38 protein-coding genes and 1 pseudogene are annotated in these 47,213 nt (G+C 40.0%); 24 read left to right on the top strand and 15 right to left on the bottom strand.

The features are described from left to right. Positions 1–188 precede the first annotated feature (188 nt). Both I6F10_RS14860 and I6F10_RS14855 read right to left on the bottom strand, forming a co-directional pair. Positions 189–977: a PhzF family phenazine biosynthesis protein gene (locus I6F10_RS14860; protein WP_165743242.1), complete on the bottom strand. Its 789-nt coding sequence runs from the start codon at positions 975–977 to the stop codon at positions 189–191. A gap of 72 nt (positions 978–1,049) precedes the next feature. Next, positions 1,050–1,664, bottom strand: coding sequence for a PQ-loop repeat-containing protein (locus tag I6F10_RS14855; protein ID WP_165743241.1), 615 nt, complete (start codon positions 1,662–1,664; stop codon positions 1,050–1,052). Positions 1,665–1,954: 290 nt separating this feature from the next. Between I6F10_RS14855 and I6F10_RS14850 the strand changes: the two genes are divergently transcribed. After that, positions 1,955–3,088: a PepSY-associated TM helix domain-containing protein gene (locus I6F10_RS14850; protein ID WP_165743240.1), complete on the top strand. Its 1,134-nt coding sequence runs from the start codon at positions 1,955–1,957 to the stop codon at positions 3,086–3,088. 49 nt (positions 3,089–3,137) lie between these two features. Then, complete coding sequence (locus I6F10_RS14845) at positions 3,138–4,298, top strand: tetratricopeptide repeat protein (RefSeq protein WP_197099075.1); 1,161 nt, start codon at positions 3,138–3,140, stop codon at positions 4,296–4,298. Between the two features lie 16 nt (positions 4,299–4,314). On the opposite strand, the gene I6F10_RS14840 is transcribed toward I6F10_RS14845, so the two are convergent. From I6F10_RS14840 to I6F10_RS14825, 4 genes are all read right to left on the bottom strand, one after another. Next, positions 4,315–7,131, bottom strand: a complete 2,817-nt coding sequence (locus I6F10_RS14840; protein ID WP_165743238.1) for a TolB family protein — start codon at positions 7,129–7,131, stop codon at positions 4,315–4,317. A gap of 122 nt (positions 7,132–7,253) precedes the next feature. Then, positions 7,254–8,801: a PH domain-containing protein gene (locus tag I6F10_RS14835; RefSeq protein WP_165743237.1), complete on the bottom strand. Its 1,548-nt coding sequence runs from the start codon at positions 8,799–8,801 to the stop codon at positions 7,254–7,256. Then, complete coding sequence (locus I6F10_RS14830; protein ID WP_165743236.1) at positions 8,794–9,327, bottom strand: PH domain-containing protein; 534 nt, start codon at positions 9,325–9,327, stop codon at positions 8,794–8,796. Before I6F10_RS14830 ends, I6F10_RS14835 begins: the two co-directional genes overlap by 8 nt. A 35-nt stretch (positions 9,328–9,362) precedes the next feature. Then, positions 9,363–10,211 (bottom strand): D-hexose-6-phosphate mutarotase, encoded by an 849-nt coding sequence (locus I6F10_RS14825; protein ID WP_165743235.1) that lies wholly within the window; start codon positions 10,209–10,211, stop codon positions 9,363–9,365. A 427-nt stretch (positions 10,212–10,638) separates the two neighbouring features. Between I6F10_RS14825 and I6F10_RS14820 the strand changes: the two genes are divergently transcribed. The 10 genes from I6F10_RS14820 (at position 10,639) to I6F10_RS14775 (ending at position 23,958) form a co-directional block, all read left to right on the top strand. Next, positions 10,639–11,121 (top strand): MarR family winged helix-turn-helix transcriptional regulator, encoded by a 483-nt coding sequence (locus I6F10_RS14820; RefSeq protein WP_002960189.1) that lies wholly within the window; start codon positions 10,639–10,641, stop codon positions 11,119–11,121. A gap of 100 nt (positions 11,122–11,221) precedes the next feature. Next, positions 11,222–12,544 (top strand): hypothetical protein, encoded by a 1,323-nt coding sequence (locus I6F10_RS14815; RefSeq protein WP_002960190.1) that lies wholly within the window; start codon positions 11,222–11,224, stop codon positions 12,542–12,544. Between the two features lie 129 nt (positions 12,545–12,673). Continuing rightward, on the top strand, positions 12,674–13,069 hold the full coding sequence (locus tag I6F10_RS14810; RefSeq protein ID WP_002960192.1) for a YbaN family protein: 396 nt from the start codon (positions 12,674–12,676) through the stop codon (positions 13,067–13,069). Positions 13,070–13,193: 124 nt separating this feature from the next. Beyond that, complete coding sequence (locus tag I6F10_RS14805; protein WP_193226744.1) at positions 13,194–13,826, top strand: PepSY-associated TM helix domain-containing protein; 633 nt, start codon at positions 13,194–13,196, stop codon at positions 13,824–13,826. Continuing rightward, positions 13,826–14,335 carry a DUF2271 domain-containing protein gene (locus I6F10_RS14800; RefSeq protein WP_024596098.1) on the top strand — a complete coding sequence of 170 codons (510 nt, stop codon included), beginning with the start codon at positions 13,826–13,828 and terminating at the stop codon, positions 14,333–14,335. The genes I6F10_RS14805 and I6F10_RS14800 overlap by 1 nt, the downstream gene beginning before the upstream one ends. A gap of 34 nt (positions 14,336–14,369) precedes the next feature. Next, positions 14,370–15,215 carry a DUF4198 domain-containing protein gene (locus I6F10_RS14795; protein WP_197099074.1) on the top strand — a complete coding sequence of 282 codons (846 nt, stop codon included), beginning with the start codon at positions 14,370–14,372 and terminating at the stop codon, positions 15,213–15,215. A 282-nt stretch (positions 15,216–15,497) separates the two neighbouring features. Then, on the top strand, positions 15,498–18,026 hold the full coding sequence (locus tag I6F10_RS14790; RefSeq protein WP_231619973.1) for a TonB-dependent receptor: 2,529 nt from the start codon (positions 15,498–15,500) through the stop codon (positions 18,024–18,026). Between the two features lie 206 nt (positions 18,027–18,232). Next, the gene (locus tag I6F10_RS14785) at positions 18,233–19,126 is read left to right on the top strand and encodes a hypothetical protein (RefSeq protein WP_197099073.1); all 894 of its coding nucleotides are present in this window, start codon (positions 18,233–18,235) and stop codon (positions 19,124–19,126) included. Positions 19,127–19,509: 383 nt separating this feature from the next. After that, complete coding sequence (locus tag I6F10_RS14780) at positions 19,510–21,906, top strand: PKD domain-containing protein (protein WP_197099072.1); 2,397 nt, start codon at positions 19,510–19,512, stop codon at positions 21,904–21,906. A gap of 162 nt (positions 21,907–22,068) precedes the next feature. After that, a complete protein-coding gene (locus tag I6F10_RS14775; protein ID WP_197099071.1) occupies positions 22,069–23,958 on the top strand; it encodes a monovalent cation:proton antiporter-2 (CPA2) family protein in 1,890 nt (629 codons plus the stop codon). A 1,155-nt stretch (positions 23,959–25,113) separates the two neighbouring features. On the opposite strand, the gene I6F10_RS14770 is transcribed toward I6F10_RS14775, so the two are convergent. From I6F10_RS14770 to I6F10_RS14760, 3 genes are all read right to left on the bottom strand, one after another. Beyond that, a complete protein-coding gene (locus tag I6F10_RS14770) occupies positions 25,114–25,827 on the bottom strand; it encodes a hypothetical protein (RefSeq protein WP_197099070.1) in 714 nt (237 codons plus the stop codon). A gap of 139 nt (positions 25,828–25,966) precedes the next feature. Continuing rightward, a complete protein-coding gene (locus I6F10_RS14765; protein ID WP_197099069.1) occupies positions 25,967–27,757 on the bottom strand; it encodes an alkaline phosphatase in 1,791 nt (596 codons plus the stop codon). An 11-nt stretch (positions 27,758–27,768) separates the two neighbouring features. Next, positions 27,769–29,358 (bottom strand): alkaline phosphatase, encoded by a 1,590-nt coding sequence (locus I6F10_RS14760; protein WP_007580433.1) that lies wholly within the window; start codon positions 29,356–29,358, stop codon positions 27,769–27,771. 582 nt (positions 29,359–29,940) lie between these two features. Between I6F10_RS14760 and I6F10_RS14755 the strand changes: the two genes are divergently transcribed. The 9 genes and pseudogenes from I6F10_RS14755 (at position 29,941) to I6F10_RS14715 (ending at position 36,000) form a co-directional block, all read left to right on the top strand. Continuing rightward, positions 29,941–30,690 (top strand): GntR family transcriptional regulator, encoded by a 750-nt coding sequence (locus tag I6F10_RS14755; protein ID WP_165743225.1) that lies wholly within the window; start codon positions 29,941–29,943, stop codon positions 30,688–30,690. Positions 30,691–30,930: 240 nt separating this feature from the next. Then, positions 30,931–31,047 (top strand): annotated as a pseudogene (locus I6F10_RS14750) (putative sulfate exporter family transporter); the annotation flags it as partial. 426 nt (positions 31,048–31,473) lie between these two features. Further along, positions 31,474–31,683: a cold-shock protein gene (locus tag I6F10_RS14745; protein ID WP_024595869.1), complete on the top strand. Its 210-nt coding sequence runs from the start codon at positions 31,474–31,476 to the stop codon at positions 31,681–31,683. A 186-nt stretch (positions 31,684–31,869) separates the two neighbouring features. Beyond that, complete coding sequence (locus I6F10_RS14740) at positions 31,870–32,079, top strand: cold-shock protein (protein WP_197099068.1); 210 nt, start codon at positions 31,870–31,872, stop codon at positions 32,077–32,079. Between the two features lie 176 nt (positions 32,080–32,255). Beyond that, a complete protein-coding gene (locus tag I6F10_RS14735) occupies positions 32,256–32,465 on the top strand; it encodes a cold-shock protein (RefSeq protein WP_007580429.1) in 210 nt (69 codons plus the stop codon). A 242-nt stretch (positions 32,466–32,707) separates the two neighbouring features. Next, positions 32,708–32,917 carry a cold-shock protein gene (locus I6F10_RS14730; protein ID WP_007580429.1) on the top strand — a complete coding sequence of 70 codons (210 nt, stop codon included), beginning with the start codon at positions 32,708–32,710 and terminating at the stop codon, positions 32,915–32,917. A gap of 232 nt (positions 32,918–33,149) precedes the next feature. Then, complete coding sequence (locus I6F10_RS14725; protein WP_002963088.1) at positions 33,150–33,398, top strand: DUF3297 family protein; 249 nt, start codon at positions 33,150–33,152, stop codon at positions 33,396–33,398. 168 nt (positions 33,399–33,566) lie between these two features. Beyond that, entirely contained in the window at positions 33,567–34,472 is a 906-nt protein-coding gene (locus tag I6F10_RS14720; RefSeq protein WP_165744977.1) for a homocysteine S-methyltransferase family protein, read from the top strand. Next, positions 34,459–36,000 (top strand): BCCT family transporter, encoded by a 1,542-nt coding sequence (locus tag I6F10_RS14715; protein WP_165744976.1) that lies wholly within the window; start codon positions 34,459–34,461, stop codon positions 35,998–36,000. The genes I6F10_RS14720 and I6F10_RS14715 overlap by 14 nt, the downstream gene beginning before the upstream one ends. 161 nt (positions 36,001–36,161) lie before the next feature. On the opposite strand, the gene I6F10_RS14710 is transcribed toward I6F10_RS14715, so the two are convergent. Further along, a complete protein-coding gene (locus tag I6F10_RS14710; RefSeq protein ID WP_165744975.1) occupies positions 36,162–36,578 on the bottom strand; it encodes a MerC domain-containing protein in 417 nt (138 codons plus the stop codon). Positions 36,579–36,719: 141 nt separating this feature from the next. Here I6F10_RS14710 and I6F10_RS14705 point away from each other — a divergent pair, with 141 nt between their 5' ends. Beyond that, on the top strand, positions 36,720–39,131 hold the full coding sequence (locus I6F10_RS14705; protein ID WP_165744974.1) for a TonB-dependent receptor: 2,412 nt from the start codon (positions 36,720–36,722) through the stop codon (positions 39,129–39,131). 32 nt (positions 39,132–39,163) lie between these two features. After that, a complete protein-coding gene (locus I6F10_RS14700) occupies positions 39,164–40,552 on the top strand; it encodes a 5-methyltetrahydrofolate--homocysteine methyltransferase (protein ID WP_165744973.1) in 1,389 nt (462 codons plus the stop codon). A 97-nt stretch (positions 40,553–40,649) separates the two neighbouring features. On the opposite strand, the gene I6F10_RS14695 is transcribed toward I6F10_RS14700, so the two are convergent. From I6F10_RS14695 to I6F10_RS14675, 5 genes are all read right to left on the bottom strand, one after another. Further along, a complete protein-coding gene (locus I6F10_RS14695) occupies positions 40,650–41,951 on the bottom strand; it encodes a DEAD/DEAH box helicase (protein WP_165744972.1) in 1,302 nt (433 codons plus the stop codon). 245 nt (positions 41,952–42,196) lie between these two features. Next, the gene (locus tag I6F10_RS14690) at positions 42,197–42,391 is read right to left on the bottom strand and encodes a hypothetical protein (protein ID WP_165744971.1); all 195 of its coding nucleotides are present in this window, start codon (positions 42,389–42,391) and stop codon (positions 42,197–42,199) included. After that, a complete protein-coding gene (locus I6F10_RS14685) occupies positions 42,375–43,430 on the bottom strand; it encodes a GAF domain-containing protein (RefSeq protein ID WP_165744970.1) in 1,056 nt (351 codons plus the stop codon). Before I6F10_RS14685 ends, I6F10_RS14690 begins: the two co-directional genes overlap by 17 nt. A 153-nt stretch (positions 43,431–43,583) precedes the next feature. Further along, positions 43,584–45,404, bottom strand: a complete 1,821-nt coding sequence (gene glmS / locus I6F10_RS14680; RefSeq protein WP_197099067.1) for a glutamine--fructose-6-phosphate transaminase (isomerizing) — start codon at positions 45,402–45,404, stop codon at positions 43,584–43,586. A gap of 38 nt (positions 45,405–45,442) precedes the next feature. After that, a complete protein-coding gene (locus I6F10_RS14675; protein WP_197099066.1) occupies positions 45,443–46,207 on the bottom strand; it encodes a DeoR/GlpR family DNA-binding transcription regulator in 765 nt (254 codons plus the stop codon). A gap of 159 nt (positions 46,208–46,366) precedes the next feature. On the opposite strand from I6F10_RS14675, the gene I6F10_RS14670 reads away from it, so the two are divergent. Then, entirely contained in the window at positions 46,367–46,894 is a 528-nt protein-coding gene (locus tag I6F10_RS14670; RefSeq protein ID WP_197099065.1) for a sugar O-acetyltransferase, read from the top strand. Positions 46,895–47,213 lie beyond the last annotated feature (319 nt).

The following is a 47,213-nucleotide window of genomic DNA, read 5'->3' as shown; positions in this document are numbered from 1 at the left end:
TGAGAAGCTATTTATCGACTTGCAGAAAACAATATGTATCTGCAAGCCTAGCCCTTGAGTTATTATTCAAAAATCAGCTGCCTGATATATTCATTTCAGATGAGGCTGAATAGTTACAAAACAACTTGCTAATATGATTTTGAAATGAATAGTTAAACATTATTCCTTGTCAAATATAAAGTTCCTAATTAAATATAAATAGTGCCTTTTAAATACCTTACAGCATGCCCCGTTAAGGTGACGGTTGTATCATCCACTTTGCAAATTAAATGCCCGCCTCTGCTTGAAGCCTGATAAGCGCTTAACGTAGTTTTAGCCAATTGCTGCGCCCAGTAAGGTGCCAAGCCAGTATGAATAGAACCTGTTACATAATCTTCGTCGCCACCGCTTGCGGGCCAAAAATAACGAGATATAAAATCATAATCATCACTAGGTGCTGTAGCTACTACATCAAGTGGATAAAGCGTTTTTAAAAGCTCGGAGTTAGTTATTAATTCAAGTATTTGATCGGCATTTTTATAAATAGCAAAGTAAGCTTGGCGGTTTTTAAGCACTTTACTCGGTTGTATAGACAAGCCGTCAAGCAATTGCTGCGGTACATTTTGTACCTCAACCGGTGCTTGTTTAGGAAAGGTCATTGCAAAGCTGCCATCAGCGTTTTTATTAACGATTAGCTCGCCCACCGCATCAGCAATAAAGCGAATTTGCGATATGTTATGCTCTTCACATAAAACATAAGCAGCCGCAAGTGTGGCATGACCACAAAAGTCGATTTCCATTAACGGCGAAAACCAACGAATAACAAAACTGCCATCGGCTTGCAGGCAGGTAAAAGCCGTTTCAGATACGTTATTCTCAGCGCCAATCTTAAGCATTAAATCGTCACTTAACCACGATTCTAGTGGGATCACTGCCGCATAGTTACCTTTAAATAACTCATTCGTAAACGCATCAATTTGATGAATAGCTAATTGCATTGTTTAAACTTTGTAATGATTAATAGCTTAAAACTGCCATACCTAAACTAAATTAGCACTTTTATTTTTGCTTTAAGCCATTACAGGTCGTATTCTATAGTATTGCATACAACCAAATTGCACAGCATTGGTAAGCAATAGCATAATAAACATAAGTAAGTGCGCCGTGCTTGGAGCAACTGTTGTAAGCTCAACAACTAAGCCGCAAATACCAGCAATAAACTGCAAGCTAAAATAGCGCGCGCTTAAATTACTCACATTACCCGTACGCAATGTTTTATAAGTTTGCGGCATAACACGTACAGAACTCATCACAAGGCCAACATACGTTAAAGCGCTTAATACCGTTGCAGTATCAAGGCTTGAATTTAAAAGCAGTGAAAACGGCAGTAACGAAAAGCCTAGCATAGTAACCAGCTGTACACGTTCTCGTTTAGCTGCGTTGAAACGTGCAAAAAAATATAAAATAAGCCCGCTTAATGCACCGGTTACAATAAATGGTAACGCAATATAATAGCGCTCAAAGAAAATATTGTAGGTTATAAAATAAAGGCTTTGTGCTAATCCAAATGTCATCATTAATAGTGACAAACCAGAGACACTACGATTTTTTCGAATTTTGTTTAGTAATGGTAAAAAACTAAAAACCAAAATAAAAGAAGACAATATAGGCAAATAATGCGCCAAAGCAACCTCGCTCGTTATATAAATGTTAATTAAAAACAGAAATAAAAACATTTAATAAACATCTGTTTTTAAAAGGCTTTTACTATGAGCGCGGCATTGTAGAGCCGCGTAAATTTAACTCAACTAAATAAGACATTCTTATTTTAGGTACTGGCAAGCTAGGTATACAAAAACCGTAGAATTAAGTTCACGGTTTACTTATTTAATAGAAAACCTACTCACAAGCTATCAAATGAAAATGATAGTTGTTATCATGCGCAAGTCATTAACTGCAATATATAAAACTATCTATGAGAAAAACTCTTTTTAAAATTCACAGTTGGATCGCTCTTATAGCTCTCATTCCCTTGATTGTTATTAGTATTACAGGGAGCGTATTAGTTTTTAAAAGTGAAATAGATGGCTTACTTATGCCAAGCAGTCACTATGTTATAAAAGCACTGCCAGAGCGCATGCCAATCGACAAATTAATCGCAAAAACAGAGCTTGCTTACCCTGAGTATGTAGTAGGTAGTTGGGAAATATTTAACGATGATACTGCTGATCGGGTTTACTTAGTTAAACGCGGGACAGAGCAATGGTATAAGTTTCATTTAAACCAGTATACGGGTGACATTTTGTCAGAGCCTGTTGGTACCAGCCATTATTTTACTGATTGGTTTTTAGAACTGCATTACACCTTTTTACTTAACGACTTTAAAAACCTGCCAGGGCAAACAGGCACAGTACTAGGCTTCTTTTTTGCTCTGTTTTTATTGGTATTAGGTATTACTGGGCTTATTATTTATCGTAAATTTTGGCAGCGCCTATTTAGTGTGCGCTGGCGTGCAACACTGCAAATTGTACTTAGCGACATTCATAAAATGACGGGGGTGATAGGGTCGCCCATCATTATTATTTTAGCTATTACAGGTGGCTACTTTAACTGGGCGGTGTGGTATCACGAAGTTATTGAACACGCTGAGGAAGAGCACTTTGTACTAACCAAAAACTTGCACAATAGCGATATTTCGTTTCAACACATACTCGATGACAGTAAAAAGCAAATACCCACTTTTAATGGTACGTTTTTAGTTATGCCACTCGAGCCTGACGAAAATATCACCTTATTCGGCGAAGTCGATACAAATAACCCGCTTGCGAGCGAATACGCTAATACGGTTAGCTACGATAAGCAAACAGGCGAACATTTAACTAACTGGGATATTCGCGAAGTAGGCGTTGGCTGGCAAGTAATTGATAGCTTTAGAAAACTTCATTTTGGCTACTTTGCAGGGCTAATAAGTAAAATACTGTGGTGCGTAATTGGTTTGAGCCCAGTGTGGCTAGCAGGTACTGGTTTTTACTTGTGGTTTACCCGCCGTAAACGTAAAAAACAATCACAAAAAAATCGCTCAAGTAAACGCAGCACAGCAAGTGCTTGATTAAAAACCCACCACATTGTAATGTAAAATTTAACAATGGAGTGGGTTTATGATGTTTTATAAAATAGCAGTCTGTATTACTTTTTTATATTTAGTTGGATGTAACACAACCAAGGTTCAGCAAGTAGAACAACAAATAGAGCTTGAACAACTATTAAACCATTCTTTGTTTAATAAACTCGACACTCCTTCTGAGTACAGTATTTTTGAGTTACCAAATGCTGAAAAAGAAAAATTTTTAGCCTATGCCGAAAAACAAAAACAGTCTGAAATCCGTCATGACCGCATTATTTACAACTACCTCGAAAGCAACTTAGCTAACTTTAAATACCACGGCGATACACTTACTTCAGCCCAAGCCTTAAAACTTTCGCAAGGTAATTGCATTAGTTTAGCCATTTTAACGCAAAGCTATGCACAAGCTCTCGGGTTAGAAACAAGCTTTCAAGAAGTTACAAGTAAGCCCATATACGCAAAAGAAAATAATGTTGTTTATGTAGCAAGCCACTTTAGAACGAGAGTATACGCCCCAAAAGTAGAGAAAAAAGATGATAATATTGTTGAATTTTTCAGAGCGGGCACCTTAATCGACTACTTTCCTACCCGCCGCAGCTTTTATTCAAGCAGTGCAGATTATAACGATTTAGTTTCTAAGTTTTATAGTAATTTAGCTGCAACAGCATTAGCAGAAAAACAGCTGGATATTGCTTACTCACTTATTTTACAAGCAAACAAATACACTCCCAATGATCCTGAATTATTTAATATAGCGGGCGTTTTGCATCGTCGGGCTGGTGATTTAAAAAGCGCTAAAAACATCTATCAAACAGCTCTTAGTAATAATGAAATAAGCATTAATTTAATCAGCAACTATCAGCTTTTAGCTAAAAAGTTAGGCGACAAAGAGCTTGTTAAAGAGCTCACCTCACAATTAGTTAATAAAGAAAAAGACCCATACGAATTACTAGTGATCGCTAAAAACAACTTACAAGCTGGCCACGCTCATCAAGCTAAAGCACACCTTGACCAAGCGATTACTAAAGCGCCTTACATTGCTGAGCTATACTTGGAACTCGCAAAAGTTCGCTATCAACAAGGTAATATTAAACAAACACAAACCTTACTTGAGAAAGCAATTGAACTAGAACGTGATAATCAAAAACTCGATGTATATCAAGCTAAGTTACTATCCTTGCAGATGGATAAGTAACTTAGCCAATTAATATTTATAACGAATAATAAAAGCTCAGCCACGCTCGCATTTCATCTTCAAAACTGTCGCCCTCTACTCGCGACAGTCCCATATTAAATGTTAAGTCATTTATACCAGCAGGCCCCATTCCAAAACTAAAATCACCTTGGTGTTTTATCCCGTAACTTTGTGCATATACAGTGCCCTCGAGTTGATGTTGCTTATAATAAAGCCACGGCATGCCTTCTTTAAAGCTAAAGCCGCCACCGTAGCCTTGATAGCGCTTTGCAGTTGCACTGTAAAAAGGCAGCTCAGATGTAAGTACATATTCACTATTTTGCTGCTGATTAATAAGATTTGAGCTAAAGCCACCTAATGCAAGGCTCCTGTCGTCACGCTGCTTTTGAGAAAAGTTTGCATAAAGAGGAATACCAAAGGCTTTACCAAAAATTTTGGCGGCTAAATCATAACCTTGCCAATTATTACTTTTGCTACTGCCATCGTACCAACTCGCATAAATACTTTGGCCTATAGCAAAATCTTGACGATCATATTGCCAATTTTGAGCAACGCCTAAACGCGTCCAATTTTTATGGCTTTGTTTATAATCTGTGTAATTGTAGGCAAGCTCTGGCGTTATACTTAACTGCCCAAATTTAACGGGGTAACTTATTGCAGCAAAACCACCACGGGCATCCATATCTGCATTTAGGCTTTGTTGATACTGGCGCGATGTATCTAAATTATAGTCAAACAGTGCAAGTTTCAGTTTTACATCAAGCGCATTATATTTTGCCTGCACATAACCACCGTGCAGTGCTCCATCGTGTAAATCAGTGCTATATCCCGCTTGCAAGTCGAGCTGCTTTAATAAGTCGCTACTTTTAATGCTTAAATCTAACAAACTGGTAGAAGCCGAATAATACTGTGTTCCTAGTGCAAAAGTAGCGTGCTGATCGAGTGCGTTGTAATTTGTCTGCTGCGTTGTTTGGTGCGTATATATTTTAGCTTTTGGAAGCGTATGTTCGTTTACAATTAGCAGCGGTGCTTTTTTGTTAGCCGAAAATTCAGTAACTACAGTGCTGTTTATAGCTTTTGGCAGTGTTTTTATATTTGGCCCATCTGCGGTTATCGAAAAATAGAGTAACGAGCCATCGGCCATTTCAATCGGGTGGGCAACGGCTTCCTGCCCCTGAGTTAACTTGGTAAGTGTTTTACTCTCTATGTTGTAGTTATAAATATCAGTAGTGCTATTTAAGCCTGCAACAAAGTAAAGTGACTCGCCATTAAAACTAAAGCTCGGCTGGCTTAAATATTGATACCCGTTTGGCATAGGTACTAGTTGCTGTTGTTCGCCGCTTACACCTTGTATATACAACTGCCAGTTTTCATTTAATGACGTTGATAAATAAGCTAATTTAGTTTCATCAGGACTGAGTATTGGGTAATCGTAAGTTGTCTCAAGGCTTTTTGTAAATAATGGTGTGATGGTTTGCGTATTTAGATCAACCTTTACTAATTCAGAGTAGCCATCTCTTATTTGCTCGCCATACAAGGTTTCGCCGTTACTGGTTACGTTAAAACGACGTATACCAGCAAGTTCGGTAAGTTGTGTAATATTTCCAGTGTCAGTGTTATAGCTAAATATGTCAGACACTTTGTTATAAATACCCGACTCTTCATTGCTGTACGCATTAAAGTACAACGTTGTAGTATTTACCCATTGCGGGTTTGCAATACCGGCTAGATTAATTTGATTAAGCACTTGTTTTTGTTCGCGCTTAAACACACTTGGCGCTGTATCGGGGATGTCTTGTGCATCATTTTCGAGTAGCTCTTTTTGCGCTTTAGTAAACTCTTCTTGCGCTTTAATGTTGTCATCCGTGCTATAAATTATAAGCTTGGTATTGCTCTCTTTATCTCGCTCAACAATTGCAATTTTACTACCATCTTTTGAAAGTGCTGGGTTACTTGCATATAAATTTAGCTCAAGCCAAAGCTCACTATTAAGTAACGGCTCTCCTTGCTCTATTTGCATTGCTTTATAGGTATATTCAGCTATAAATCGACGATATAGCTTGGCTGCACTTTGGCCAAACACACCGCTAAATGCCTCATCAAAGTCACGCGTTTTTACGCCTTGCATTCGCGTCCAAACACTATCGAGTGTTTGCTCTGAATAGTTTTGCTCTAACCAATTTAAAAAGCGACTACCCATTAAATACGCCATTGAGCCGCCCATAAAGCCCTGCTCGCCATTTAATTGCCCATAGGTTGGCAAAGCACCTTGCTGAGCAAATTCTCGCAGTATTGACTCTGAGTAGTTATCAAATAAACGCCCACGGCCCGTCATTTTAGACTCAATCAATGTGGCATAACCTTCGGCTACCCAGCGCGGTGTATCACTGTAAGTTAAGTCGTATAAATCCCATATGCCACGTACTTTTTGCTGCCAGTCATTGCGTGTAGGCTGTGCTAAGTGTACTAAGTGAATATATTCATGCAGTACAAGTAACTGCTGCCAGCCAGCGCTGTTTGATATAACGGTGTCGGATTGTGGTGGGGTTGTAAAAAGCGCCATTACAGGATTATTTGAGGTAGGTAGCGCAAAGCCATTTGCCGCATTTAGGGGATCAAACACCACTACATCAACTGTTTTATCAAGTACTCGGTTTTGCTGCTCAAGCACTTTGTTGCGTACTATTTCAAGCTCTGCTGCAGTTGATTTAGCAAAATCAGCATGCTCAACACTGTAGTGAATGTTGAAATGTTCGGTATGAATAGTTTGCCAATCGGCTGCAAAGCTCGGTGCTGCTAGTAATAAAGCTGATGCGATAAGTGTTTTTTTCATGAGCGTCCCTAAAAGAATTCCTTAATACCATCTAGGGTATTATTAAATGTCTTTCATGGGCAGTAAGAAAGTGTAATAAAACATGTGAAAATGGGTATTTACACATGCTTTATTAGGGTAATTTACATCCAGCTGCGAGTATCTGACTCAATCTGCTTAATTGTAAAATCAATAATAAAGTCAGCATCTTGCTGCTTTATATAGGGCATAAATGCAAAGCCTGAAGCAAGTTGTATATACAGGCTTTTTAAGCCTGATTTTCTCATTAAGTACGTACTTATACTGCGCGCACTTTGCGCTTTATAAAGCTCAAAAACACGGTAATGAACGCCAATCATACCTTTGCGTACAACCATGTAAAATCGGCCATTATCCTCATGCATGTAATAACCATAACGCTGATACGACAAAGTAACCAAGCCAGAAAACACCACCAAAACACCAAGGCTTATCAAAGTATTAATATCAGCAATAAAACAAAAGCCAAACACGAGTGCACTGGGTAGCAGTGAATAAAAGCCTAAATTTTTATACAAAAGCGCGCGTTCTGCGCGCTTAAAAGCGAGTTTTTTACTATTAAACCACGGGTAAATCCATTGGCATACACTATCAACTTGTTCGCTATTTAATACAGGTAATACTAACGTTTGTTTATTTTTTTTAGCCGCCACACCGGCTGCTATTCCGCCGCTACTTGCTTGTAAACACTCAACGGTAAATCGCTTTAGTAATCGCCCCATTAAGTTTTGCTTTATAACAATAGATTGTACTTTATCCATACTCATAGAAAGCTGATGGCGCTCTAACAAGCCAGCAATACGTTTAAACTTTTGACCTTTAAAATAAAGCTCAAAGTTATAAAAGCGAATAAGCGACATAGTCACCGATAGCATTACAGCCACCACAACTAACAAAACAATTAAGGTGATCATCGCAAAGGTAGCAGCACTTGCCAGCATACCAAGCTCTTGTTGATAAAAGCCTTCTACTTTCGCAATAATTTGCTTCTCTAAAAAATCAACAATTAGGTTTATAAAAGGGGCCAAAGCAGCCATTGCAAAAATGGCCATATTCGACATCAAACCAAATTTGGCTATTTCTTTATTGCTAATGCTTAGGCTGTTTTCGATAGTGTCTGTTTCGCTTTGTTCAGTATTTGGTGCTTCTTGCTGTTGCTGCGCTTTAAAATCAAATATTTGTTTACGCATTTGCTGTGCATAATCTTTAGTGACACCAGGTAAAACAACTTCTTGCGACACACTGCCAGCGGCATCAAAAATACAATTAACTAAGTTTACGGGGGTAAAATAAAACGGCTCGGCAATATTAACGTTTTGCACACGGCCAAATTTAAGCGTAAGTCGCTCTTTTTTAAATACACCTTTGTTAAGCAATATTTCGTTGTCGCTACTAATACTAAACTTAAAATTTAAATAATATAAAAATGAGTAAACAAGTAGCAAAATTAGTGCAATACCGCCTGCAACCTGCGCCCAAAACAATTTATTTTCTACTTGAGTAACAAACACGACAAGCATAGGTAGTAAGTTTAAAAGGCCATCTTTTACAAAGCGCACACTAAAGTGCACAACAAAGTATAAAAGTGCCCAGGGCGATACTTTTTGCCAGTAAATAGGGCTGGCTTTATCTTCGATAGTTGTATTACTCATCGACTAAAGCTGCCTGAGTAGTTGCGTCGTCTTGGCGGTAGTTTTGTACAAATTGGCGCATATTTTTACAATCATCATGGGTTAGCCCACTAATTTGTAAATCGGCACTTACACCACCAGCGCTAAATAATTTAATGCTTGCAAGGCTAAGTTTTCGCTCTATTGGCCCTTGGTGTATTTCCATATGCTGTACGCGCGCTAAAGGTAATACCGTCACTTGTTGCCAAATAACGCCTTTTTTAAAAGCAATGTCATGTTCTCGCACTGCAAAACCTCGCAACCTCACACTTATTATATTGTACGCCATAGATACGGCCACCAAAATTGGCATACCAATTAGCAAATACGTTTGTGCATTATTAGCAAAGGCTTCATTAAAATAACAAACAGCAATAAGCGCTCCAATTAGCGGTATATAAAACAGAAGCGAGCTAAGTTGTGTATGTAATAAGGCTTTATCGGCCAATGGCTTAAAGCTAATATCACTATGCTTTGGTAAATCCATTATTTGTTGATTGTTAAACACTATTTGTCCCTATTTCTGCTTTAATTATGACTAGCTTACCAACTAATGGTGGTTATTAAGGTGTGGCTTTGTTTTGGCTCAAGCGTTACTTTATCTGTCAGTACATTAGCGGCCTCTAGGCAGAGCATTGTTTTATATTCATCGTCAGCAAAGTTAGATAAGCGTTTTGATTTTTCTATCCACGGGTTCCAAAGTACACACGAACTTGAGTTTTCGCGGCTCACATTAATAACACCCTCTGGCGTATAAATGGTTTGCATTGTACTTGCTTGTGTATAAACCATGTCGGTTTCGCGATTAAAGCTTACAACATCATTTTGTACAAATGGCCCTTCACTAAACTCAATATATTGCGCGCCTTGCAAACCATCAACATGGGTATTTGTAATATCTGAGGTTGGAAAATAGGTATGCAGTGCTTGAGTAAAGCTAAATGACACACTTCCTAAGTTAGTGGTCGTTAAGCGAACCTGTAATTTATCGCTTAATATAAACTCAACTTTTAATGCGGACTGATGCGGCCAATACGTTGTATGAACAAGTTTCATGGGGAGCTTTAAACTAACTGTAATTTGCTCATCAGATTCGTGTACTTCATCGGCTTGCCATACGCTTGTGCGCGCAAAACCGTGGGCAGGCCACCCATCATTAGCGTGTGTACCAAACCACGGCCAACAAATAGGAATACCGCCTCGAATACTCGCCCCTTCTTGATAGGTTTCCTCTTGTGAAACCCAAATAAGTGGCTTGTTATTTTTAGGGATAAACTCGGTAATTTGCCCACCTTGCAAAAATATTTTTGCGTCGCACTTTTCACTAGCTACTTTAATAAACTCAAGTCCGGATTCGCTTTGCTCAATGCTAACTGATGGCGATAATTTCATACCTTCCCCTATAATACTGATACTAAAGATTTTTAATGTTTACATCTAAACAATAATGCATGCTTAAAGTATACGCTATTGATATTAAATATTGATTGCTGAATTTGTTCATTGCCGATTAATACATATACAGTAAACTCACAAACAATTACTTTGTACTAACAGCTGTAAATGAATAATACTAAAGTCTATACAATAAGACTTGCCAATTATTCACAACATACGTACTGTGCGCAACTTAATGCACACAAGGTGCTAAGAAAATTTACCAATATTTAAACAATATAATTTTACATTAGTTACTGCTCTAACTATTAAAAACCAATAAAAGCGGGCTAAAGTACAATATATTATTTGAATTCAATTTATTTGATGTGTAACATTTCGCGATTACGGCAAACTACCGCCCCATCGACGAGATAAGCAAATGCAAAAATATGACGAGTTATTGGTTTCTTTACGTAAAGTTATCCGCGCGATTGACTTACATTCTAAGCAGCTAAATAAAACTTCGGGTTTAACTGGCCCACAATTGCTTATAATGCAAGAAGTGCAAAAAACCGATGGAATAACGGCGAGCCGTATTGCTCAAAATGTAAATTTAAGCCCAGCAACGGTCACCAATATTCTCGACAGAATAGAAAGCAGAAACTTAGTAACACGCGTACGCAGTCAAATGGATAAACGCAGAGTGAGCTTATACCTCACCGATAAAGGAAAAGAGTTACTTGATAAAGCACCTCAGCCATTGCAAGAACACTTTATTGAAAAGTTTTCTGCACTTGCTGAATGGGAACAGAGCCTTTTACTCTCATCAATGCAGCGTGTAGCCGCAATGATGGATGCAGATAAATTAGATGCATCGCCCCTTCTAGAAGTTGGTGCGCTTACTCAAGCTCCTAAAGAATAAATAATAAAAAAAATACATAGTTTTTGTACTTACCCTAAACGTAAGGCGTTTTTTTACGTCTTGAATTTTTTATTTTTTAATCAAAATCTGAGCGGCAATTATGACTAAACTCTCAAAATTAACACTAGCACTAGTTCTAGGTGGTGTTACAAGTACTTCTTATGCGTCTGATGATCTAGACACGTTACAAAGCCAACTTAAGCAGTTAAAGCAACAAATGCAACTGCTTGAAAATAAGTTAGCTGATGAAAAAACAAAACAGCAAAAAATTAATGAGCAACACAAGCAAGAAGTTGCAAAAATTAGTAAAAAAGCTGATAACAAAGAAGTTGTTGTTGCTGCCGCTGAATCTGAGAAAAAAGACGAAGGTGTTAAAATTGGTGGCGCAGTGCGTTTTAATTACAGCACTAATTCATACGATGAAGACACTCAAGATCGTAGCGGCGACTTAGACTTCGAAGTATTTCGCATTAACTTATCTGGCGAAATAAACGATATTTCTGTTAATGGTGATTTTCGCTTTTACGATTACATGACCATTGTTAAGTATGCATACTTAGGTTACGAATTTACTGATGGCTGGGAAGCACAAGCAGGTATTGCACCAGTCCCTTTTGGTAATGGCCCATACAACTCACACAGCTACTTTTTTAGCACTAACTACTATGTTGGCCTAGAAGACGACTTTGATTTGGGTGTAACAGTAAACCGTAAACTAAAAGATAACTGGAAACTAGACCTAGGCTTTTTCAAAAATGATGAAGTAGGCGGCGTTGATGGCAGCTCTGAAGTTAACGAGCGTTACTCTTTTGATATAGTTGGTAGCCGTGCAACAACCGAAGGCACATACGATGCACCTGGCTCTCGCCTTGGTGAATACAACACATTTGCAGCTCGTACGGTGTACCAAATTGAGCATGGCGAAAACGCTAAAACCGATGTGGGTGTATCACTATTAAGCGGTGGCTTACATGATGGTAACGACCGTGCAGGTAACTACGGCGCATGGGCGTTCCACGTAAACAGCCAAATTAATAACTGGAATATTCAATTTCAGCACGGTGAGTACGACTACGATCTAGACGACAACAGCAACCGCTTTGTTGTAGGTGCGTTTGACTACTACGACACCGTATCAAGCGAAGCTACCATGACTAACTTTAACGTAGCTTACGATCTATCGGTTGATTTAGGCCCTATAACAGGCGTACAGTTTTACAACGATTACGGCATCATTTACGACAAATCTGACGACAGTGCAGATACATGGATGAACGTAACAGGTATGAGCGTATCAGCAGGCCCGTTATTTACGTACTTTGACTTTATTCAAGCACGTAACCAGCCATTTATTGGCGGAACAATTATTGGTGATGGCGATACAGAGCGTCGCTTTAACATCAACGTAGGTTACTACTTCTAGATAAGTAAAACCTATTTTATAAATTTAAAAGGGCAAACTTAGTTTGCCCTTTTTTATGTTTTTACACTTCGATTTTATAACTATTTGGCCTACAATCCAAAGTATCAGCCATTACTAAAAAGAGCCTAAGTGAATATAAAAGCAGTGTTTATTTGTTATAAAAACTTATGGTTTAAAGCACTTGGCTTAATACTTGTAGCCTTGGGCATTATTGGCATTGTGCTGCCGGTCATGCCTACCACTATATTTTTTATTTTAGCGCTCACCTGCTTTACTCGCTCATCACCCGCGCTTGAACAATGGCTGTTAAACCACCCTCGTTACGGTGTAACTTTGCAGCAATGGCAAGCCCATAAAGTAGTGCCTGTAAAAGCCAAATGCTACGCCGCCATTGGCATGTTAATTGGATTTACATTTTTACTGTATTCAGCCGCCCCTATTTGGGTTATTTATCTCGTTGCAGTAATAGAAGTATTGGTAATGATTTACCTTATTTTAAGACCTTCCAGCCCTCCTAAGCATTAAATATTCATTTTTTACCTGCTTACCGCCTTTGTTTTAAAGTTTTTATGTAAAGATAAGTAAGTAAATTTGTAATAGCTAATGCAAATCATTATCATGTTGTAAATTTAATTTATTTACTGTTTTTATGTCGTTTATTAACAAGCGGGCTTTGTATAGCACAAGCCGTGCTCTACATATTTATATTTCTACAGCTTTGTTTTTTTTGCTTATTTTATTTTGCGTTAGCGGCATTGTGCTCAACCATATTGATTGGCTTAAAAACGATAAAAATAATGGCCAAGTAACGGCGGTAATTCCAGCAGAGCTAGTTACCAAAGCGAATGAGCAGCTAAATACGCTGCCAACGCTTTACCCTGAAATAGAAGCTTACCTAGCCGAGCAATATGCACTTACAAAAGTAAAAAGCATTGAGTGGGAAAAAGAAGACGCGCTTGTCATGCTCGACTACCCACTGCCTGCTGGGTTTGCCTACGCAGAGCTTGATTTTACAACTGGCGAGCTAAATCTTGATTACCAAACAGGTGGTTTTTTAAGCCTTATTGGCGACTTACATAAAGGCCGCCACAGCGGTGAAGTATGGAGTTGGGTAATTGATATATCTGCCATACTAATGATTTTATTTGCCATCACCGGCATGATTATTTTGTTTCAAAATAGAAAAAAACGCTTAGCAGGAATATGGATAACCGTACTAGGAGTGGCAACTCCACTGGTTATTTATTTATGTTGGGTTCCACAAATAAAAGGAGTGTCTTAATGGTTAAATTTAAATTATTTATAAGCGCCGCATTACTGCTCGTAGCTGCGTTTTTTCAAACAACGGCGCATGCAAAAACACCACAGCTAGAAGTTGAATTAACGCTTCCTGACTTAGAAGTACAACCGTATCACCGCCCATACGTTGCAGTTTGGCTTGAAACACCAGAACGCAAACACGTTACAACGCTTGCACTTTGGGTGCAAAAAGCAGAATGGTTTAAAGACTTACGCCAATGGTGGCGTAAAGCTGGTAAAAGCGATGCCAACTTTGACGGCATTAGCGGCGCAACCAAGCGCGCAGGTACTTACACCATAAATTGGCAAGGTAATGATTTAGACGGTAACCCAGTAAAACCAGGTAAATACTTACTAAATATTGAAGTTGTACGCGAAGAAGGCGGCAGAGACTACACCCGCGTTGAGCTCGATTTAACTAAATCAGGCAAACTAACAATTGATGGTAAAAACGAGTTTTCTAAAAGCTTCGTCACTGTAAGCACTAAGTAGCTGCTACTTAATCATTTGAATTTAAGGAAATACAATGAAAATTAATTTATTAAAAACGGCATTAATCGGCGCATTGAGCTTATCTGCTTTAGTGTCAACTTCAGCAAGTGCACACGGACGTTGGTTACTACCTTCGCATACATCTTTATCAGGCGATAAAGCGCATTACGTAATGATTGACGCTAGTATCTCTAACGAAATGTTTGCACCAGACAAAGCCTTTAAGCCTAAAGAAAAAGGCGCCGAGTACGACGACACATTATTAATGGCACTTGCGCCTAATGGTGAGCCAGTAAGCGACACCATTCGTGCTTATTACTTAAAGCGTAAAAGCTCAGCTGCGGTAAGCTTAACAGAGCAAGGCACTTACCACATTGCAATGACCCAAAAGCCAATGTACATGACCTTCTATAAAAACGAAGAAGGTAAGCGCAAGCGCGTATTTGGTAAAAAAACAGAAGCCGAGTTACCTAGCAATGCAAAAGATGTAACGACAACGAAGGTTGTTTCAACAGTAGATACATTTGTAAGCCGAAATGGCACCTCAAAACCTGCACAGCTAGGTTTAGGCTTAGAGCTTAGCGGTCCAACGCATCCAAACGATTTATTTGTAGGTGAACAAGCACGTTTTCAGTTACTACAAGATGGTAAATCTGCTGGTGAAGGCATTGAAGTAAGTATTTTAAAAGGTGACACTCGTTACCGTAACGAGCGTGGCGAAGTAAAAGTAACGACCGATAAAGACGGTATGTTTACAATTACGTGGAAAGAGCCAGGCCTATACCTAATCGAAACCTCTAACAAGGTTACCGTAAATGAAGAAGGCGTAGATGCAGGACGTTATGCATTATTTACAACGCTTGAAGTTGCCCCTGAATAATTTTATTCACGTAGGTTAGCACCTTATAAAGGCTGAGCACTTGCTTGGCCTTTTTACTTTTTTAATAACTTTTATCCACGCTCCCCTTGAATTCGCAACCATTCGACACAAGATTGCAACTGAAACGATCCAAACGTCTCTATCGTTCGTAAACACTGACCTTATGTGTTAACAACTTAGAATATCTTAGATAGTTTTTATCTTTGCACTAGGGTAGCCGCTTCTATATGATGCGCTCCTTCTAAAAATCAATAGTCAGCAGCCCTCAAGGGAATCAACATCATGTTAAAGCAATTATCAGCCAAAAAAGTAGCACTTAGTCTGGCCGTTACCTCTGCGCTTAGCGCGTCTTATTCACCAGCGTTTGCTGCTGAGCAAGACACACAAGCTCAAGAAAGTATTGAAGTCATTTCGGTTACTGGTACACGTAGAAGTTTACGTAGTATTGCCGAAAGTACCGTACCTGTAGATATTATTACCAGCGGTGATATGCAAAGTACGGGTCAGCTAGAAATAAGCCAAATACTAGCAAACCAAGTACCTAGCTTTAACTACCCAAGTGCCACTATGGGTGATGGTACTGACCATGCAAAACCAGCTGTTTTACGTGGTTTAGCACCCGATCACACCCTAGTGCTAATTAATGGCAAACGCCGCCATGCAGGCGCGTTATTAAACTTAGCGGGTGTTGTTGGCCGTGGCTCTACTGCTGTTGATTTAAACATGATTCCAACTTCAGCTATTAAACGTGTTGAAGTACTGCGTGACGGTGCTGCAGCGCAGTACGGCTCAGACGCCATTGCAGGCGTAATTAACATTGTACTTAAAGATGCCTCAGAAGGCGGTAGCGTAAGCGTAACGTACGGTAAATACGATACACAAATGGCTGGCGTATCTCAGCTAGAAAGCACCTACGCAGATGCAAACGGTAACCTTGCATTTAATACCGGCGGCGATAGAGAAGTAAACGACGGCGCAACACGCACTGTTAGTGCAAACTCTGGTTTTGCGTTATCTGATAACGGCTTTGTAAACGTATCTATTGAGTACCGCGATAACGACTCAACTCAACGCTCTGGCTTTGACCCGCGCCCACAATACGCCAAACTTGATGACGGCAGCTTAGACCCACGCGAGTTTACTATCGACCGTTACAACCACCGCTTTGGTAAAGCCGACCTTGAAGACTACGCTTTGTTTTACAACATGGGTTACGATTTAGATAATGGCTTAAACCTATACTCGTTTGGTAGTTACTCAAAACGCGAAGGTAATTCAGGTGGTTTTTACCGCCGTGCAAAAGACGACCGCAACGTGTTAGAAGTATACCCAGACGGCTTTTTGCCGCAAATTGAAACCGATGTACAAGATTACTCATTTGCACTAGGTTTAAAAGGCGAAACAGGCGAGTGGACTTGGGATGTAAGTACCAACTACGGCCGTAACGACTTTGGCTTTGGCGTTGTAAATAGCATTAATACATCGCTAGGTGCCGACAGCCCAACCGAATTTGACAACGGCGCACTGGTTTACGATCAGTTTTTAGTTAACGCTACGGCAAATACAGTTCTAGATTTTGGTTTACCAGATGACGTATTTTTTACCGTAGGTACTGAATACCGCCACGAAAGCTACAAAATTGAAGAAGGCGAAGAAGCGTCTTACATCACCGCACTTGACAGCGACGGCAACCCAATTGCAGCCGGTGGCGCGCAAGTACTTGCTGGTTTTGGACCAGAAAGTGCGACTGACGAAAGCCGTCATAACATCGCTTTATTTGTTGAGTTTGATACCTACTTAACAGAAAAATGGAACGTAGTTTTAGCGGGTCGTTATGAAGATTACAGCGACTTTGGTGACACATTTACTTCTAAGCTTGCTTCGCGTTACAGCATTACTGAAAACCTATCACTGCGCGGTGCAATTAGCACAGGTTTCCGTGCGCCATCTTTAGCGCAAAGCTCGTACCGCCAAATCTCTACTGTACTTGAGAACAACCAACCATTTGAAGTTGGTTTATTCCCAACCGATTCAGCCGCAGCGCAAGCACTTGGTGCGCAGCCGCTTGACGCAGAAGAATCTGTAAACGTAACAGCGGGCTTTATGTACACGCAAGGCAGCTTTAGCCTAACAGTAGATGCCTACCGCATTGATATTGATGACCGTATTGTTTTGTCTGAAAACCTAGAAGGCGATGCCGTAGTAGAAATACTGCAAAATGCTGGTGAGTTAAATACAGAAAGCGTACGTTACTTTACTAACGCAATCGACTCACGTACTCAAGGTGTTGATATTGTTGCTACTTACAACTTAGATTTAAGCGATTTAGGTGACTTACGCCTAAACGTAGCCGCTAACTTTAACGACACCGAAGTAACACACGTAAACGACAACCCAAGCGAACTTAACTCACTAGGTGACGACTACGTAGTGTTTGCACGTCGTGAAGTAGGTCGCTTTGAAGAAGGCACGCCAGATAGCAAATGGAATCTATCAGCAGTGTGGAACTTTAACGAATGGCAAACAACGCTTCGTGCCACACGTTATGGTGAAGTCGCTGATATATCAACCACAGCTGATCGCGATGAATACCTAGACCCTAAGTGGATCACCGACCTAGAAGTGGCATACCGTCCAGACGAATATTGGAAATTTGCCGTTGGTGCAAACAACTTATTCGATCAATACCCACAAGCAACTGTGGATAACATTGGTTACTCTGACTTTGGCCAAATATTCCCGTACACCCCGTATGCACCTTACGGATTAGACGGACGCTTTTTATACGGTAATATTACTTACAGCTTTTAATTAGTTCCCTAATAAAAGCTGAGCAATTATAAAAGGATGCATCGCGCATCCTTTTATATTAATAATTAGTTATTTTAACCACTTATTAGTATTTCAACTTTCATAAAAAACAACCACCCTATATAAAACAATAGCTTACATTTCGGCCTCATTTTTGCTCTATATTGTTTATATAAATACAAACAATAAATACCAAAGGACTAAACATGAGCTCATCAACACAATTAAGCATTACAAAACCACTTTCACTTGTTGGCGGCATTTTATTATTAAGTGGCTGTGTATTTCACATATCGCCAAGCGTTGCCTCAGTAAAGCAAACTCAACAGCTACCACTGCCAAGCAATAATCTTGAGTATTTAAATGTATTAAGCGGTGCAGGTAGCCTTGAAATAAAAGGCTCAAAAACGGCCACCAGCATCAGTGTTGATGCCACTATTTACACAGCCGACATTGAAGACGAATACGAACTAACGCTAGAGCAAGACGGTAAACAGGCAAAGCTTGTTGCCCAAAATAAAAGTCGTAATGGTATTAGCTTTTACAGTGGCCAATCTCCAAGTATTAATTTAGTGGTTACTGTGCCAAGTAATCTAAATTTAGATATTGATGATGGCTCTGGCGACATTTTAATAAATGCTATGCAAAGCAATATTGATGTAAAAGACGGCTCAGGAAATTTAACTATAAGCGGTGCTAAAAACCTAACTGTTGACGATGGCTCAGGTGAAGTAAACTTTGAAAACATCGCAGATAATTTAGAATTAACCGACGGCTCTGGCAGTATTCATATAAACAACGTAAGTGGCAATGCAACTATTGACGATGGTTCTGGCGAAATGCACGTGAGCAACATAACCGGTTCGCTAAACGTTGAAGATGGATCGGGTGATATAGTAATAAGCCATATTAGCGGTGCAGTTAATGTTGATGATAACTCTGGCGACCTGCTTATTGAGCATATTGGTTCAAGCGTAACAATTGAAGACGGTTCGGGTGATATTCGCGTTAATCATGCAAAGGGCCTGACTATTACTGAGTCGGGCTCGGGCGATGTAAGTATCGATAATATTAGCGGTTCAGTAAAAGTAGCTGACTAACTTTATTTAACCTGAACTCTGGTTAAGAGATGTACTACCATATTGAATCATCATGATATTTAAATTTATTTTCTCTAGCCAGAGGTTTTCAGTGAAAACAAGGCGAATTTACGCGTCAATAGCTGGCCTATTGCAAGTAAATTCAACGCAGTTAGCGCTGAAAATAGCTGCTCGAGATAGATTTATTATCCAGAGTTCAGGTTATTTAACTACCATTTTATATACTTTATGCCCTCTCAATCTGGGCATAAAGCACTCCCCTCAAAGTATAAGTTATTTAAAAGCAACACTGTTTCGCGTTAACTCTTTCCTAAAATAATGAAAGTTTACTTATTTGATTTATTTTTTTTGCTTTATAGCTAATTTAGGTACATATTAATATTATGAAATGGAAGTTATTAATTTTAATTACTGCTTTATTCACCCTCGTAGCTTGTGGCTCTGGAGGTTCAGACTCCAAAACAGTAACTAAACCGCTCAGCACTAACACAAAGCCTATTGCGGTTATTACCACCGAGCAATCGGGGTTTAAAGTAAATACCACCCTCGTTTTTAGCGCAGCACAAAGTAGTGACCCCGATGGCGATGCACTCACCTATCAATGGCAATTAACCAGCAAAAATGCGCAAGTAGAAATACCGATTACGGTTAATAATGAAAGTACCGTTGAGTTTTCAGTATCTGAAGCACAAGAGTACCAATTAGTATTAACCGTGAATGACGGCAAGCTTTCAAGCACACCTGCACAAAAACAATTCACCGTTACTGCAAATACCCAACTAATTGCTAACGCAGGTAGCACACAAACCGTTAAACAAGGTGATGTTGTGCTTTTAAATGGCGCGCAAAGTAGCACAACCAGCGGCGCCATTAATCAATACAAATGGCAATTTATTACCAAGCCCGTAGCAAGTAATGCAACGCTTGAAAATGCGACTCAAGTAAAAAGCCAGTTTGTTGCAGACGAAATAGGCGAGTTTAAAGTTGAGCTTACCGTTACTAATTCACAAGGTGATACAGCAAGCACTGTCGTACTCATAAAAAGTGAATCGCTTAATTCTAACTCATCACCACAAGCGGTTATTAACGTAGAAAATAAAACAATTGCCCCAAATGAAGTTGTTACACTTTATGGTAACCAAAGCACTGATCCCGATAAAAACGATACGCTTAGTTATGCGTGGGCAATTACATCAAAACCCCAGGGCAGCACGCCGGCTCTTTCAAACATGCAAAATCATACCGCTGGATTTTCAGCGTCAACAGCTGGAGATTACTCGCTTTCACTCACTGTTACCGATCAACAAAGCGAAAGTGATACCGCATCAGTTATTTTAACTGTTACCACAAGTAATAAAGCCCCAGTTGCAACACTTGAATCCGAACGTGATATTACGTTAAACGAATCAACCACTTTGCAGTGCCAACAATGTAGCGACCCAGACGGAGATACGCTGAGTTATAACTGGCAGTTACAAGCCAAGCCTTTAAATAGTACATCACAACTAACTAACAACACATCAGCAACGCCCTCTATTGTTGCCGATAAAGAAGGCGACTACGTTGTAAGGCTTACAGTGTCTGATGGGCAATTAAGTTCAAACCAAGCAACCTCAGCACTGCATGCCAGTAGCAATAAAAAGCCTGTTACTTTGGTAACTTATGAAACCTCTATAACGGTTGATGAACAAGTTTTACTTGATGCCTCAACTAGTTACGATCCAGAAGGCCAGCCACTAAGTTACCAATGGGAAATCATTTCGTCGCAAGGCCAAGCAACGCTTAGCAGTAATACAATATCAAAACCAACGTTTAGCGCATCAGTAGAGGGGCAAGTTGTTATTTCGTTACGCACTAACGATGGCGTGCAGTTCTCTGACACAAAAACCCTAACAATTGATGTAATACAAAACGCATTGCCAGTAATTAGCTTCACGGGGGAGCAATCACGCTACGATGTAGTGGGCAATGCAGTTAAATTTGATGTAAGCCAAAGTTACGACCCAGAAGGAACCACTCTCGATTACGCTTGGACACTATCAGCCCCATCAGGCTCGAGCACCAGCTTAAGCAATGCAAACCAAAGTATTACCGAATTTATCGCCGATATGACAGGTAGTTACACGCTAACCGTTATAGCAACTGATGCTGATGGCTTTTCAAAAAGTGTGCAATTTTCAATTACAGTAACTAACTCTGCACAACTTACCGGTCGTATTAAAGGGCAACTCACTAATGTGCAAAAAGCGGCTATAAGCAATGCACAGCTAACAATTAATGGACAGCAGTACAGCACCAATACAAATGGCTTTTTTGATGAAGAGGTTAATTTAGCGCAAGGTGAAAAAATAACGATAACAACAGCAGATCAAAGGATTGCAGCAGGGGAATACAACTCTGTAGCTATTACGCAAGGCAACTTTACTGTGGATATAGGCCAAAATAGCATGCCCGTTTTACAAGCTGTTGAGGTTTCGGTATTTGTGTGTGCTGAGTTTTCAGGCCCCGACACAGTTAACCTACGCTTTAACATGGTAGATACACTTTTAGCGTCAGATAGCTTTCAATTTAGCTTTGATCAAACAAAACCACTTACTTTGCAAAAAAGCGGAAGTACTTACCTCGATAGCGAATTGGATATCGACCTACCTGCATCTGCCGAATTTGAAGTAACAGCAATTGAAACAAACGTTGAAAATACAATCAGCTCAAACATTACTATTTACCATTCTGATTCAGGCCAACCAAGCTCAGCAATTATAAGTATTTGTAATATTTAGCCCCCAAATAAGCCCTTCAACATAAAGTGCTATTTTTAGCCCAGTAGTTATAACCATTAGTGTTATAGCTACTGTAAATAAGCAACTTTGAGCCATATAATCCATTGTATTTTATAAGCAGCTAAGCCATTCTAAAAGCCTTGATGTTATTAGGATAAACGCGTGTTAGAAATTGCTTTAATTTACTTAGCAGCAGCCATTGTAGCTGTCCCTATTGCAAAACGAGTCGGACTTGGCTCAGTGTTAGGTTATTTAATTGCCGGTATACTCATTGGCCCTTATGCGCTGGGTGTTGTGGGCGATCAAACAGATGTAATGCACTTCGCTGAATTTGGCGTAGTAATGATGCTGTTTTTAGTGGGCCTTGAGCTACAACCTTCGCGTTTATGGACATTACGCCACTCTATTTTAGGGCTTGGCGGCTTACAGGTTGTGTTATCGGCAGCGGCTATATTTGCATTTTGTTATTGGTTTTTTGCCATGCATTGGCAAACCGCACTCGCCATTGGTTTAATGCTCGCGCTCTCCTCTACCGCTATTGTACTGCAAAGCCTTGAAGAAAAAGGTTGGCTAAAGCAAGAAGCCGGACAAAACGCTTTTTCGGTATTGCTGTTTCAAGACATCGCAATTATCCCTATTTTAGCCCTATTGCCACTGCTCGCATTTGCCCCGCAAACTAGCACAAAAGAAATCAGCGATTCGATTATTGCAAGCTGGCCTGTATGGCAACAAGTATGTGTATCGGTTGCGGTTATTGCCGCTATTATTGCCGGCGGTAAATATGTATCGGCGCCGTTATTTAGATACATTGCCCAAACGCACATGCGTGAAATATTTACTATTTTTGCACTGTTTTTAGTGGTCGCTATTGCACTGGTTATGCAAAGTATTGGTTTATCGCCTGCATTGGGAACTTTTTTAGCAGGCGTTGTACTTGCCGAGAGTGAATTTAGACACGAATTAGAAGCCGATATAGAACCCTTTAAAGGCTTACTTTTAGGACTGTTTTTTATAACTGTTGGCGCATCAATTAACTTTGAACTGCTATTTAACGAGTTTAGTACTGTTATTGGCTTAGTGGTTTTACTTATTGTAGTTAAAGCCTGCATTTTATTTGCCCTTGCCGTTACCTGTAAAATTAACAGTAAACAGCAGTTATTATTTGCCTTAGCGCTTGCCCAAGGGGGTGAGTTTGCCTTTGTACTTTTAAGCGTAACCACCACCTTAAGTATTTTAACGCCCGAGCAAACCAGCCTTGTTACCTTAGTTGTAGCGGTATCAATGCTAATAGCGCCGTTACTACTTATGGTTGATGAGCAAATACAAAAACGCAGCAGCAGTGCTCCGCCTGAGTTTGATAAGCCAGAGCAAATTAACACCGCTAAGCACGTAATTATTGCGGGCTACGGACGTTTTGGCCAAATTATGGGGCGTTTACTGCACGCGCAAGGCTACGAAATTACCGTACTTGATCACAGCCCTAGCCAAATAGAATTACTACGCCGTTTTGGCAATACTGTATTTTATGGCGATGCCGCACGCCAAGAACTCCTTGAAGCCGCAGGCGCGCACACCGCGCAAATGCTGGTAATTGCAATTGATAACCCCGATAAAACTATCGAGATAATTAAGCTCGCGCATAAAAACTACCCGCAGTTAAAAATTGTTGCTCGCGCAATCGACCGCCGCCATGCGTATCAGTTACTTAATTTAAAAGTAGATGCGTTTAACCGCGAAACAGTCGACTCAGCTATTAACCTTGCCGTAGAAGCACTCGAGTTACTAGGTAACACTAAGCAAGATGCAGAGCGTGCTGGTAAGCTGTTTAGAGACCACGACCGCGCTGCGGTTGTGCAACTTGCCGAGCTGTGGGGCGACGACGCCAGCTACGGCGTAGCCGTGCGCCAACGCATGGAAGATTTAAAACAAGTTCTGCAACAAGATAAACAAGCACAAAGCGATTTAAATACCTGCGACAGCGGTGATTGCGAAGACGGCTTAACAGAGCTAGCTGATAGACCCAAAAAGCCTGATGATTCTCATTTGGAGTAGTGTTAAGGCTTTTATATTTGTGCTGTTGGCAATAGCTTGCAGCACATAAACTTGAGATATGATTGCTAAACGCTCTATTAAGCCTGTAGCTGGCACTGCGACGAACATTCAATCCCTAAATAATTTTTAATAATATTTTTGTTTTTTGGATCATTTTTCCAACGACGATAACCTCTTAAGAAGCTTTCAACATCAGTATTTTCACCGAATGTGTTATTATTTTTTTTCTGAGCATTCTAGTAAGTATTGTTCCGCAACAACCTTCAATGATTCCTTCTTATCTGTAACCAATTTTAATTCAAAATCCATATACTTAGTAATCTTAGACACGTTTATACAATGCTCAAACTGATTATTTTTCCCGAAGAAATCTTCAGATAAATTAGTTTTCCCTCCGCTAATCATATGAGCTCGAAAACAACTTGCGACAATAATTAATAACTCGGGGGGTGGATAAAACCCAGATTCTATGAAGTATAAAAAGCTGTTTAATAGATTACTTTCTACTAGTTCACACTCAATTACATTATGTAATGAGTTTTCTCTAGCATATTCCAGCTATGTTCAAGCTTTGCGTAGTATGGAAACTCATTATGTTTATAAGAAGCTTTTAAAATTTCTCTCACTTCCACTACATCTTCAAGATGTATTTTTATAAGCGCCTGCAAAAAAAACTTTCCCTTTCACTAATTCAGTCAACTCATCAATATCCATTTTTTCACCCTAATTTAAACACTAATAAAACAAGACAAATACAAACAGTAACCGTTGAAACATTCTCAACTCTCACTACGCTTAGTAGTTTCATAATCAACTTTTCCATAACTAAATAACCTCTTTATATAGGATTAGTTTCCATTATATCGTCCTTTTAAAGAAGCAAAGAGCCATTAACTCAAGCTAATATCATTAATGAATGAGACTCTAGCTTTATTACAAAGAGGCTTTAAATCTTGGTCGCGTACCGATATTAAGTAACGTCTGTTTTATCAAAAAAGAACCGCCGTCGATATGTTAACTTTGAAAATACGAAAAAAGGTATTTGATTAGGTTATATCTGTGGCAGGAATTTAGGGTAGCTCTTTCAGTGTTACATTTAGCTCATAGCCTTTCATTCTTTCAGCTATGAGCTACTACATTTAAAAATGCTAAAATCTAGTGATGGTGCCCGCCTTGAATAGCCTCGCCCTGCTGGTTATAAAAGCCAGTTGCACTGTGCTCTATAAAACCAAGGTTTATCATTTTAGCTAAAAATGGGTCGCCTTCGTTATCGCCAATGTCGGCGTAATCGGTGGTTTGAAAGCGATCCCACTGTGCAAATTGAGCAGTAATTAATGGCACATCAGTGCTTACATTGTTAAGGCTTAGCAAGGTAGTTGTTTGGCTTTTTTTATTACTAATGCTAAATGTTTTAACTAATTTTGAATGCGTAATAAAGGCAAGGTAAAAGTCGTTGCCATTTTCGCTCAGTGTATAGTTTTTTACTTCACCGCAGCCTGTGCCTTGTGTGCTTAATAAGGTCATTTTTTCGATTAAGTGGTTATCCACCAGCTGACTTTTAGCACTCCAATTTTGTACGCCGCGTACTTCAGATGGTTGGTATTCAATGCCGCGTTGCTGGGCATTAAAGTAACGTATTGGGCGTATTTGATTATTGGCTAAGTGCTGCCAAAGCTCGGTTATTACTTCACTTTGATGCGCTACTTGCTGGTTGTTTCGCCAAAGGGTAAGTGACTCGCTACTTTGCTGCGCTTTATGGCTGTTGGTAATTTTATAATCCGCTTTTAAATGCTTGGCATCAATATCACATTGCGAGGCAAAGCTACTTGTACTTACAAGCGTGGCAATTATTAATAACGCTTTTTTCATTTAGCTATCTCTTATTTATATTTCAAGTTTATGGCAATAACATAACGATTATAAATGTCAGTTTAATGACAAAAACCCCGCAAAGTGTGCGGGGTTTTTTATTTAGATATATTTAACTAAATTTATAACTAGCCGGTATTTATTGCGCTAGTTTTTCGTCTGCTGTTTTTACAAAGTCAGCGGCAAAGTCCATTACATGGAACAAAAAGCTTTGCTCGTTTGTGCCTGTTACTAAGTGTGCACCTGGTCCCATTGCATAAACGCCTACGTCTTCACCTGCATGTGTTTCTGAGCCCATTGGTACCAGTGCTTCTTGATGAAAACCAGGTGTTGTTGTATCAACATCAGTTAAATCAACACGCCCTGTAACAGGTACAAAGGCGTAACCTGCATCGGCATCGGTCTCGCTACCTAGGTTTCTAAAGCCACCACCATTGGTGTAACCAACCGTTGTATAAGGCATATCGTCGGCAGCTAAGCTTGGCTCAGTAGCGCCTACTGCAACCACTTTACCTAAAATTGGGTTGCCGCGTTTAGGGTAACCGGCAATGGTAAATACATGGCTGTGATCGGCAGTTACAACTATTAATGTTTCTTCTGGGTTGGTGTTTTCCATCGCCACTTTAACGGCTTTAGCAAGCTCAATAGTGTCGTTTAACGCGTTATAAGCGTTACCCGCATGATGCGCGTGGTCAATTCGACCCGACTCAACCGTTAAGAAAAAACCTTGCTCGTTGTTATCAAGCACATTTATTGCTTTTTCGGTCATTTGTGAAAGCGAAGGCTCGCCTGCTACATCGTTTGCGCGGTCAGCTTCGTACTGCATGTGGGACTCGTTAAATAACCCAAACACTTTAGTGGCGTCGTCACTTATTGCATCAAAACCGGTTTGATCCATTACGTAAGTGCCATTTGGATATTGCGTTTTCCACTCTGCGGTTAAGTCGCGGTTATCTGTTCGATCCCCTTCAACAGCACTTACTGCATCGGCTGAATTAAACGCGGCATCTTTTGGTAAAAAGTGACGACGACCGCCGCCCATAACTACGTCAATACCGTCTATATCAACACCACTAAAGCGTGCTTCTAAGTTGGCTTCAAAGTTAACCAGTTGCGATGCAATGTCTTCACACGTTGCAGCACTTTCTGGCATATCGGAGATATCTTCCCAGTTACGCTCTGCCGATTTAGCATACGTTGCAGCTGGTGTTGCGTGAGTAATACGCGCTGTAGAAATAATCCCTGTTGCTTTACCTGCAATTTCAGCAAGCTCTAACGAGGAAACAAGTTCGTGCCCTTTGCCTGATGCACAATTACCACGTTCAACCGCTTCATCAATACCAATAACGCCTGCATCGGTTTTAACGCCCGATGCCATTGCGGTCATAGTGCCTGCCGAATCTGGCGTTTGCGCATCTACGTTGTATGTTTTTACAAAGCCCGAAAAAGGCATAGTTTCAAAGCTTAACTGATGATCTTCACCCATTTCGCCCTCTAACTGACCCGCTAAAATACGTGCTGCGGTTATGGTAGAAATACCCATACCATCGCCCACAAATAAAATTACGTTTTTAGCTTTGCCTGATTCAGTAACAATGTTGCTACTGGCTGTTTGTGCAGCACCTAATTTTGTTTGTGCTTCACTAAACCAAGTATTACTAGTGAGTGAGGCTAACTGCTCGGTAGTTAACGACGTTGCAGGTGCATTACACACTAAATTAGTTGAGTTAACTTCGTCGCTATCTAGCACGTCGTTATTATTGGTATCTGCGCCTACTTGCGTCTCTACACCGCCATTAATACACTGCTCAGAGCCCACTGCAATAGCGTTATCTACTGCGATAATATTGTTTTCATTTTTGTTATCGTCACTCGAGCAACCTGCTAGCGCGACCATTACTGCCAAAGAAAGTACCGTTAATTTGTTCATGTTAGCCGCCATTATTGCTGAGTTAGTTCAAGAGCTTGATTAATTAGATGAAACACTACGTTTTGTTCAATTACGCCTTGTGCTAGCTGAGCACCAGGACCTTTAGCATGCAAAGATATGTCTTCACCTGCGTGTGTTTCTGACCCCATTGGTACGGTTGCTTCTTGGTGAAAACCTGGGGTTGTTGTATCAACCCCATTTAGCTCAACACGCCCTGCTACAGCAGCACTTGTGTAACTTGCATCAGCATCAGTCTCGTCGCCTAGATTTCTAAAACCTAAGCCATTTGCGTAACCGACTGTGGTGTACGGCATATCGTCGGCGGCTAGGCTTGGAGTAGTTGCACCTACTGCAACTACTTGACCTAAAATTGGATTACCACGCTTAGGGTAGCCTGCAATAGTAAATACATGGCTGTGATCGGCGGTTACTAAAATAAGGGTTTCTTCTGGGTTGGTGTTATCTACCGCTGCTTGCACGGCTTTAGCAAACTCAATGGTGTCGTTAAGCGCGTTGTATGCATTACCCGCGTGGTGCGCGTGGTCAATTCTTCCCGACTCAACCGTTAAGAAAAATCCATTATCGTTTTTACCAAGCACTTCAATTGCTTTAGTGGTCATATCGGTAAGTGAAGGCTCGCCCGCTACATCGTTTGCGCGGTCAGCTTCGTATTGCATATGGGATTCGTTAAATAAACCAAATACTTTAGTGGCGTCATCTGCTATTGCATCAAAGCCTGTTTGATCCATTACGTACGTAGCATCTGGGTATTGTGTTTGCCACTCAGTTACTAAGTTGCGCTCGTCAGTGCGGTCGCCTTCTATAGCACTTACTGCATCTGTTGAGTTAGCTGTTTCGTCTTTTGGTAAAAAGTGACGACGACCGCCACCCATTACAAAATCAAGACCGTCTACGTCGGTCCCTACAAATCGTGCTTCTAGGTTTTTTTCAAAGTTAACCAGTTGCGATGCAATGTCTTCACAGCCACCTGTTACTGCATCTTCTGGCATATCGGATACGTCTTCCCAGTTACGGTCAGCCGATTTAGCATATGTGGCAGCAGGGGTAGCATGAGTAATACGTGCTGTAGAAATAATACCGGTAGATAGCCCTTTAATTTCAGCCAATTCAGTTGCGGTTATTAGCTCGTTACCAGCTACTGTTGAACACACGCCGCGTTCAATATCTTCATCTACACCAATAACGCCCACATCGGTTTTCACACCCGAAATAATAGCCGTCATCGTGCCTGCTGAATCGGGAGTTTGCGCATCTACGTTATACGTTTTAACTTGTGCAGAATATGGGAACTCTTCAAAGCTTAAATAACCTTCTTCGCCAGATTGGTTATTACGCTGCCCTTGCAAAATGCGCGCGGCGGTAAGAGTAGAAATACCCATGCCATCGCCCACAAATAAAATGACATTTTTAGCTTTAGTGGCTTGTGTAGCCTGCGCTTGTGCTGTTTTTGTTGTTAGTTTAGTTTGCGCAGCGCTATACCAGCTGCTGTCTTTTTGGCTTTGCGGTAGTACATCAGCATGGCTAACTGCGCTAAACGCAAATGTTAGCGCGATTGCCGCAGCGACTTTTTTAATTTTCATCCGTAATTCCCATTGTTTAGTGGTTATTTTTTGAAATGTGTAAACACAAAAAAGATCAACCGCTGCACTATAGAAAACAGATGTGACTGATAAAGGTAATTTTGATGAAAGTAAGATGACTAAACTATTACAAAAATAAGTCACAAAAAAAGCGCAACGTGTTAAACGTTGCGCTTTTAAGGGAAATTATTGAGGGAGTTATTTAAAATCTGGCGAAAATGCTATATCTAACCCAGAGCCCCTGTACATGAAACCACTACTACCTTTGCCGGAGAGTTAAATTCGTCAACTTCAGCTTTAGTGTAAGTGGTATCACCGGTACTACGGGTAAATTTAATCGAGTAATTGTATTTATAACACTGAAAAACAAGTGGCAAACCCAGTGAACAAACAATCCTTCAAGTAATGTGGTTACTCCACCTGAGATTAAAATGAATGAGGACGATTTTTAAACATAATATGCAGTTTGCCTCAATAAGAAATTACTGCGGTAGCTCACGTTTAATCAAGAAACGCAAATATGCGTAAAAGGCTTCACCTATGATATAACTACAAGTGGATTAAATTTAATGGTAAATAACAATGAGTAACTCTATGTTTGATCACAAATTAAGTAGCCCAAGCTTGGATTTTCAACCACTCTACTTACAAGTGTCTGATAGTATAAAACAACTCATTGTTAAACGGCATTGGTTGCCCGGCGAGGCTTTACCAAGCGAATTTCGCCTTGCTGAAGAATTTAACGTAAGCCAAGGTACTGTTCGTAAAGCGCTTAATTTATTAACCGACAATAAAATAGTAACTCGTCGCCAAGGCGTTGGTACATTTGTATCTGAGCATACCTCGCAAGATGCCTTATTCAGGTTTTTTCCTTTACAAGCCGACGGTAAAAGTGACAACTCACCAAAGGCAGAACTGCTATCGGTTGAGCTTTGTGCAGCGCCTGCTGAAGCTATAAAGGCTTTGCAGCTAAATAAAAAAGACAAGGTTACTAAGCTAGTTCGCAGACGTACTCTCGATAACGAATTTTGCATGAGCGAAACTATATACCTACCGCAAAGCTACTTTCCTGATATACATAAAAGTAGTGATATACCGCACACTCTATATCATTACTATCAGAGTAAATTTAACCAAACGGTACACAAAACCCAAGACAGTATTAAAGCCGTACTTGCTACAATAGATGATGCAAAAATGCTTGCTATAAAAGCAGGCGATCCACTGCTGTTAGTATCGCGCATTACCGAATCAATCGAAGGTAAGCGTATTGAATACCGCCTAAGTAAATGCCGTAGCGATCACTATCATTACCAAATTGAGCTCGACTAGTTAAACGTACTTAAACTACTAATTAGCAATCTTAGCGCACAACCTTTAAATATTTTTTAAAGATAGCAAGCCTTACCTTGATGGCTTTCCACCCACTAATCAGCCGCTTTGCTGTAAACGCAGCATGATTCACTTATTACATAACGCATCTTCGAGATAAATGCCTATTGAAATAATTAAGTACCTACCTTCCAGTAGGGTCTATTTATTAAGCTTAGAGTAATAATATTGTGTACAAACGGTATGAAAACTAATTTAGGAAAACTAACCGAAGTAGGTATGAAACCCATTATTTTAATTGTGGCTGAAACACTTTGGATTGCGTTATTAATACTTGGATTTGTAATTTGGAGCTAAAGAATTACATTATTTAGGGTATATCTAAAAAAAATTTAGTAGGTAATTAGGTCATGTTTTAACCAATTAAAAGCTGTGTTTTGCCTACTTTAAAACTACGCACAAAAACAGGCTTAACGTATTGATTAAACAAAGCTTACCTTTATTTTAAAAGTATAAAATATCATCTTAATCATAACTAATTAGTTAAAAAAACAACAAACAAATAAAGTACTTACTCTAAAATAAATTTACAATAGGGCTTGGTATATACTTTAATTTACTGTTATCCTGCCTCGCATCGGGTTGACAGAAAACCCTATTTATTTGTAAGTACCACGTTGTTTTAGTAATAATCCTTCGCGTTATCCTCAGTTAAATGTATGTTTTCTTCCTGTTAAATTGCCTAATTTAAGGCGCACTTTTATTAATCCTTAGGATACTATTATGTCTACAACTACAACTGGTACAGTTAAATTTTTCAACGAAGCAAAAGGTTTTGGTTTCATCGAGCAAGAATCTGGTCCTGATGTTTTCGCACATTTCAGCGCAATCTCTGGCGACGGTTTCAAAACTCTAGCTGAAGGCCAACGTGTACAGTTTACTGTTACTCAAGGTCAAAAAGGTCCACAAGCTGAAAACATCGTTAGCATCTAATTGCTTTCGTTAAAATGGGTTAGCAATAACCCATTTTGAATACTAGTTTGAAAGAAGTTCTGTTTTATTTGTTAGTACCGAGTTGTTTTAGTAATAATCCCACGCGATATCCTCAAGTTAACTATTTTTTCCGGCTCAATCGCCTCTTTTCAGGCACACTTATATTAATTTTTTAGGATACATATTATGTCTAATACAACTACTGGTTCAGTAACATGGTTTAACGAAGCAAAAGGTTTTGGTTTCATCGAGCAAGAATCTGGCGCAGACGTTTTTGCACATTTTAGCGCAATCTCTGGCGACGGTTTTAAAACTTTAGCTGAAGGCCAACGTGTACAGTTTACTGTTACTCAAGGTCAAAAAGGCCCACAAGCCGAGAACATTGTTAGCATCTAATTGCTACACAATTTAATGGGTTAGCGATAGCCTAGTTTGAAAGAAGTTTTGTTTTATTTGTTAGTACCCCGTTGTTTTAGTAATAATCCCACGCGATATCCTCAAGTTAACTATTTTTTTCCGGCTCAATCGCCTCTTTTCAGGCACACTTATATTAATTTTTTAGGATACATATTATGTCTAATACAACTACTGGTTCAGTAAAATGGTTTAACGAAGCAAAAGGTTTTGGTTTCATCGAGCAAGAATCTGGCGCAGACGTTTTTGCACATTTTAGCGCAATCTCTGGCGACGGTTTTAAAACTTTAGCTGAAGGCCAACGTGTACAGTTTACTGTTACACAAGGTCAAAAAGGCCCACAAGCCGAGAACATTGTTAGCATCTAATTGCTACTCAATTTAATGGGTTAGCAATAGCCCATTTTGAATACTAGTTTGAAAGAAGTTCTGTTTTATTTGTTAGTACCGAGNCCCATTTTGAATACTAGTTTGAAAGAAGTTCTGTTTTATTTGTTAGTACCGAGTTGTTTTAGTAATAATCCCACGCGATATCCTCAAGTTAACTATTTTTTCCGGCTCAATCGCCTCTTTTCAGGCACACTTATATTAATTTTTTTAGGATACATATTATGTCTAATACAACTACTGGTTCAGTAAAATGGTTTAACGAAGCAAAAGGTTTTGGTTTTATCGAGCAAGAATCTGGCGCAGACGTTTTTGCACATTTTAGCGCAATCTCTGGCGACGGTTTCAAAACTTTAGCTGAAGGCCAACGTGTACAGTTTACTGTTACACAAGGTCAAAAAGGCCCTCAAGCCGAGAACATTGTTAGCATCTAATTGCTACACAATTTAGTGGGTTAGAGATAACCCATTAATATATTTACCTTTATAATTTTTTAATCAAATATCTTCAAAATCCCCTTCTATACATATTTTCCAAGCGCAATCTCATTTGTATCCGCAACTCATTAATTAGTGCATTTTTAAACACATTTACTACTATCTCTCTTGAGCGAAAGCTTTGTATTGCCTACAATAGCGCATACTTCATTCAATATAGAATATGACCATGAACGACACTACCGCAAAACCTGCTTTACCAGATCGCCTTTCTATTAATCCACGCAGCCCACATCATGTGGAAGAAGTTTTTGAACACGATATTGGTATCACGTTCAACGGCAAAGAGCGTTTTGATGTTGAAGAGTACTGCATCAGCGAAGGTTGGATAAAGTTTGCATCTCCAAAAGGGCTTGATCGTCGCGGTCAACCACTTTTACTTACAAGAAAAGGCACTGTTGAAGCCTTTTATAAGTAAGCTAATACTACTTACTAAAAAAGCGACACCATATTGGGTAGTCGCTTTTTTTGTGCCTTTTTAATAGGTTGAGCTTTTTTCATGCCCAACCTGATGAAGTTTCATTATGATTTTTTAAAAAATATGTTTGAATAGCGCCATATTATTTAGACATATAGAAGTCCATAAGTGAAAAAGGTAACAATTTTAGATGGCGGCATGGGACGTGAACTTAAGCGCATTGGCGCACCGTTCTCACAGCCACTTTGGAGTGCACAAGCACTTATAGAAGCCCCACACTTTGTAGCACGAGCTCATCAAGGCTTTATAGATGCAGGCGCTGAAATAATTACGGTTAACAGTTATGCCTGTGTGCCCTTTCATTTAGGTGAAGAACGCTACGAAAGCCAAGGCGCGTTACTCGCAGAGCAAGCGGCGCTTATTGCTAAAGAAGTAGCTCAAAATGCTAAACAAAGTGTATTAGTTGCAGGGTCATTACCCCCTGCATTTGGTTCATATCGCCCCGATTTATTTGAAAGTAAACGTGCTTTTACTATTTTAAATACCTTATACAATGCACAAAATCTCCATGTAGACCTCTGGCTTGGCGAAACAATATCGAGTATTGAAGAAGCACAAGTAATGGCAAGCGTACTTAAAGGCTCAACTAAGCCATGTTATTACGCATTTACCCTAAGTGATGAAGTAACTGAGCAGGCAACGCTGCGTTCAGGAGAGCTGGTAACCGATGCCATAACCGCACTACTTGAGCAGCAAAACATTGCAGGTATTTTCTTTAATTGCTCTATCCCTGAAGTTATTGAGCAAGCACTGCGTGATACTAACAACGTATTAATTAAGCAAAATAAAAAAGTATCGTTAGGCGCATTTGCTAACAGCTTTACTCCTATTTCAAGTGCTCACAAAGCAAATGAAGCAGTGCAAGACTACCGTGATTTATCTCCTAACGAGTATCTTGAGTTTGCAAAACAATGGCATAGCCTTGGCGCAAATATTATTGGTGGTTGCTGCGGAATTAATCCAAGCCATATCGAAGCACTCGTACAATGGAGAAACGCCATTGAAAAACCTTAACTTTGAGCTGGCTATTCCTGCAATTACATTAGTAATTACCTTATTAGTTATCTCAACTTTATATCCAGAGCAGTCACAATTATTAGCAAGCAACGCTATGCATTTTGTAACAGGCTGGTTTGGTTGGTTAGTAGAACTTGTGAGCTTGGCTTTAGTTGGTTTTTTATTTTGGTTAGCTTTTTCAAAGTACGGATCTATTAGGTTAGGTGAAGAAAAAAAAGAGCACTCTAACTTTTCGTACGGCGGTATGATTTTTACCGCAGGTGTAGGTGCTTCTCTTATATATTGGGGAATTGGTGAGCCTATGTATTATTTGCAATCGCCACCACTTTTTGCCGAACCAAATAGCTACGCAGCAGCAGCTTGGTCTGTTACTTATTCTATTTTTCATTGGGGCGTGACTGGCTGGGCCATTTACTGCTTTCCGGCAATCCCGTTTGCGTACGCGTTTTACGTACAAAAAAAGCGTACTTTAAAGCTCTCTACCCTTTGCGAACCTGTAGTAGGCAGCAATCCTATTATTGCTAAAGCAATCGATTTACTTGCAATTTTTGGCACCCTCGCAGCTTTTGCAAGCTCGCTAGCACTTACTGTATCTTTATTAAGTACTGGCGTTTCTGCATTATTAGGAATTAAAAACAGCTTATTACTCCAAGGCAGTATTATTTTATTATTTGTTTTAATGCTTGTTGCGGTAATGCTTGTTGGCTTTAAAAAAGGCATTAGTAAAGTGTCCGACTATACGGTTGTAGCAGCAATATGCTTTGCCTTATTTGTATTACTTGTGGCTGACTCTCAGTTTATTTTAAATAACTTTACCGACTCAATAGGTGTCATGCTCGATAACTTTTTTAGAATGTCACTTTGGACCGACCCAGTTCAAAAAAGTGGTTTTTCGCAATCGTGGACTCAATACTATTGGTTTTGGTACTACGCTTATTTAATTATGATGGGGCTTTTTATTACCCGCATTTCGCGTGGACGTACTATTAAAGAAGTTATTTTGTACACTATTTCGATGGGTTCACTCGGCTGTGCATTCTTTATATCAATCTTTGGTGGTTATGCAGTATGGGCACAATTAATTGGTGGCTTACCTGTTCAACAATGGATGAGCGAAGGCGGTTTAACGTTTGCAGTAGTTTCACTAATTCAAACTCTACCATCGGGTAATATTGGCTTAGTATTATTTTTGATTATTCAATTTTTTTTAATGCTAACGACTATGTCAAGCGCAAGCGTTGCCACCGCTATGTTGACAACTAATAAACTAGAACTAAATGGCGACCCCGATCATAAAGTTAAGCTTCTATGGGCTGGTGCAATTGCTCTCATTAGTTTTAGCGTATTTTTATGCGGTGGTGGAATAGATACTATTAAGTCACTCTGCGTTGTAGCAGGCCTACCAATGATGTTTATTTACATGATTTTAGTAAAGCAATTAATGATGCAGCTAAAGGGTGTGAATCAAATAAAAACACTTGATCAGTATGAAAGTATAAATTCCGAAACAGTTAAAGTGAATTAGTAACATTTTAAGGCCTCATATTATGAGGCCTTATTTACTATTACTGAGCATGTTACTACAGCATGAAAGAGGTCGCCTTTTAAAACAAAGAAGCCTTAGTATTTAAAATAAATCAGTATTAATTTAGCCGACGTAGCCATACCACCAGCAACAACTAAGCGTTAAACCATTTGATCCAATTTGCTACCTGAACACGGGCATTTTTCGTCATTTTGCTTAAGGCATTGCTGATAATTAAACCAATGGGCCACAGCAATAAAAGCCGAGCCTATTAAAGTTAGCGCTTTTTCGGCTATTTCATGCCCTAATAATACTGCGCATATCATAAAGGCTAGCCCTATAACGCCGCAGGCCATATAACGCATAAGTTTATGTTTTTTACAGCCTAAACTCAATGCCAACAAACTGGTTGGCATTACCGCCGTAAGAATCCATAAATGAAATTGCTCACTATCTATTTGCATTACAGCAAAGCTTGGTAATAACGCTAAAATAACCGGGGTTGCAAAACAATGCACTGTGCACATTACCGATAACCCTATTGCCATACGATCCATAACACTTTGACTCGACTTCATTATTTCCTCTACTAAATCAGTGTCTCCACTCAAAAACGTTACTTTTAAGGAGACATTTTAATAACATCAGTTAATTGCTGTTGATATACTATAACATTACTCGCATAATTGATATAATATAACATCCAACAAGGTAGTCAAATGAAACGTGAATCACAATTAGCTGTTCTCATCGCAGCTTTATTGCCGGCTAGTGTGCTTGCATCCACAATAGAAGGCGTTGTTTTAAACAACAAAGGTAAAGCAGTTAGCAATGCAACGGTAGAAGTTGAAGGCTCAGACCTTAAAGTAACCACCGATGAAAACGGTAAATTTTTTATAACCGAGCTAAAAAATGGCTTAAAAGAGCTTCACGTTGTAGCCCCTGGTTATGCGCATCTTCATCGCGATATAACAATAACTAATGATGAAAACCAATCGGTTACTTTTAATTTAAAGCGCTCGCCTATTGAAGTTATTGATATTGAAGCGACCCCTATTCATATGTCGGCAATGGAATCTGCATCGCCTGTTAGTGTTTTATCTGGCGAACAACTAAGACGACAACAAGCTGCAACCCTTGGCGACAGCCTTGAAAAACTCCCAGGCGTTAATACAAATTTTCACGGTAAAGTAGCCAGCACACCTATTATTCGTGGTTTAAGCGGCCCTCGCGTACTTATTACTCAAAATGGCCTTGATGTAAGTGATGTTTCGCGCGTTGGCCCCGATCACTCTGTTGCATCGGAGGCGTCTACCGCACAACAAATTGAAGTATTACGCGGCCCTGCAACGCTGTTTTATGGCAGTGGCGCAATTGGTGGTGTGGTTAATGTAGTAGATAACCGCGTACCCACCGACAGCACCACGCGTGGTGAATGGAACCTAGAACATAACTCGGTAGATAACCAAAAAGTGGCCTCGTTTAATGCCACCACAGGCACAGACTCGGTGGCTTTTTACGCCGATGCATTTTGGCGTGAGGCCGATGACTACGGGGTACCTGTAGCTGCCGATATACATAGCGACGGTGAAGGCCATAGTAGCGATTACAAAGTTGAAAACAGTAATGAAGAGTCTGACGATTTTACTGTTGGCGCTAGCTATTTAATGGATAACGGCTTTATTGGCTTAGCAGTAGAGCAATTTAATCGTCAATACGGTATTCCTGGTCATACGCACGGCGAGGAAGAAGAGGAAGAACACAACGACGAAGAAGAAAGCGTATTTGCTGATTTAGAACAAACTAAAGTGCAATTATTAGGTGAGTACAACCTAGATAATAAATGGCTAAACAAAATAAATCTCCGCGCTGGCCATACCGACTACGAACACGCTGAAATTGAGAGCGGCGCTGTTGGCACTACCTTTAAAAACGAAACCAACGAATTACGCATAGACCTACTGCATAACCAATTTAACGAATGGAATGGCGGTATTAGCTTTCATTACAAGCAAAGCGATGTTGAAGCACAAGGTGAAGAGGCCTTTACTCCTCCATCAGAGACCGAAAGCTTTGCTGTAGCGTTAATGGAAGAAAGGCACTTTGGTGATTTTTTAGTGCAGGTAGGTGCGCGTATTGAGCGAGTAACAATTGAAGCAGGCGACGTATTACTGCCAAATATTGACGCTCACGCACACGATGAAGCAGAAGAAGCCGACGAGCATGATCATGACCACGAAGAAAGCGCAGAAACCACTCGCGTATTTGATGTAGAGCATGAATTTACGCCAGTCAGTTTATCGGCAGGGGTAGTATGGAATTTTACATCTAACTATAACTTAGGGCTTTCGGTATCGCGCTCTGAACGTGCACCTTCTGCCTCTGAGTTGTTATCGTTTGGGCCGCATATTGGCACTGGCACTTACGAAGTAGGCGCACTATTTGATTTAGATGAAGATGGCCATTTGGGTTTATCTGAACAAGCAATTGACCTGGAAACAGCCAATAATATCGATTTAACCCTACGTAAAACTCAAGGCGATGTTGGCTTTATTTTAAATGCCTTTTACAACCAAGTAGATAACTATTATTACCAAATAGACACCGGTTTATTCGCCGAAAGTGGACACGACCATGGCGATGAAGAAGAAGGCGTTGACGAGCACGACCATTCATCAGAGCTACCCGTTTATTTATTTAAAACAGATGATGTAGTTTTACATGGTTTTGAAGCGCAAATTGCGTGGCAACTAACTAACGAGTTTAAGCTAGATGTATTCTCTGACTACGTTCGTGCACGCCTTAAAGACGGCGGCGATTTACCCCGTACACCACCGCTTCGTTTTGGCAGCGAACTAAGCTATCAAACAGATAAACTCAGTGCGCATATTCACGTAACTCGTTATCAAGAGCAAGACCGCACAGCCCCACAAGAAACAGCCACAGACGGTTACACCTTAGTTGATGCGAGCATCTCTTACGACCTTTCAGTGTTAAACCAAGATATGTCTGTGTACCTACGAGGCACTAACTTAACAGATACAGAAGCTCGCGTGCACAGTTCGTTTGTAAAGGATATAGCGCCACGTCCAGGACGTAGTTTTGCGCTAGGTATTCGCGGTTATTTTTAAGCGTTAAAAAATTATAATTAAAGGAAATAAACATGAAAAAACTATATCAATTAAAGCTTATTGCACTCGCTATTAGCGCTACATTTATTACGGCCTGTGGCGATGCAGAAACCAACATTGTGGAAAAAGATCCTATTGTTGTAGAAGACGAGCACGATCATGATGATGATCACGACCATGACGACGGCTATACCATACACTCACTTGGCAGGCTTGCCGTTCTGGCAGGTGACAGTAACGAAGCTAGCTTTTTTGATTTAGATAACAACGAATTACTTGATACATTTACACTAAACAATGACTCAAACACGTTATCTGCATCACCAGGCTTTCGTTATGCTGTTATTGCTAATCGTACTCAAGATTACCTAGGGTTTATAGACGGCGGTATGTGGCGCGAAGATCACGCAGAGCACTTGCATGATTATGAGCAAGGCCCTGCGTTTAGCAGCTACGAACTAACAAGTGGTAGTCGCCCTACACACTTAATAACTCACGACGGGCAATTAGCAATATTTTACGATGGCGATGCAGAAACCGGTACGCCTGCCTCAGTAGAAGTGCTAACCGATAACGATATTACCAATACAACAACTACATTAACGGGCATTAACTGCGACATTAACATGCATGGAGTAGCTGAGCCTCGCGGCGAGCATTTACTCTCAACCATTCGCCGCGACGATGCAAGTAATACATCTAATGCCAAAGTACTTCCCGATCAAGTGGGTGTTTATCATCTTCACGATGGTAATTACGAACTAGAGCAAACGTTAGAAATAACCTGCCCCGATTTACACGGCGCAGCACAAAATCACGATTATGTTGTATTTGGTTGTGGTGATGGTGTATTGATTGCCCATCAGCAAGATGATGTATACAGCGCTCAAAAAGTTGTAAATATAGATGCCGTAGGCGATCAGCGCATTGGTACTTTGTACGGCCATAAAAACAACGACACAATTTTTGGTATTGCCGCAGGGCATGATGGCAGTGGCTCAGTATTACTGAGTATTCATTCTGAAAATGCCGAAATGGAAGAAGTAGAATGGCAACTTGCTGATGGCGCAAGTGCTGTATCTTATTCTTTTTCAGCCAGTGGCGAGCACTTTTTAATATTAGACAGCTTAGGCTTTTTAAATGTATTTAGCGCACACGACCATGATGGCGAAATGCATTGGGAGCTTGAAGGCCAAGTTGATATTACTCAAGCAGACGTAACCACAATGCCCGAAGGAATGAGCTTTAGTATGACAGTGGCGCAAAGTGGTCAGTTTGCTTATATTGCCGACCCAATTACTCAACACATAGTGCAAGTGCACCTAGAAGACCTAGAAATTGAAAGTGAGCTAGAGCTTACTTTTGCTCCTAGTGCAATTACTTGGTTGGGTATTGCGCAAGATGAAGGTCACGACCATTAAATTAAAACTAACGCTTTAAGTTAAAGCCACAAAACAAAAAACCCGTAATTAAGTTTACTAATTACGGGTTTTTACAGCTATTTATTTAGCTCTATTGTTACTTACGGCGCCAGCCACTCCATACATCATCTATATCATCGGCTTTATTTTTTTTCTTTTTCTTACCAGAGCCTTCTGGCTTTGCCATCGGCTTTTCATTTTTAAGCGCCTCGGCAGCATCAAGATTAGCTTGGTTAACGGCAAAGCCAGCTATTTCCTCACGTTCAAGACGTAGTTTGTTTTTCTTCTCGATTATTTTAAAGTGATGAAAATCTTCATAATCAACCAATGAAAGTGCTAAGCCTACTTCACCAGCACGGCCGCTTCGACCAATACGGTGCATATAATCAGAAGGGCTGCGTGGTAGGTTAAAGTTTATTACCACTGGTAGCTTTTCAATATCCAAACCACGCGCAGCAATATCAGTTGCAATTAGCACCTCTATTTCGCCGGCTTTAAATTTTTCTATTACACGAGTACGCTCACTTTGGCCTTTATCACCATGGAAAACTTGTGCATTAACACCGCGCTTTTCAAGTTTACTAGCCAAGTGCTCACAGTCTTTTTTAGCGTTCACAAAAATCAGCACTTGGCGCCATTTATGCGTTTTAATTAAATGTGCTAAAACCGTGGTTTTTTCGCCTTTATTTACCGTAAACACGCGTTGAACAAGTGTGCTTTCATCTTTATTTTGTACTTGTATTTCAACTGGGTCGTTTAAAAGCTCTTGCGTTAATAGCTTAACTTGCTCAGGGAAAGTTGCTGAAAACAACATGGTTTGTTTTTTAGCAGGCATTAACGCTAAAAGATCAGCCAGCTCTTCGGTAAAGCCAAGGCTTAGCATGCGGTCGGCTTCATCAAGCACAAGTGTAGTTACATTATCGAGCTTAATCGCGTTACTTGAGATTAAATCGAGCAAACGCCCAGGCGTTGCAACAATAATATCGGCGCCACCACGCAGTGCCTGCATTTGTGTATTAACCGACACACCACCAAATACCGCCACCGTTTTAATTGCGCCATTAAAATTAGCAGAATACGATTTAACACTATCAGCCACCTGCGTTGCCAGCTCGCGTGTAGGTACCAAAATAAGCCCTGTTACAAAGTTACCTTTGCTCGGCGCTTTATTAGCACCTTGCGCTAAAAATAGCGTTTGTAGCATAGGCAAAGCAAAGGTTGCTGTTTTACCTGAGCCAGTATTTGCCCCCGCAATTAAATCGCTACCAGCCAGTACACTTGGAATCGCCTTAGCTTGAATTGGCGTAGGTTGGCTGTATTCCAAATCGGTTAAACGAGCTTGTAGCTCTGGTATAAGGCCAAGATCGTTAAAGGTGCTAGGGCTTGTTGCTGAGGTCATGAATATTACGGGCTCATTGCTAAAAAAGTAGCCTGTAATTTTAGCGTATTTAGCACTTATTAAGTAGGGATTAGTGATTTATATATCAATACCAGGTTGTGGCTAGTAACTTGAGCACAAAAAGACTTACTTATAGAGTAGCTTTTACTCCCTCTGTTCGTATCTATCTTACACAGAGCATAAAAAGGATAATAGAGTTAAAGATACTCTTGATGTACATAGATCCTAGCAAATCTTGCTAAAGATTAACCCAAAACTAAATTTTTCGCATAATCCAGAGATGCTTTTCTCTGCTCTTTGTACCAATCATCAATTACTTTAGGATTATATGCTTCAGCTGAAACGGCCTTCACTAGTTTATAGCCAGTAGATGCACTTATAGATTTAATAGCTACATCTGCGACGAAATCTCTTGATCCACTATCATTTTCTTTTTTCATCTGAGTCTCCCGACGAATTTGAATTACCTTTATTATGTGCTTGGTAAGCTTCTGCCGCAGCCAAGTATATAGCAAAGACCTTTGCGACAGTACTTAAAAATTGTAAGTCTCGATTTTCATTAAACTGTTCAGCAATTGCACTTGTTAATACTAATACACCAAAAGGTTGTTCGCCATTATTAACATCACCATCATCATTACATCTAAGGATTGGTATAGAAATAAAACTGCGATATCTAGTGTTATCACCCAATATACCTGCATCTTTAGCTAACTCATTGCTTAATATAATATCTGGACATATTTTTATCTGTTTATGCAAGAACGCTAACCCAACATGTCCGTGGCCAGGCTTCCATGATCGATTTCTTCTCCGCAATCGATTGTCACAATCCCTAATAAGAACATTCAGGTTGTCACTCTTCTCATCGTATGAATATAATGCAACATTATATAAGCTAGGTGAGGTGTAACCGAATAATGCCTCTCTTTCGAGAATAAATGGACGGATCATTGAACCGAGATCCTTATTTACCAGCAAGTCATACTCTTCAATACTAAGGGTACATTGTTCAGCCTCTAACCGATTTATATTTCCTATCGCGTTATCAACTACATGGGCTAAAATATATAATGTAGTTCGCTGATTACTAAAGAGGTCAGAAAGCTCTCGATACGCTTTTTTATACTTTGCCAATTCATCCCTAACTTCCTTCATATTTTTATCGTATTCAGTTTTAAGAGATATAGCTTCAGAATACAGTGTAAATTTACTATTATTTTGATGAACTAAATAAGAAACAGACAAGTGAATTAGTGCAAATATAATTATTAGCAGCCATATCGACCAAGATATTGAGTCATTAGTAGATAACCCATATATATACGAAATCCCTATTCCTATTAATATCGGAGCAACTAAAGTCGTCCATATATTAGAAAAAAGTAGAACATTACTTACAATTTTATCTGAGTAAAAATTATTCTGATTTGCCTTCGACATAAAGCTTTGCAAATGTTTAGTTTCATTTTTATCCATTAAAATACCCACTGACATACTGCTTAATTAAACTAAAGTAAACAGTAACATGTAAACTTCTCTTCGGGTAGACCTTGCTAGGGCTGCACTCAAATGAAAAAGGCGCATTAAGCGCCTTTTAATCTTTAATCGGTAATTACCAACCTTTTGATTTTACTCAACCGTAACCGATTTTGCTAAGTTACGTGGTTGGTCAACGTCTGTGCCTTTAATTACCGCTACGTAGTACGACAGTAACTGCAATGGCAGTGTGTAAACAATTGGCGCAATAATGTCGTCAGTGTGGTTTACGTTGATAACACGCATTGTGTCGTCTGACTCAAAGTGTGAATCTTTATCTGCGAATACGTAAATAATACCGCCACGTGCGCGTACTTCTTCTACGTTTGATTTAAGCTTTTCTAATAGCTCATTGTTTGGTGCTACAACAATAATTGGCATGTCGGCATCAATAAGTGCGAGTGGGCCATGTTTTAGCTCGCCCGCTGCGTAGGCTTCTGCGTGAATGTACGAAATCTCTTTAAGCTTAAGCGCACCTTCCATTGCAATTGGGTATTGCGAGCCACGACCTAAAAATAATGAATGGTGCTTGTCGGCAAACTCTTCTGCAAGATCTGCAATGCCATCAGCGAGTAGTAATGTTTCTTCAAGCTTAGCGGGTAGTACTTTTATAGCATTTACAATAGCACTTTGATCAAGCTGCTTTTCTTGCGCTATAGACGCAGTAAGCATTAACAAACCAACTAGTTGTGTAGTAAACGCTTTAGTAGAAGCTACGCCAATTTCAGCGCCCGCTTTGGTCATAAACGCTAGGTCTGATTCGCGTACAAGCGATGAGCCAGGTACGTTACAAATGGTCATTGATGCCATGTAACCTTGCTCTTTAGCTAAGCGTAATGCCGCTAGCGTATCGGCTGTTTCACCCGATTGTGAAATAGTCACAAGCAGGCTGTTTTCGTGTACAAACGACTGGCGGTAACGGAACTCAGAGGCGATTTCTACATTACAGCTAACGCCTGCAAATTGCTCAAGCCAGTAACGGGCAACCATACCTGAATGGTATGACGTACCACAGGCAATAATTTGTACGTGTTTTACGTCTTTAAATATTTGCTGAGCGCTGTCGCCAAAGGCATCAATTGCTACACGGTCGTCGTTTAAACGCCCTTCAAGAGTATTACGTAGTGCAAGCGGTTGCTCGTAGATTTCTTTTAGCATGTAGTGACGATAGTCACCTTTACCTGATGCATCTTGTGTGATATTTGATTCAATCACTTCGCGCTCTACAGCGTCGCCATTTTCATCAAAGATTTCAACAGTGTCACGCGTAATGCGGGCTACGTCGCCTTCTTCTAAAAAGATGAAGCTACGAGTAACTGGTAATAGTGCTAACTGATCAGACGCAATAAAGTTCTCGCCAAGGCCTAAACCAATAACAAGAGGGCTACCTGAACGTGCTACGATAATTTCGTTGTCGTTGTCTTTATCAAATACAACCGTGCCAAACGCGCCTTCAAATTGCTTAACAGCTGCCTGTACTGCAGCAAGTAAACTAGTGTGCTGCTTACGAAGCTTATGAATTAAGTGCACCATTACTTCGGTATCGGTTTCAGATAGGAACTCGTAACCATCTTCTTTAAGCGATGCGCGCAGGCTTGCGTGGTTTTCAATTATACCGTTATGCACAAGTGCTAACTGGTTGTTTGATACATGCGGGTGTGCGTTTTCTTCAGTAACGCTACCGTGTGTTGCCCAGCGTGTGTGTGCAATACCTGTATGACCGCTAACGCCAGCTTTCTCAAGTGCAGCTTCTACGTTTACTACTTTACCTACTGCTTTAACAGTATTAAGTGTGTTACCATCAAGCAATGCTACGCCTGCTGAATCATAACCACGGTATTCAAGACGTTTAAGGCCTTCAACTAAAATTTTGTTTACTGGACGTTCTGCAACTGCCCCAACTATTCCACACATAGTGTCTCCATTAATTTTAAATGCTTGCTACTAAGTAGCTATTCCATAATCTCTGCGCAAATTAGTTTTACACCACACGCCTCAATTGCTTTGCGTTTATCGTCTGCTAAGCCATTGTCGGTTATTAATGTGGTTACTATTTTCCACGGTAATTCTAAATTTGGTATTTTTCGGCCAATCTTATCTGATTCAACCATTACAATTACTTCACGAGCGGCTTTTGCCATTACTTGGCTCAAACCAACTAGCTCATTAAAGGTAGTAGTACCACGCTTTACATCTATGCCGTCAGCGCCAATAAATAGCTGATCAAAGTCGTAAGAACATAATACATTTTCAGCAACTTGCCCCTGAAATGACTCAGAATGTGGATCCCACGTTCCGCCGGTCATTAAAAGTGTCGGCTCGTTCTCGAGTGCTAATAAACGACTCGCTACTTTAATAGCGTTGGTCATAACAACTAGCCCACGCTTATCAGCAAGCTCAGGGATCATAGCTGCTGTGGTACGCCCGCTATCAATAATAATGCGGTTATGATCTTTTATAAGTTTTGCTGCAGCTTTTGCTATTGCGACTTTGCGCTTTGAATCTATTTCATCGCTAACAATTTCTTTAGGCAGAGCAATAGCACCGCCGTAACGGCGCAGCAATAAGCCACTTTTTTCAAGCGCGGTTAAATCTTTTCGAATGGTTACTTCAGATGTTTGAAACTGCTGTGCTAACTTTTCAACGGCTACTTCACCTAATTCATTAACTTGAACCAGTATATTGTGACGACGCTGCTGTGTGTTTCGTTTAGTCATAAAGCTCGTGAATTAAGTTTCATTTCGAAAGTTATGCGATTTTAAACGAAACAACCTAAATGGCAAGTGAACGAGCAAAAAAAACACAGTTTTATTCTAATAATAATAAAACTAAAAGTACGGTAAGCTATAACTAATTAAGCGATAAAGATAAATACAATGCAGTCATTTAACAGTATCAGTAAAGAATACTTAGCACAGCGAAAGCAAGCAGGTGAAACCTGCCGTTTATTTAATAAGAGCCCAAGTAAAGGCAACTTAAAACGTATCAAAGAGTTATTTTTAAAGTCGGGTGATGGTGTAATTATAGAATCAGGTTTTCATTGCGATTACGGCAATCAAATAGTTATTGGTGATCGTACTTTTATGAATATTAATTGCACACTTCTCGACTCGCCATTAGCCAATCACTCAATCACCATTGGTGATGACTGTTTAATAGGCCCGAACGTTCAGCTTTTAGCTGTGTCACATGCTACTAATCCAGCAGAAAGGCTTAATAAGGAAAACTTTGCAGGCCCTATCGCGTTAGGCAATAACGTATGGATTGGCGCAGGCGCTATTATTTTAGCGGGTGTGAGTATTGGTGAAAATAGTATTGTAGGTGCAGGATCTGTAGTAACTAAAAATGTAATGGCTAATACCGTGGTAGCGGGTAACCCAGCTCGTGAAATAAGAACATTATAGCTATTACCGATGCGATTTTAACGTCGGGAGTCGCTATGCTTGCCCGCCCTGCGTGATGATGTTGATATGAGTGTGTGTTAATTGCGCACATTTCACTTTTCTTCAGACGTAAAAAAGCCCGACTATTTCTAGTCGGGCTCTCTACAATGTGAGGTCTGGTGGTGTCGTAGTGCCCACAGCGGTAGAAAGTCACATAGCAAATGCTACACTCTCTTTGTGTCAGGGCGGCCTTCAATGGGTCTCGCCTTCGAGCTGTTTTGTTTCACTACTGAGTGCGGTTTGGGCTCTTGGCTATTTACTAAATCCCAGAAAGCAAAAA

It is taken from the genome of Pseudoalteromonas sp. SWYJZ98 (genome assembly GCF_015864495.1).
Classification (GTDB): domain Bacteria; phylum Pseudomonadota; class Gammaproteobacteria; order Enterobacterales; family Alteromonadaceae; genus Pseudoalteromonas; species Pseudoalteromonas distincta.
The sequence above is the reverse complement of the archived record's forward strand: the minus strand, read 5'-3'. Positions and strand labels throughout refer to the sequence as shown.

Coding starts and splice junctions, on each gene's coding strand:
- I6F10_RS14860 (WP_165743242.1), bottom strand. CDS start 977: ATGCAATTAGCTATTCATCAAATTGATGCGTTTACGAATGAGTTATTT.
- I6F10_RS14850 (WP_165743240.1), top strand. CDS start 1,955: ATGAGAAAAACTCTTTTTAAAATTCACAGTTGGATCGCTCTTATAGCT.
- I6F10_RS14845 (WP_197099075.1), top strand. CDS start 3,138: ATGATGTTTTATAAAATAGCAGTCTGTATTACTTTTTTATATTTAGTT.
- I6F10_RS14840 (WP_165743238.1), bottom strand. CDS start 7,131: ATGAAAAAAACACTTATCGCATCAGCTTTATTACTAGCAGCACCGAGC.
- I6F10_RS14835 (WP_165743237.1), bottom strand. CDS start 8,801: ATGAGTAATACAACTATCGAAGATAAAGCCAGCCCTATTTACTGGCAA.
- I6F10_RS14825 (WP_165743235.1), bottom strand. CDS start 10,211: ATGAAATTATCGCCATCAGTTAGCATTGAGCAAAGCGAATCCGGACTT.
- I6F10_RS14820 (WP_002960189.1), top strand. CDS start 10,639: ATGCAAAAATATGACGAGTTATTGGTTTCTTTACGTAAAGTTATCCGC.
- I6F10_RS14815 (WP_002960190.1), top strand. CDS start 11,222: ATGACTAAACTCTCAAAATTAACACTAGCACTAGTTCTAGGTGGTGTT.
- I6F10_RS14805 (WP_193226744.1), top strand. CDS start 13,194: ATGTCGTTTATTAACAAGCGGGCTTTGTATAGCACAAGCCGTGCTCTA.
- I6F10_RS14800 (WP_024596098.1), top strand. CDS start 13,826: ATGGTTAAATTTAAATTATTTATAAGCGCCGCATTACTGCTCGTAGCT.
- I6F10_RS14795 (WP_197099074.1), top strand. CDS start 14,370: ATGAAAATTAATTTATTAAAAACGGCATTAATCGGCGCATTGAGCTTA.
- I6F10_RS14790 (WP_231619973.1), top strand. CDS start 15,498: ATGTTAAAGCAATTATCAGCCAAAAAAGTAGCACTTAGTCTGGCCGTT.
- I6F10_RS14785 (WP_197099073.1), top strand. CDS start 18,233: ATGAGCTCATCAACACAATTAAGCATTACAAAACCACTTTCACTTGTT.
- I6F10_RS14780 (WP_197099072.1), top strand. CDS start 19,510: ATGAAATGGAAGTTATTAATTTTAATTACTGCTTTATTCACCCTCGTA.
- I6F10_RS14770 (WP_197099070.1), bottom strand. CDS start 25,827: ATGAAAAAAGCGTTATTAATAATTGCCACGCTTGTAAGTACAAGTAGC.
- I6F10_RS14765 (WP_197099069.1), bottom strand. CDS start 27,757: ATGAACAAATTAACGGTACTTTCTTTGGCAGTAATGGTCGCGCTAGCA.
- I6F10_RS14760 (WP_007580433.1), bottom strand. CDS start 29,358: ATGAAAATTAAAAAAGTCGCTGCGGCAATCGCGCTAACATTTGCGTTT.
- I6F10_RS14755 (WP_165743225.1), top strand. CDS start 29,941: ATGAGTAACTCTATGTTTGATCACAAATTAAGTAGCCCAAGCTTGGAT.
- I6F10_RS14745 (WP_024595869.1), top strand. CDS start 31,474: ATGTCTACAACTACAACTGGTACAGTTAAATTTTTCAACGAAGCAAAA.
- I6F10_RS14740 (WP_197099068.1), top strand. CDS start 31,870: ATGTCTAATACAACTACTGGTTCAGTAACATGGTTTAACGAAGCAAAA.
- I6F10_RS14735 (WP_007580429.1), top strand. CDS start 32,256: ATGTCTAATACAACTACTGGTTCAGTAAAATGGTTTAACGAAGCAAAA.
- I6F10_RS14730 (WP_007580429.1), top strand. CDS start 32,708: ATGTCTAATACAACTACTGGTTCAGTAAAATGGTTTAACGAAGCAAAA.
- I6F10_RS14725 (WP_002963088.1), top strand. CDS start 33,150: ATGAACGACACTACCGCAAAACCTGCTTTACCAGATCGCCTTTCTATT.
- I6F10_RS14710 (WP_165744975.1), bottom strand. CDS start 36,578: ATGAAGTCGAGTCAAAGTGTTATGGATCGTATGGCAATAGGGTTATCG.
- I6F10_RS14705 (WP_165744974.1), top strand. CDS start 36,720: ATGAAACGTGAATCACAATTAGCTGTTCTCATCGCAGCTTTATTGCCG.
- I6F10_RS14700 (WP_165744973.1), top strand. CDS start 39,164: ATGAAAAAACTATATCAATTAAAGCTTATTGCACTCGCTATTAGCGCT.
- I6F10_RS14695 (WP_165744972.1), bottom strand. CDS start 41,951: ATGACCTCAGCAACAAGCCCTAGCACCTTTAACGATCTTGGCCTTATA.
- I6F10_RS14690 (WP_165744971.1), bottom strand. CDS start 42,391: ATGAAAAAAGAAAATGATAGTGGATCAAGAGATTTCGTCGCAGATGTA.
- I6F10_RS14685 (WP_165744970.1), bottom strand. CDS start 43,430: ATGGATAAAAATGAAACTAAACATTTGCAAAGCTTTATGTCGAAGGCA.
- glmS (WP_197099067.1), bottom strand. CDS start 45,404: ATGTGTGGAATAGTTGGGGCAGTTGCAGAACGTCCAGTAAACAAAATT.
- I6F10_RS14675 (WP_197099066.1), bottom strand. CDS start 46,207: ATGACTAAACGAAACACACAGCAGCGTCGTCACAATATACTGGTTCAA.
- I6F10_RS14670 (WP_197099065.1), top strand. CDS start 46,367: ATGCAGTCATTTAACAGTATCAGTAAAGAATACTTAGCACAGCGAAAG.